This window comes from Amycolatopsis sp. PSD-21 (assembly GCF_055561455.1).
The window spans coordinates 5,203,144-5,260,814 of the sequence record NZ_CM145712.1 but is presented as its reverse complement, the minus strand read 5'-3'; the positions used below and the strand labels follow the sequence as shown (position 1 = coordinate 5,260,814).

At 69.6% G+C, this 57,671-nt stretch carries 44 protein-coding genes (2 of these 44 only partly in view); 30 read left to right on the top strand and 14 right to left on the bottom strand.

Translation table 11 applies throughout. The features are described from left to right. Positions 1-83, top strand: the 3' portion of a protein-coding gene (locus ACZ1DY_RS24765; RefSeq protein WP_465481004.1) for a glycosyltransferase family 2 protein. Its footprint begins 1,081 nt before the window's first position; 83 of the gene's 1,164 nt are visible here — the last part of the coding sequence; its start codon lies off the left edge, out of view; the stop codon is at positions 81-83. Positions 84-137: 54 nt separating this feature from the next. On the opposite strand, the gene ACZ1DY_RS24760 is transcribed toward ACZ1DY_RS24765, so the two are convergent. Further along, complete coding sequence (locus tag ACZ1DY_RS24760) at positions 138-878, bottom strand: class I SAM-dependent DNA methyltransferase (RefSeq protein ID WP_257486208.1); 741 nt, start codon at positions 876-878, stop codon at positions 138-140. 149 nt (positions 879-1,027) lie between these two features. Here ACZ1DY_RS24760 and ACZ1DY_RS24755 point away from each other — a divergent pair, with 149 nt between their 5' ends. Then, on the top strand, positions 1,028-2,050 hold the full coding sequence (locus ACZ1DY_RS24755; protein WP_465481003.1) for a polysaccharide deacetylase family protein: 1,023 nt from the start codon (positions 1,028-1,030) through the stop codon (positions 2,048-2,050). A 123-nt stretch (positions 2,051-2,173) separates the two neighbouring features. Next, on the top strand, positions 2,174-3,367 hold the full coding sequence (locus ACZ1DY_RS24750; RefSeq protein WP_465481002.1) for an FAD-binding protein: 1,194 nt from the start codon (positions 2,174-2,176) through the stop codon (positions 3,365-3,367). Positions 3,368-3,451: 84 nt separating this feature from the next. On the opposite strand, the gene ACZ1DY_RS24745 is transcribed toward ACZ1DY_RS24750, so the two are convergent. From ACZ1DY_RS24745 to galE, 3 genes are read right to left on the bottom strand one after another with little or no spacing between them, the layout of a single operon-like run. After that, positions 3,452-4,249 (bottom strand): LLM class F420-dependent oxidoreductase, encoded by a 798-nt coding sequence (locus ACZ1DY_RS24745; protein WP_257486211.1) that lies wholly within the window; start codon positions 4,247-4,249, stop codon positions 3,452-3,454. After that, entirely contained in the window at positions 4,246-5,058 is an 813-nt protein-coding gene (locus ACZ1DY_RS24740; RefSeq protein ID WP_465481001.1) for a phytanoyl-CoA dioxygenase family protein, read from the bottom strand. Before ACZ1DY_RS24740 ends, ACZ1DY_RS24745 begins: the two co-directional genes overlap by 4 nt. A gap of 50 nt (positions 5,059-5,108) precedes the next feature. Beyond that, positions 5,109-6,119, bottom strand: a complete 1,011-nt coding sequence (galE, locus tag ACZ1DY_RS24735) for a UDP-glucose 4-epimerase GalE (RefSeq protein ID WP_257486213.1) — start codon at positions 6,117-6,119, stop codon at positions 5,109-5,111. A gap of 125 nt (positions 6,120-6,244) precedes the next feature. Here galE and ACZ1DY_RS24730 point away from each other — a divergent pair, with 125 nt between their 5' ends. After that, positions 6,245-7,150, top strand: coding sequence for an aminoglycoside phosphotransferase family protein (locus ACZ1DY_RS24730; RefSeq protein ID WP_465481000.1), 906 nt, complete (start codon positions 6,245-6,247; stop codon positions 7,148-7,150). 149 nt (positions 7,151-7,299) lie between these two features. Then, a complete protein-coding gene (locus tag ACZ1DY_RS24725) occupies positions 7,300-8,514 on the top strand; it encodes a helix-turn-helix domain-containing protein (RefSeq protein ID WP_465480999.1) in 1,215 nt (404 codons plus the stop codon). Between the two features lie 73 nt (positions 8,515-8,587). On the opposite strand, the gene ACZ1DY_RS24720 is transcribed toward ACZ1DY_RS24725, so the two are convergent. Then, the gene (locus tag ACZ1DY_RS24720; protein WP_465480998.1) at positions 8,588-11,611 is read right to left on the bottom strand and encodes an amino acid adenylation domain-containing protein; all 3,024 of its coding nucleotides are present in this window, start codon (positions 11,609-11,611) and stop codon (positions 8,588-8,590) included. A 300-nt stretch (positions 11,612-11,911) separates the two neighbouring features. On the opposite strand from ACZ1DY_RS24720, the gene ACZ1DY_RS24715 reads away from it, so the two are divergent. Continuing rightward, positions 11,912-12,310 carry a RidA family protein gene (locus tag ACZ1DY_RS24715; RefSeq protein ID WP_465480997.1) on the top strand — a complete coding sequence of 133 codons (399 nt, stop codon included), beginning with the start codon at positions 11,912-11,914 and terminating at the stop codon, positions 12,308-12,310. Between the two features lie 120 nt (positions 12,311-12,430). Here the strand turns inward: ACZ1DY_RS24715 and ACZ1DY_RS24710 are convergent, their stop codons facing one another. Continuing rightward, entirely contained in the window at positions 12,431-13,339 is a 909-nt protein-coding gene (locus ACZ1DY_RS24710; protein WP_465480996.1) for a TauD/TfdA dioxygenase family protein, read from the bottom strand. A 542-nt stretch (positions 13,340-13,881) separates the two neighbouring features. On the opposite strand from ACZ1DY_RS24710, the gene ACZ1DY_RS24705 reads away from it, so the two are divergent. Further along, positions 13,882-14,760: a GNAT family N-acetyltransferase gene (locus tag ACZ1DY_RS24705; protein WP_465480995.1), complete on the top strand. Its 879-nt coding sequence runs from the start codon at positions 13,882-13,884 to the stop codon at positions 14,758-14,760. Positions 14,761-15,126: 366 nt separating this feature from the next. Further along, positions 15,127-16,359, top strand: a complete 1,233-nt coding sequence (locus tag ACZ1DY_RS24700) for an MFS transporter (RefSeq protein ID WP_465480994.1) — start codon at positions 15,127-15,129, stop codon at positions 16,357-16,359. 15 nt (positions 16,360-16,374) lie between these two features. Here the strand turns inward: ACZ1DY_RS24700 and ACZ1DY_RS24695 are convergent, their stop codons facing one another. Further along, on the bottom strand, positions 16,375-17,580 hold the full coding sequence (locus ACZ1DY_RS24695; protein WP_465480993.1) for an ATP-grasp domain-containing protein: 1,206 nt from the start codon (positions 17,578-17,580) through the stop codon (positions 16,375-16,377). Positions 17,581-17,602: 22 nt separating this feature from the next. Beyond that, positions 17,603-18,772, bottom strand: coding sequence for a cytochrome P450 (locus tag ACZ1DY_RS24690; protein ID WP_465480992.1), 1,170 nt, complete (start codon positions 18,770-18,772; stop codon positions 17,603-17,605). A 150-nt stretch (positions 18,773-18,922) separates the two neighbouring features. Between ACZ1DY_RS24690 and ACZ1DY_RS24685 the strand changes: the two genes are divergently transcribed. The 5 genes from ACZ1DY_RS24685 to ACZ1DY_RS24665 are packed head-to-tail and all read left to right on the top strand — an operon-like array spanning position 18,923 to position 26,844. After that, the gene (locus ACZ1DY_RS24685; protein WP_465480991.1) at positions 18,923-21,919 is read left to right on the top strand and encodes a type I polyketide synthase; all 2,997 of its coding nucleotides are present in this window, start codon (positions 18,923-18,925) and stop codon (positions 21,917-21,919) included. After that, entirely contained in the window at positions 21,897-23,849 is a 1,953-nt protein-coding gene (locus ACZ1DY_RS24680) for a non-ribosomal peptide synthetase (protein ID WP_465480990.1), read from the top strand. Before ACZ1DY_RS24685 ends, ACZ1DY_RS24680 begins: the two co-directional genes overlap by 23 nt. Next, positions 23,846-24,595, top strand: a complete 750-nt coding sequence (locus ACZ1DY_RS24675) for a thioesterase II family protein (protein WP_465480989.1) — start codon at positions 23,846-23,848, stop codon at positions 24,593-24,595. The genes ACZ1DY_RS24680 and ACZ1DY_RS24675 overlap by 4 nt, the downstream gene beginning before the upstream one ends. Continuing rightward, positions 24,592-25,602: an alpha/beta hydrolase gene (locus ACZ1DY_RS24670; RefSeq protein ID WP_465480988.1), complete on the top strand. Its 1,011-nt coding sequence runs from the start codon at positions 24,592-24,594 to the stop codon at positions 25,600-25,602. Before ACZ1DY_RS24675 ends, ACZ1DY_RS24670 begins: the two co-directional genes overlap by 4 nt. A 3-nt stretch (positions 25,603-25,605) precedes the next feature. Next, positions 25,606-26,844 (top strand): ATP-grasp domain-containing protein, encoded by a 1,239-nt coding sequence (locus ACZ1DY_RS24665; RefSeq protein WP_465480987.1) that lies wholly within the window; start codon positions 25,606-25,608, stop codon positions 26,842-26,844. Between the two features lie 13 nt (positions 26,845-26,857). Here ACZ1DY_RS24665 and ACZ1DY_RS24660 read toward each other — a convergent pair whose 3' ends face one another. Beyond that, entirely contained in the window at positions 26,858-27,922 is a 1,065-nt protein-coding gene (locus ACZ1DY_RS24660; RefSeq protein WP_465480986.1) for a DmpA family aminopeptidase, read from the bottom strand. Beyond that, positions 27,919-28,530, bottom strand: a complete 612-nt coding sequence (locus ACZ1DY_RS24655) for a TetR/AcrR family transcriptional regulator (protein WP_126734619.1) — start codon at positions 28,528-28,530, stop codon at positions 27,919-27,921. Before ACZ1DY_RS24655 ends, ACZ1DY_RS24660 begins: the two co-directional genes overlap by 4 nt. Positions 28,531-28,672: 142 nt before the next feature. Between ACZ1DY_RS24655 and ACZ1DY_RS24650 the strand changes: the two genes are divergently transcribed. Beyond that, complete coding sequence (locus ACZ1DY_RS24650) at positions 28,673-30,043, top strand: APC family permease (protein WP_465480985.1); 1,371 nt, start codon at positions 28,673-28,675, stop codon at positions 30,041-30,043. Here the strand turns inward: ACZ1DY_RS24650 and ACZ1DY_RS24645 are convergent, their stop codons facing one another. Further along, the gene (locus tag ACZ1DY_RS24645; RefSeq protein WP_034308044.1) at positions 30,044-30,610 is read right to left on the bottom strand and encodes a helix-turn-helix domain-containing protein; all 567 of its coding nucleotides are present in this window, start codon (positions 30,608-30,610) and stop codon (positions 30,044-30,046) included. A gap of 68 nt (positions 30,611-30,678) precedes the next feature. On the opposite strand from ACZ1DY_RS24645, the gene ACZ1DY_RS24640 reads away from it, so the two are divergent. The 5 genes from ACZ1DY_RS24640 (at position 30,679) to ACZ1DY_RS24620 (ending at position 33,794) form a co-directional block, all read left to right on the top strand. Then, positions 30,679-31,392, top strand: coding sequence for an AzlC family ABC transporter permease (locus tag ACZ1DY_RS24640; protein ID WP_465480984.1), 714 nt, complete (start codon positions 30,679-30,681; stop codon positions 31,390-31,392). Next, entirely contained in the window at positions 31,392-31,712 is a 321-nt protein-coding gene (locus ACZ1DY_RS24635) for an AzlD domain-containing protein (protein WP_007034928.1), read from the top strand. Before ACZ1DY_RS24640 ends, ACZ1DY_RS24635 begins: the two co-directional genes overlap by 1 nt. A gap of 54 nt (positions 31,713-31,766) precedes the next feature. After that, positions 31,767-32,396, top strand: coding sequence for a pyridoxal 5'-phosphate synthase glutaminase subunit PdxT (pdxT, locus tag ACZ1DY_RS24630; RefSeq protein WP_306856020.1), 630 nt, complete (start codon positions 31,767-31,769; stop codon positions 32,394-32,396). Between the two features lie 50 nt (positions 32,397-32,446). Continuing rightward, entirely contained in the window at positions 32,447-33,196 is a 750-nt protein-coding gene (locus tag ACZ1DY_RS24625; protein WP_016334762.1) for a YebC/PmpR family DNA-binding transcriptional regulator, read from the top strand. Between the two features lie 67 nt (positions 33,197-33,263). Further along, positions 33,264-33,794, top strand: coding sequence for a DUF4262 domain-containing protein (locus ACZ1DY_RS24620; protein ID WP_465480983.1), 531 nt, complete (start codon positions 33,264-33,266; stop codon positions 33,792-33,794). Positions 33,795-34,156: 362 nt separating this feature from the next. Here ACZ1DY_RS24620 and ACZ1DY_RS24615 read toward each other — a convergent pair whose 3' ends face one another. After that, positions 34,157-34,603, bottom strand: a complete 447-nt coding sequence (locus tag ACZ1DY_RS24615) for a cupin domain-containing protein (protein ID WP_465480982.1) — start codon at positions 34,601-34,603, stop codon at positions 34,157-34,159. Between the two features lie 76 nt (positions 34,604-34,679). Between ACZ1DY_RS24615 and ruvC the strand changes: the two genes are divergently transcribed. The 11 genes from ruvC to ACZ1DY_RS24560 all read left to right on the top strand — a co-directional run bounded on the left by ruvC (position 34,680) and on the right by ACZ1DY_RS24560 (position 56,567). Then, positions 34,680-35,264: a crossover junction endodeoxyribonuclease RuvC gene (gene ruvC / locus ACZ1DY_RS24610; protein ID WP_126734613.1), complete on the top strand. Its 585-nt coding sequence runs from the start codon at positions 34,680-34,682 to the stop codon at positions 35,262-35,264. After that, complete coding sequence (gene ruvA, locus ACZ1DY_RS24605; RefSeq protein ID WP_125683140.1) at positions 35,261-35,860, top strand: Holliday junction branch migration protein RuvA; 600 nt, start codon at positions 35,261-35,263, stop codon at positions 35,858-35,860. Before ruvC ends, ruvA begins: the two co-directional genes overlap by 4 nt. An 8-nt stretch (positions 35,861-35,868) precedes the next feature. Then, positions 35,869-36,945, top strand: a complete 1,077-nt coding sequence (gene ruvB / locus ACZ1DY_RS24600) for a Holliday junction branch migration DNA helicase RuvB (RefSeq protein ID WP_126734611.1) — start codon at positions 35,869-35,871, stop codon at positions 36,943-36,945. A gap of 145 nt (positions 36,946-37,090) precedes the next feature. Continuing rightward, positions 37,091-37,498, top strand: coding sequence for a preprotein translocase subunit YajC (gene yajC / locus ACZ1DY_RS24595; protein ID WP_465480981.1), 408 nt, complete (start codon positions 37,091-37,093; stop codon positions 37,496-37,498). A gap of 206 nt (positions 37,499-37,704) precedes the next feature. Then, positions 37,705-39,393, top strand: a complete 1,689-nt coding sequence (secD, locus tag ACZ1DY_RS24590; protein WP_465480980.1) for a protein translocase subunit SecD — start codon at positions 37,705-37,707, stop codon at positions 39,391-39,393. Beyond that, positions 39,390-40,592 carry a protein translocase subunit SecF gene (secF, locus tag ACZ1DY_RS24585; protein WP_257486232.1) on the top strand — a complete coding sequence of 401 codons (1,203 nt, stop codon included), beginning with the start codon at positions 39,390-39,392 and terminating at the stop codon, positions 40,590-40,592. Before secD ends, secF begins: the two co-directional genes overlap by 4 nt. A gap of 85 nt (positions 40,593-40,677) precedes the next feature. Then, the gene (locus ACZ1DY_RS24580) at positions 40,678-41,196 is read left to right on the top strand and encodes an adenine phosphoribosyltransferase (RefSeq protein ID WP_465480979.1); all 519 of its coding nucleotides are present in this window, start codon (positions 40,678-40,680) and stop codon (positions 41,194-41,196) included. Positions 41,197-41,274: 78 nt separating this feature from the next. Next, positions 41,275-43,605, top strand: a complete 2,331-nt coding sequence (locus tag ACZ1DY_RS24575) for a RelA/SpoT family protein (RefSeq protein WP_465480978.1) — start codon at positions 41,275-41,277, stop codon at positions 43,603-43,605. A 30-nt stretch (positions 43,606-43,635) separates the two neighbouring features. After that, positions 43,636-44,415 carry an enoyl-CoA hydratase/isomerase family protein gene (locus ACZ1DY_RS24570; RefSeq protein ID WP_465480977.1) on the top strand — a complete coding sequence of 260 codons (780 nt, stop codon included), beginning with the start codon at positions 43,636-43,638 and terminating at the stop codon, positions 44,413-44,415. A 531-nt stretch (positions 44,416-44,946) separates the two neighbouring features. Next, entirely contained in the window at positions 44,947-46,212 is a 1,266-nt protein-coding gene (locus tag ACZ1DY_RS24565; RefSeq protein ID WP_465480976.1) for an MFS transporter, read from the top strand. Further along, a complete protein-coding gene (locus ACZ1DY_RS24560) occupies positions 46,212-56,567 on the top strand; it encodes an amino acid adenylation domain-containing protein (RefSeq protein ID WP_465480975.1) in 10,356 nt (3,451 codons plus the stop codon). Before ACZ1DY_RS24565 ends, ACZ1DY_RS24560 begins: the two co-directional genes overlap by 1 nt. 19 nt (positions 56,568-56,586) lie before the next feature. Here ACZ1DY_RS24560 and ACZ1DY_RS24555 read toward each other — a convergent pair whose 3' ends face one another. Together ACZ1DY_RS24555 and ACZ1DY_RS24550 are read right to left on the bottom strand one after the other, a co-directional pair. Beyond that, entirely contained in the window at positions 56,587-57,372 is a 786-nt protein-coding gene (locus tag ACZ1DY_RS24555) for an aminotransferase class IV family protein (protein ID WP_465480974.1), read from the bottom strand. A 1-nt stretch (position 57,373) separates the two neighbouring features. Continuing rightward, positions 57,374-57,671 carry the 3' end of a peptidylprolyl isomerase gene (locus tag ACZ1DY_RS24550; RefSeq protein ID WP_465480973.1) on the bottom strand. The gene runs 560 nt beyond the window's last position, so 298 of the gene's 858 nt are visible here — the last part of the coding sequence; its start codon lies off the right edge, out of view; it ends in the stop codon at positions 57,374-57,376.

Here is a 57,671-nt window from a genome sequence, read left to right as displayed (position 1 = left end):
CGATCCCGAAGTTGAGCGAAAAGTACCGTGAAGCCGTATATCGGGAAGCGAACCGGGTCTCGCGTAAACTCGTGACGGCTTAGCGACGGCGGTGCCGGCGATGGTTCGTGACCATCGCCGGCACTCCGCTTTCCAGGTCAGGCCGCCGGTTTCTCCCAAACGGAAACGTGCTGATCGCTTTCACTGGTGAACGGGTCGCGTGACCATCCCGCCCATCGGTCCCGCAGGCGTAGCCCGGCCAGCCTGGCCATCAGATCGAGTTCGGACGGCCACACGTAGCGGAACGGGATCGTGTGATAGCTGCCGCGGCCATCGACGACCTCGACGTAGTTCGAGCTCATCGCCTGGGTCGCCACGTCGTAGATGTCGAACGCCCATTTCGTGGGGCTGACATGGAAGGGGACGACGTTCTGGCCTGCCGGGAGTTTCCGCAATTCCGGGACGCCGACCTCGATGACGAAGCAGCCGCCTGGTTCGAGATGGTCGGCGACGGTACGGAAGCAGGCCACCTGCTCGTCCTGTGTCGTCAGGTTGTTGATCGTGTTGTAGACCAGGTAGGCGACCGAGAACGTTCCGTCGACCTTGGTCGTCGCGAAGTCGCCGATCGTCACCGGAATCGCTTCACCGCCCGGTTTCTCGCGTAACTTGGCCACCATCGCCCGCGACAGCTCGATGCCGTGTACCGGGACTCCGCGGCGCGCCAGCGGAAGCGCGACGCGTCCGGTCCCGATCCCCAGTTCCAGTGCGGAACCCTTGCCCGCCAGTTCCGCCAGCAGATCGACGACCGGGTCCACGGCGCTCGGCTCGAACATGCTCGCGGACGACTGGTCATAGGTCGCCGCGACGTCTTCTCCGAAATATCCGTCAGATTCGTCCACGGCCGTACTGTAACGCGGGGGTACCTCAGGCAGCCAGCCGAACGGGCAAATTTGTGTCACGAATGTTGACAAGGTTGGCAATATGGCTGATTCTGGACTTCGGGCTCGCTCGCCGGGCCACCAGTCTTCGCCGGACGAGGGGGAGTCGGATGTTGTACTCGGGAATCGGCTGGAGCGAGACCGGCTTCGAAGTACAGGTCATCGACGACCAGGGAGAACCCGCGTTTCCCGCCGAGAGGTTCGCCCCGGGACGGATCCGGGACCTGATCGCGTACCTGCGCGGGTTGCCGCGGACTCCGGTCGTGGTCGTGGAGAGCACGAACGGGGTACTCGACGGCCGCCTGATGGCGGCGGGCATCGAGGTCCACCGAGCCGATCCCGCCGTGTTGCCCGCGCGTCCGGTCTTCGGTTCCGTGCCGGCGATCGACCTCGCGCGGGTGGGCAGGCTGAACCTGCGGGCGCTGACCAAGCTGGAACGCGCGCGGGGCACCCAGACCGGGCGGGAGGACGAACTCGAGGCGGGCTTCGCGGGGAACGAAGCGGCGGCCGGCGAGCTCGCCGCGCAGGGCCGCTGGTTCGGTCACGGCAGCCGGGAGCGTCGCCAGGTCGCGCTGACCTTCGACGATGGTCCGCAGCCTCCCTACACCGACCTGGTTCTCGACATCCTCGAGCGCTACGGGGTGCCCGCGACCTTCTTCTGCGTCGGGACTTACGCGAAGGCACATCCGGAGTCGCTGGCCAGAATGGCCGAGCAGGGACACGCCATCGGCAACCACACCTGGTCGCATCCGTTCCTGCCGGAGCTGACCCGGCCACAGCTGATCGAGCAGATCGAACGGACCGGGGACGCCATCGCCGAAGCGTCCGGTTCGAAGACGACGTTGTTCCGGCCACCCTACGGCCTCTGTTCTCCCGAGGTGGTCGGCTGGCTGGGTGAGCTGGATCTGACGACCGTGCTGTGGGACGTCGCGCCGGACGACTGGATGATGCCGGGCACCGATTTCATCTCCCGGCTGGTCCTGGACGGGGCCCGGTCCGGTTCGGTCGTGCTCCTGCACGATTCCGGCGGCGACCGCACGCAGACCGTGGGCGCGTTGCCGCAGATGATCGAAGGCTTGCTGGCACGCGAGTTCCGCTTCGTCGCCGTCGACGACCTGTCAACGGCTGAATGAGCTACCCGGCTCCACCTCAGTTGAGCCGGGCATCGGCAGCTAGTCACAGTTGGGGGGAAGATGACAACGACACACGCCCCGATCACGAACTGGGCAGGGAATGTCACCTTTGACGTGAACCGCATGCACCGGCCGAAATCGGTCGACGAGTTGCGGCGCGTCGTGGCTCGCTCTCCGCGCGTTCGCGCGCTCGGTACCGGGCACTCGTTCAGCCGCGTGGCCGGTACCGAGCACGACCTCGTGCGGCTGGACGGGTTGCCGCGCCGGGTGGTGATCGATCACGACGCGCGGACGGTGACCGTGAGCGGCGGCCTGCGGTACGCGGACCTGATCTACGTGCTGCACCGGCAGGGTTTCGCGCTCGCGAATCTGGCTTCGCTCCCGCATATCTCGATCGCCGGAGCGTGCGCGACCGGCACGCACGGTTCCGGCGACACGCAGCGGTGCCTCGCTTCTTCCGTCGCCGGTATGGAGCTCGTCGGCCCGGACGGTGATCTGATCGAGGTGAGCCGCGTGGCCGACGGGGACGAATTCGCGGGTTCGGTGGTGGCACTGGGAGCGCTCGGGGTCGTCACCAGGATGACCCTCGACATCGAGCCCGCTTTCGCCATGGCACAACGAGTTCACTTGCTCGTTCCACTGGACGAGGTGGCATCGTCGCTGGACGAGGTGTTCGGGGCCGCCTACAGCGTCAGCTTGTTCACCGACTGGCGCGACACCGGCGACGTCTGGTTGAAGCGCCGCCTCGGCAGGCCCGAGTCGGGCTGGGACGGCGGTCAGCGGGCCCAGGAACCCATGCATCCCGTGCCCGGCATGCCGGTCGAGCTCAGCACCGAGCAGCTGGACGTGGGCGGTCCGTGGCACGAGCGGTTGCCACACTTCCGGCCCGAACTGACCCCGGGGGCCGGCGAGGAACTCCAGTCCGAGTTCTATCTGCCCCGCGCGGCCGCGCCGGCGGCGTTCGCCGCGATCCGCGAGATCGGCGAACTCGTGGCGCCGGTCATGCACATCGCGGAAGTGCGCACCGTACGCGGGGACGACCTGTGGCTGAGTCCCGCCTACCACCGTGACACCGTGACCTTCCACTTCACCTGGATCGACTACTTCGACGCCGTCGAGCCCGTGCTCGCGGAAGTGGAGAAGCGGCTGCTGCCGCTCGGCGCCCGCCCGCATTGGGGCAAGTTGACCACGATGGCGCCTTCCGAGATCGCCGGCGTGCACGAGCGGGCCGCCGACTTCGCGCGGTTGATGCGCAAGTACGACCCCGAAGGCAAGTTCCGCAATGCCTTCGTGGACGACATCTTCGGGCAGGGGTAAGCGTTCCTGCCGACTGCTGCCATGACCGAGCCCCTTTCGCGAAGCTCTCCGCGAAAGGGGCTCGGTCATGACATTCGCGCGAGGTCACCCGTTCTGGCTGTCGCGCCAGGAGATCCATTCTCGCAGTGGTTTCAGGTCGTAGTCCGGGCCGTCGATGCCGACGGTGAACAAGGAAGCACCGAGCCCGCGCAACCGGGGGCCCAGCTCGTCCGGTCGACCGACATGCGACGGGGTGCCGAACACCCCGGTGGAGATCTCGATCTCACCGGGGTCGCGCCCCACCGCGGCGCAGTGGCCCTTCAGTACGTTCACCTTGTGCGCCAGCGTTTCCGGGTCGTGAAAGCCGTGCCAGATGTCCGCGTGCTCGGCGACCAGCCTGAGGGTCTTCTTCTCCCCGACGCCACCGATCAGCATCGGGATCTTCCTGGTGGGTGGTGGATTCAGTTTGGCGAGCCTGGTTTCGACGCGGGGGAGCGACCGCGCCAGGTCGGCGAGCCTCGTGCCGTCGGTGCCGAACTCGTAGCCGTACTCGGCGTAATCCCGCTCGCACCAGCCCGAGCCGATGCCCAGGATCAGCCTGCCTTCACTGATGTGATCGACCGTACGCGCCATGTCGGCGAGCAGTTCCGGGTTCCGGTAACCGTTGCAGGACACCATCGGGCCGATCTCCACCCGGCTGGTCGACTCCGCCAGCGCGGCGAGCATGGTCCAGCATTCGAAATGCGGGCCGTCGGGATCGCCCCACAGCGGGAAGAAATGATCCCAGTTGAAGATGATGTCGACACCGAGCGCTTCGGCTTCCGCCGCGGTTTCCCGGATCTTCCGGTAGCCGGCGTGCTGGGGCTGCAACTGCAGTCCGATCCGGACGGGACGGCCGGTCACGACATCGCACCGTGTGCGGAGAACTCGGTGAAGTGCCGTTCCGCGAACAGTTCCGGCCTGTCGTCACCGAGTCCCAGCTCGCGGGCCCTGCTCAGGATGTGCCGCCAGTACGGCTTCACCGGCGGCCACCGCGTTCCGGTCTGGCAGTAGGAGCTGTCCACGAAGTACCGCGGTTTGGCCGACTGCCCGTCCTTCGTGCGCCGGGCGTGGAAGAGCGCCGAGTGCAGGACCACGGTCGAGCCGGGAGGAAGCCGGTCGATGACGACCTCGCCCGGTAGCACGGCGGTGCCCAGATGCGCCCGTGCCGTCTTGCCCGCCTCTTCGAGATGGGAACCGGGCAGCACGACGAGCGAGGCCGTGTCCTCGGCGAGCCCGTCGAGATAGTGCAACGTGTGGACCATGAGGGGGGAACGGTCGCTTCCCTCACCCTGCTCGTAGTCGTGGTGCCACGGCTTCCCCGGCAGATCCGGGGCCTGCCGGTCACTGTGCAGGTGGTGGAACACGAACTCGGTGCCCAGCAGCGCTTCGAGCAGTTCCATGAGCGGCCGGTGGGTGATGAGCTCGCCATGGGCGGGCAGTTCCAGCTCCACGACCGGAGGCGACCCGTGGGTTTCCGGATCCTTCGCCGCGGCGATCGACTTCGCCCGCAAGCCGTCGTCGACCCACCGGTCGACCTCGGAGCGCATCCGGTTCACCAGCTCCGCCGGCAGGAATCCGGGCAGGATCAGGTAGCCGAGCCGGTGGAACCGGTCGAGTTCGGTGGCATCGAGCACAGGTGATGCCGAGGCCGGACGTCGATGAGTTGTCATGGTGTTCGGAACTCCCCTCTGTGGTGATTGGCAAGGGCTACGCGGCCGGGTCAGCGCGCGCTCGCCGTGTCCAGTCGTGACCACGCCTGCCAGGCGCTCCGCACCATGGCGTTGAGGTCGTGCCGTGCCTTCCAGGCGAGATCGTGCGCGATCTTGTCGACGTTCGCGACTATCTCGGGCGCGTCGCCCGGTCTCCGTGGCAGTGCGGTCACTTCGACGGGAAGGCCGGAGACGGCCCGGATCGCGTCGAGCACCTCCAGTACGGAGTAGCCGACGCCGGTGCCCACGTTGTAGATGTCCGCGGACTGCTGCCTTTCCAGCCGCTCGACGGCCGCGGCGTGGGCGTCGGCGACATCGGCGATGTGCACGTAGTCGCGCACTCCCGTGCCGTCCTTCGTCTGGTAGTCGATGCCGGTGACCATCGCGGGCCTGCCCGCGGTCACTTCCTGGAACACCAGCGGGAACAGGTTGTCGTTGCTGGTGTCGGCGAGCAAGGGGTGTACGGCGCCGACCACGTTGAAGTAGCGCAGGGCCACCCAGGACAGCCCGTTGGCCGTCCCCGCGGACCGGAGCAGCCATTCGCAGATCAGCTTTGTCTCGCCGTACGGGCTGATCGGGGCCGTCGGGGTCGTCTCGGTGACCAACGGGTTGTTCGGCACCCCGTAGACGGCGGCGCTCGACGAGAGCAGGAATCTCTTGACGCCCGTGTCGATCATCTCGTCGAGGAGTATCCGCATGCCTTCGACGTTGTCGCGGTAGTAGCGCCGCGGGTAGGCGACCGATTCGGTCGCCGATTTCCGCGCGGCCAGATGGATCACGCCGTCGACCCGGTGCTCACGCAACACCGCGCTCACGACTGTGCGATCGGCGACGGAACCGATGACCAGTGGCACGTCGCCGGGCACCCGTGCCGCGTCGCCGGTGGACAGGTCGTCCAGCGCCACGACACCGCGCCTGTCCGCGCGCAATCGTCGGATCACGTGAGAGCCGATGTATCCGGCGCCGCCGACCACCAGCCAGCTTCCGGGTTTCGCTGGCTTCACTGTCTCGCAGATCTTCATGCCCATCCCGCAGGTAAAGCCGGCGCGGACGAAGCCGACAGCACCAGCTTGCCTTAAGGCGGGCAATCTTGACAAGGAGAATTGACAATTTGGCAACATGGCCTGATTGTGGTCTCATTCGTCCTATGGTCAAGATGCATGCCGACGAGGCGGACATCGATGCCGGGCTCGTCCGGTCGCTGGTGCGCGCGCAATTCCCGCAGTGGGCGGGGCTACCGGTGCGACGGTCGGCTTCCGGCGGCACGGTGAACGCGATCTACCGGCTCGGCGAACGGCTCAGCGTCCGGCTGCCCCTCACCCAAGGGGGCGTCGAGGATCTGCGCCGCGAACTGCGGTGGCTCCCACTGCTCGCGCCCCTCCTGCCGGTCGCCGTTCCCGAAGCCGTCGCGGTGGGTGAAGCCACGCGGGAATACCCCTGGCCGTGGGCGGTGTATCGCTGGATCGATGGCGAGCCGGCGATCGAAGGCCGGCTGGCCGGACCCGAGCGCGTCGCGCGCGACCTCGCGGCTTTCGTCCTCGCGATGCGCGAGGTCGATCTCCCCGGTGGCCCCGTCGCGCATCGCGGCGGGCCGCTCGCCGAGATCGATCGGGAAGTGCGCGCGGCGATGGAGAAGCTCCGCGGCACCGGCGAATCCTTCGACGCGGAAGCCGCGATGGCGGCCTGGGACCACGCGCTCGCCGTCCCTGGCTGGTCCGGGCCGCCGTGCTGGGTCCATTCCGACCTGATGCCGAGCAATCTGCTGGTCGCGGACGGCGGGCTCGCCGCCGTCCTCGACTTCGGCACCGTCGGAGTCGGTGATCCCGCCAGTGACCTCATTCCGGCCTGGAACCTGCTGACGCCACCGGCGCGGGAGATCTTCCGTGGCGAGGCCGGTGTCGACGCCGATACCTGGTCGCGCGGCCGCGGCTGGGCACTGGGCATGGCGATCGTCCAGCTCCCGTACTACCGCGCGACGAACCCGGTCATTTCCGCCAACGCCCGTTTCGTGGTTCGCCAGGTTCTCGCCGATTTCTCGTTGAGAGGATCGTGAAAGGGGGGAGTTCGGGCCGGAACGCGACTTGCCACTTGCGGCCAGGGGCTCGCCACGCCGAGTTTCCATGATTTGCCAGCGTTGTTGCCCCAGGGTAGGATGTCGGCAGTCGCGAACCGGGTTCGCGTGACGTCGATCGCTGATGGAGCGTGGGCAAGGTGTTGGAGCAGCCGCATTTCGGTAGGCGCTTACGGGACTTGCGCCTGGAGAAGGGGCTCACGCAGGCTGCGCTGGCCAGTGACGGCCTGTCGACCGGTTACCTGTCCCGGCTCGAGTCGGGTGATCGTCCGCCGACCCCGCGCGTGCTCAACTATCTGGTGGACCGGCTCGGCGTTTCGTCGTCGGCGTTCGAGAAGGCTTCCGAGTCCCGGCTCGCCGAGCAGCTCGCCACCGTCGTCTCGGCGAACGGTGTGGTGGACGACGTCGAAGCGCTCGCGGGGGCTTTGCGGGCCGATACCGGGAATCTGACGCTGCGCTGGCAGGCGCTGTGGCTGCTGGCGGCGGCGATGAACCAGCGCGGCGAGCACGAGGAACAACGCGAACTGCTGGCCGAACTGGTGGAGCTGAGCGACGAACTCGCGGTACTCGAACTGCGGGTCCGGTCCCGGGTGGAGCTCGCCGGCCTGTTCCGCGTGCTCGGCCGCAACGACGACGCCAGGACGACGGCGCTGGCGGCGGTCGAGTTGTGCCAGGACGGCGGGCTCCCGGTCGCGGACAAGGCGGCCGCGCTCATGACGCTCGTGGCCGCCGAAACGGAGGCCGGGCTGATCTCGGAAGCCCGGGCCCGCGCCGACGAGCTTTCCGCCCTCACCCGTGACGCGCCACCGGAAGTCCGGGCGAAGGCGTTGTGGACCGCGGCGTCGGTGTACAAGCGCCAGGGCGACGACGGCGGCGCGATGAAGTTGATGACCGAAGCGCTCGAACGGATCGACAGCAACCAGGACGTCATCCTGTGGCTGCGGCTCCGGCTCGCGGCGGCGTCGATGGAACTGCAGGGCCCCGATCCGGAAACCGAGCTCGCGGCACGGTGGCTCGACGAAGCGGCCGCAGCCGTGGTGCTGGTCGGTTCGGTGCAGCACGACCAGGAACTGCGCGCCCTGCGCGCACACCTCGCTTTCGCCGCGGGCAGCTTCGACGAGGCGGCCGAGCTGGCGGGCTCGGTCGGTGACGGTTCGCATCTGGCGTTCCGCGACCGGGTACGGCTGGACATGCTGCGCGGCCGGATCGCGATCCGGCGGGGAGACGTCGAGGCGGGCAGCCGCGAGCTGCAGGAGCTGGCCAGGCAGGCACAGGAGAGCCTCAACATCGATCTCGCGGCCGAGATCTGGCGAGCGCTCGCCGAATCGCTGACGTCGGATCGGTGAACCCGGCATCGCCGCGCCGAGGCAAGGTCAGCGCGGCTTAGGTCTCCTGTCCCCGTGTCGAGCGCGGGCGCGGTCAAGAGCGTGGTCCCGCGGACAGGCGGTCCAGGAAACAGCGGGCCAGTGAGGTGGCGACCCGGGAGGGAACCACCTCCGGGCGGTAGGCGATCTCGGCGCGGAGGCCGCCGTCTTCGTGCGGCCAGAGTTCGGTGTGCAGCTCCAGCGGCAGGTCGATATACGGCTGATGGAGGAAGGCGGTGCGCAGGCCCGCCAGTTCCAGCCGGGGGACCGGGTTGTCCTGTACGGCGAACATCGCCTGGAACAGCGGTGGCCGGGCCGATCGCGGCCGGTTCAGCCGGTTCAGGATGTCTCGTAAGGGGATCTCCTGCGTGGTGAACGCGCGCGCGACGATCCGCCCGATCAGCTCCGGATCGCCGTCCAGCGCGGCACCTCGCAAGCGAAGCGGGACGGTGGTGATGTGACAGCCGATCGCGTGCTCCAAGGCCGGATCCGCGCGCTGGGACACGGGCACGCCGACGGCGAAGTCGCGTTGCCCGGTGACCTCGGCCAGCGCGCTCGCCCAGTGCGCGAGCAGGACGACGAACCTGGTCCGGCCCGCCGCGGCCGCGAGGGCGTCCACCGCCGCGAGGATCCTGGGAGAGAGGATGACCTCCACCCTGCCCAGCTCCGTGCCTGCCTGCCGGGGCGCGTCCGGCCACCGAAGATCGGGAACGCCGTCGAATTCCTTCGCCAGCTGGGTTTCCTGCGCGAGGACGTCCTCGCGTGACAAGGCGGATCGGTGCCGGGCCTCGGCGAGGTCGGGCGGTTCGGGGAGGTCGCTCGTCGTGCCGTTGTAGGCGGCGGCCAGGTCACGGGCGAGGATCGACTGAGAGAACCCGTCGAAGGCGATGTGGTGGACCACGCAGCCGAACAGGGTCACGGTGCCCGCCTCGACCAGCGCCGTGCGCCACACCTCGCCCTTGGCCGGTTCCAGCCGTGCGGACAGAGTTTCCCTGAGCACCCGGATTCCGGCGTCCAGTGCCGGTTGCGGTGGCAGCTCCTCGAGTGCCGGCGGGGGCACGTCGTCCAGCCAGGCGGCGGGCCGGGGGTCGGCGGCGTAGGTCGCGCTGAGCGGCTCGTGCCGCCAATGCACTTCCTCGACGGCGGCTTGGAGCGCGGCGCGGTCGAGGTCGCCTTCGACCGACCAGAGCAGCAGGCAGTTCGCGGTCCGGTCGTCCGGCGTGAGCAGGTGCCGGGTCAGAAAGACCTCCTGCATCGGGGTGAGCGGTACTTCGACGGCGTCCGGTCGGACGTCCGCCGGTTCCGGGCAGGCGGAATCCAGCCAGGCGGCCAGACCGGCGGCGGTCGGGTGCCGGTAGAGCCGCGAAACCGGGACAGGAGAGGCGGACCGAGCGGCCAAGCGCGCGCAGACCCGGCCCGCGCCCAGTGAGTCGCCGCCGAGCGCGAAGAACGACCGGCCGGCGGGCACGGACGTCCGGCCGAGTACCGCCGCGAACGTCTCCGCCACCAGGCGGACCGTGGGATCTTCATGGCGGAAACCGCCGGGCGCGGGTGCGTCCGTGAGCATCGCCAGCAACGCCCGCTCGTCGAGTTTTCCTTGTGCGGTGACCGGAAACGCGTCGACGCTGCGCACTTCCGCCGGACGTTGATAGGCGGCCATCGTGGACTCGAGCAGCTCCGGCACGCCTTCGAGCGGGTCCCCCGGTTCGGTGGGAACGCAGAACGCCACCAGATCCACCGCCGTTCCCGCGTCGTCCCGGCGGGCGAGCACACGGGCCTGACGCACCGGGCCGAGCCGCTCGATCCGGCGTTCGACCTCGGCGGGCTCGATCCGGTGGCCGCGGATCTTGAGCTGGCGGTCGGCGCGGCCACGGAACCGCAGCAGCCCGTCCTCGTCCCAGGCGCCGAGATCGCCGGTGCGGTAGATGCGGACTTCTTCTCCGTCGATCACGGTGTCGGCGAACTTTTCGGCCGTGAGCGCCGGATCGCCGAGATAGCCCACCGCGAGCCCGGCACCGGACAGGCAGATCTCGCCGGTCTCGCCGACCGCGCAAGGCCTGCCGCCGTCGAGTACGTGCACCCCGGTGCCGGGAACGGGACGGCCGAGGGGGATGCCGTCCGGTCGCGCCGCGTCCTGCGCGGTGATCCGGTGCGTGGTGGCGAACACGACGCTTTCCACCGGCCCGTAGCCGTTGAACAGGGCTGTTTCCGGGTGCTCGCCGAGGAACCGGCCGACGTGCCGGGGCGAGAGGCGTTCCCCGCCAGTCATCACCTGGCGCAGACCGGAGAACGCGCCCGGGTCCTCGTCGACGATCATGTTGAACAGGCTGCTCGTGAGCCAGACCGAGTCGACCCCGTGTCCGGCGACGCTCGCCCTCAGCGCGGCCGAGGACAGATACGGCTCGTCGATGATCAGTGACGTACCGCCGTTCACCAGCACCGACCACAGCTCCAGGGAAAAGGCGTCCCAGGCCACCGGCGCCGCCAGCGGCATGACGGTGGTGGCGGTGAAGCGGGCGAATCCGTTGCGCTGGAACAGTCGCAGGGTCGCCCGGTGCGGGACCAGCACGCCTTTCGGACGGCCACTCGTACCGGAGGTGAAGAAGACATTGCTCGGATCCGTTCCGGCGACCGTCGCGGGCCGGAACGTGGGTGGCGGCTCGACCGGGTGCCGTGGTGGTGACCAGATTTGGAGCGCGGGACGGTTCGCGGTGTCCGAGATCAGCAGGCGCGCGTCGAGCAGGTCGATCACTTCGCCGACCCGTGCCTCCGGCCACGAGGGGTCGAGGAGGGCGTACGCCGCGCCGGTCTTGAGTACGGCGAGCAGCGCGAGGATCAGTTCCGGGCCCCTCGGCAGGACGATCGGGACCACGTCTCCCCGGCCCACTCCGGTTTCCGCCAGCAGCGCTCCCCAGGCGTCGGCTGTGCGATCGAGGTCGGCGTAGGTGATCCGCCTGCCGCCGGAAACGAGTGCGATCGCGTCCGGGCGGAGCAGCGCGACGCGCGCGACGGCTTGGTGCAGGCCTTCGCCAGGGGCGATGTTCGGGCGCCCCTTCGTCCATTTCGTGTCTGGCAGCACGGTGTCCCCTCGGTGGAGTCGCCAAGCGGCTGGGTTGCCAACCGAATGTCACAAGCTTGCCTTAAAGTTGTCTAGTGCGGCAACATGTGACCGGTGTTCCCCGAAGGACGTGAATCGGACGTGGGTCGATGGCCCGCGATCGCACACTCGACATCGCGGGGCCAAGGTTCCCTGTGCCTTGCCCGCCGGGTGTCCGCGCCTCCCGGAGAACGCATTCGCCCACCCGCTACCGCGCGCGACGTGCGTGATTCGTCGCGGCGCCGTTGCTGACCACCCGATCCTCCGGCCTGGGAAAGGACCATGGCACTCACTCACATTTCCACCCCTGACGGCGTTCACCCCAGCGACGGCTACAGCCACGTCGTCACCGGCCCCGGCCGGGTGATCGCACTGGCGGGCCAGATGCCGTTTTCCCCCGAAGGTGAGGTCGTCGGCGAAGGCGACCCCGCGGTACAGGCACGGCAGGTGTTCGAGAACATGGGCCGCTGCTTGGCGGCGGCGGGGGCGACGTTCGACGACGTCGTCCGGCTCAACTACTACCTCACCGATATCAGTCAGGTCCCGGCGATCCTCGCCGTGCGCGATGAATTCATCGACACCGCCCGTCCGCCCGCGAGCACGGTCGTCCAGGTGGTGGCGCTGTTCCGGCCGGAGCTCCTGATGGAGGTCGACGGCCTCGCGATCCTGCCGGAGCGGTAACCGGACCGGCGGTGGATTCACTTCCACCGCCGGCCCGGCCGGTATCGCGCCCTGCGGCGGCGAAGCGGTTCTCCGGCTTCGCCGCCGTCAATAGGCTGTCCTGAGTGGCGGCGTCGCCACTCAGTCGGCGCCGGTGCTGAACGACTCGGCCTGTCCACGCAACAGAACGCTCGGGCGGCCATCCGTGCCGACCGGAACGGTGCCCACGGAGGTGACCCGTTCGCCCCTGCGGTGTGCCTTGCCGTAGTCGTAGATCGCGTAGTGCATTGTGGACTGGTTGTCCCAGATGGCGAGGTCTCCGAGGCGCCAGCGCCATCGCACGGTGTTCTCCGGCTTCGTCGCGTACTCGTGCAGCATGCGGATCAGGTCACGGCCGGCCTGGGGGCTGTAGCCCACCACGCGGCGGGCGAAGCCACCGATCAACAGCGACCGTTCCCCTGTTTCGGGATGCACGCGGACCGCGGGGTGCTCCGCTTCGAAGATCGAGGCGAGGTAGTTCGCGCGAAAGCGCTGGTCGCCGTCGTACGTGTCGTCGGTGTAGTCGGCGTCGTTCGAGTGCACGATCCGTAGTCCGTCGGCGAGGGCACGCAGGCCGTCGGGAAGGCTGTCGTAGCCGATCGCGGTGTTCGCCCACAAGGTGTCCCCACCCAGCGGCGGATTGATCTTGTTGTGCAGAAACGCGAACGAGGGTGGCTGCGCCAAGTAGGTCAAGTCGGTGTGCCAGTGGTTTGCCCTGGTGCCCTCTCCGCGCGAGTCCATCTCCCGCACCAGCGGCCGTTCCTCCGGCCCGCCGTAGATCGGATGCCCCAGCGTCAGCGGGCCGAAGCGCTGGGCGAACGCCACCTGGCTGTCGTAGTCCAGGCTCTGATCCCGCAGGAACACCACTTTGTGGTCGAGCAACGCCTTGCGAACACCGGCGATGGTCTGGTCACTGAGCGCGGCAGTGGTGTCCACGCCGTGGATCTCGGCGCCGATGTTCCCGGCCAGCCGAGTGACTTCGATATCGGCCGGCGCGATGGTCTCGGTCATGGTGCAAGCCTTTCTCTGATTACTCGGACAGACATCGAGGGCTGGCAGACCTGAGGTTTGGCGTCAATGCTGCCAGATATTGCCAAGATTGGCAATATTGCCTGGCTGGCCTTGATCACTCTGGTCGATAGGTTGCCAAGACGGTTCGTTCGGGGAGGCCTTTGCGCGGCTTCGACGAGGCTTCACCAGAGCTCGGCGACCAGTTCGACGTCGACTCGTCCCGGGAATCGCCGGCTCGCTCTGCTCGCGCCGCCTTGGACGCCCCGGCAGCCGGTGTGACACGCGGACGGGCACGGTAAATGAGGCGCCAGAGGGCTTATCAATTGTAGTGTCGTCCGGTATCCGCTGGAAAGAAGTGCGTCGTGCGTTCATGTCCGTTGCGGAAGGTCTTGTCGCCGATCTGAAGGGCAAGAAAGTGGCTTCGCGAACGCGGCGGGGAGACGGCGGTGCCACGCTGCAAACCAGTGCCAAGCGAGGAATAATGGCATTGCCACCGTGGCAAGCCTGTCGCAGCGATCGGCAACTCTTTGTACCATGGACGAATGGATCATGTTCTGGTCAGGCCGATGATCGACGCGGATCTCGCCCGCGCGGAACGCACGTCGTCGGAGACGTTCTACGTGAGCGATCAGCTCTCCAGAAGGGTCAACGAGCCGGAACCGCGACCGCGTGACGCCGCCGGGGCCGAAAAGTGGATCGAGCGGATGCGGTACTACCTCGACGTCGACCCGGCCGGCTGCTGGGTCGCCGAGGACGACGGCGCGATCATCGGGTTCGCGATTTCCCAGAACCGCGACCGGTTCTGGTACCTGGCCACCTACGGCGTGCTGCCCGACCGGCAGGGCGAGGGCATCGGCAGGCTGCTCATGGACGCGGTGCTCTCCTACGCCGACGGTCGCCAGGGCATGTTCTCCTCCACCGTCCATCCCGGCGCGACCCGTCGCTACCGGCTGGCGGGCTTCACCCTGCACCCGCAGGTGCGGATGGTCGGCAAGGTCGACCGGTCGACGTTGCCTGCGATCAGTGGCCTTCGTGACGGAACGGCCGACGACTTCGGCTGGATGGACAGGCTGGACACGGAACTGCGCGGCGCCGGCCACGGACCTGACCACGCCTACCTGATGAAGACGATGCGGCTGGTCGTCTCCAAGGCCGAAACCCGGCGCGGTTACGTCTACATCGACGACGCCGGTCGCGCGGCACTACTGGCCGCGGCGGATACCGGCACCGCGGAAGAGCTGCTCTGGGAGGCACTGGCCTCGGCAACGGGAGAGACCCTGGTCAACTGCATCACCACGGCCAACCACTGGGCCGTCGACGTCGGGCTCGCCGCCCGCCTCGACATCGGGCAGGAGGGATACCTGGCGGTCCGGGGCATGATGGACCCGCGCCCCTATCTGGCCAGTGGCCACTTCCTCTGATCCGGTGACGGCTTTCGTGAGCTGAAGTCGCCGTCTCTCTGGCCAGTGACCGCCTGTGCCGAGCCGGCGGTTTCGCGTGTCGAGGGGATGGCACCTGTGATCAGACGGACGACACGCGTGCCCCACCCGCCCCGGCTTCCCAACGGTGTCGTGCGATGTGGTGACGACGCCGGATCGCGGTAAGAGCTGTGTGGACACCCTTCCAGCTCGACGACGTCACGTACTTCGAGCGAGTCGGCTACCGCGAACCAGGATGAAAGGGCCTCACCGAGGCCTGAACGCGCCGGTGGCGTGGCCGAATTCGGCACGGGGCGACACGAACAAGCTGTTTGCTAATCTTGGCACAAACATGGCAATATTTTTGCCATGCTGGGTGCCGAGGTTGGAGAAAGCACGGTTTCGCCGGGCGGCCGCCGGGTGCGCGTGGTACTGGCGGTGGATCAGCTGCTGGTCGCTCTCGGTCTGTTCAGCCTTTTCCCGGTGCTGGGCGTGATGCTGGCATCGCAGGGGTCGGCGTCGAACGCGGCACTGGTCGGTGTGGGACTCTTCTGCTACACGGCTTCGGCGGGTCTTTCCGCTTTGTTGCTCAATCGATGGCTTCCCCGGCTGAGCTATCGGCACGGCATGGCGGGCAGCGCGCTGTTGTCGGCCGTGGCGTTCGGGCTGCTTCCTTACGTCCGTGCGGGCTGGGTGTTGTGCGGGCTGCTCGTACTCGCCGGGCTCGGCGTGAGTGTCCATTTTGTCCTGTCGAGGGTGTTCGTCGCCGAGCTGGTGCGAGACGACATCGGCCGTAACCGGATCTACTCCCTGCTGCAGATCGCGGTGAACGCCGCGGCCGCGGTGGGACCGCTGGTCGCGAGCGTGACGTTCGCCGTCGACCCGCGGTTGCTGCTCGCCTTCGTTTCCCTGTGCTACGTCGGCGGCGCCGCGTCACTGTGCTTCGCCATGCCGTCCCGGGAATATCCGCCGCCCACCAGCGGCAGGTGGCCGGTGAGCCGGGCCGTCCTCGGGAGAGCCCTTCGCAGCGCGGAAATCGTGCGGGTGCTGGTGGTGTGCGTGGTCGGCGCGTTCGTCTACGCTCAGTTCTTCTCCGCCTTCGCGCTCTTCGTCGCCGACTCGTTCAGCTCGGTGGCTTTGCGCGCGGGTCTGCTCGCCGCTCCCGCGATACTGATCGTGCTGCTGCAGGCCGCCGTGACCAAGGTGGTCACCCGGTTGCTCGAGGCGGGGGTCAAACCGTTCACCGTGCTCGGTGCGGGGACCATGGTGTTCGGTATGGCGATGCTGTTCCTGGGGGCGGGACTGCCGCTGGTGGCCGGGGCGGTTCTCGCGGCGGCGATGTTCTCCTTGGCGGAGATGCTGTTCACCCCGATGGTGAGCACGGCGTTCGCCGGGCTGCCGATCGAGTCCAGCCTGGAGTCGTTCAACCTGCGGCAGGTCTGCTGGACCGTCGGCGAGGCGCTCGGTTCGCTGGCGGGTGGCGGCCTTTACCTGTGGTTGCGGCTTCGCGGGGAAGCCTGGCTCTACTGGCATTTGCTCGCTTGGCCGACCTTGGCGGGCATCGGCGTCCTGTTGGTCGTTTCCGCCCGCCGCCGGGCTTGAGCCCGGACCGCGCGATCAGCCAGGAGTGAGCACGGTCTCGCTGGAAAACCACGAGGCGAGCCGCCGGATCCGGTCCGCGGTGTCGTGTTCGTCGGTCCCCTCGACCACGGCCGTTCCGGCGTGGATGTTGGAGGCGGTGGAGGAGTCGGCCAGCGTGTCACCGGGGCGCGACCGCAGCGCGACATGGCGGACACCGGGCCGCGCGAGGATTTCCCGCTCGCCGGGACAAGAGCGCAGCGTACCCGGCCCGGTGGCGAGGAAGACGTCTCCGAACCAGCCGTCCGCGACGTCGGGCGCCACGGCGGAGCCCAGTTCCAGCACCGCTCTCGCCCACTCGTCGTGCAGGTCCACCCCGTGCTGGAGGCGGATCATCTCGTCGAACGACCCGCCGGGGATCCGGCCACCGCATTCGCCGAACACCAGCCGGTCGTCGTTTTCGAAGACCTCCAGATGGAACACCCCGTCGCGGTGCCGCAGCGCGGCCATGCAGCGATCGGCCAGTGCCCGGCAACGATCGTAGAGTTTGTCGCACGCCAGCGGATGCTGCACCACGGTCGCGACGATGCCGCCCTCGCGGATCGCCAGCACGTTGTCCAGGTAGCGGCCGACGGAGACGAACAGCACGCGGCCGTCGCGCACGATCCCGTCCACGTGCAGTTCGGGTCCGTCGATCCATTCCTCGGCGAGCCACGGCCCGGCCGCGACGTCCAGTTCGCGCGCCAGTTCGAGGCGGCCCGCCGGGGTGCGCCAAGCTCGCACGCCCCGCGTGCCGGAGTCGGCCAGTGGCTTGAGGGCCCCGCGCGACTGGTCGAACGCCGCCAGATCCCCAGGCTGGACCACGAGGGCCGACTCCGCGACGGGAATGCCGGCCGCCCGGATGCTTCGCTTCTGGAGATCCTTGTCGCGCAACAACAACGCGTCCGACGCGGAGTGTGGCGCCCGCGGCCCGCCGACCACGGAGGCGTTGACAAGGGTGAACTCGTATTGGCTGCACACCACATCGAAGGCGTCGGCCGAGATCCCGCGGCGTTGCAGCCCGGCCAGAGTGGACTCGGTGTCGGCCGGGTCCTGCACCGGCACGACGTGCGCGTCGTCGAGTACGCCCTCCCGGTCGCGATCTTCACCCGCGGCGAGTACGCAGGTGACCTCGGCGCCGAGCGCGTGCAGGGCCCGCACCGCTTCCGGACGCCAGCCGATGAGCAGGACATTCCCCTTCGCCATCAAGTGTCCTTCCTCCGCCCGGTCAGACGGATGCCAGCCGTACGGGCAGGGTTTCGGGTCCGCTGACGGCGATCGAGCGCACTCTGGCCGCGGGCCCGTCTTGTTCGATGCGGTGTGGTGTGTCGAGGAGTTCGGTGAGCAGGAGCCGGGCCTGTGCCCTGGCCAGGACGCTGCCGAGGCAGAAATGCTCGCCCCCGCCGAGCGCGAGATGGCGGTTCGGGGACCGCCCGATGTCGAAGCGGCCGGCCTCCGGGAACACCTCTTCGTCGCGGTTGGCCGAGGGGACCCACAGCACGACCCAGTCGCCCGCTTCGATCCGCTGCCCGCCGATCACCACCGGCTCCGTCACCGAACGCATGCTGTGGACCGCGCTGGAAGTCCAGCGCAGGATCTCCTCGATCGCCGGGGCCAGCAGATCGCGATCGGCTCGCAGCCGCTCCCATTCGCCGGGGTGTTCGAGGAAGGCCTCTATCCCGCCTGCCAGCGCCAGCCGTCCGTTTTCCGTGGCACCGACCAGATTCTCGCAGTTGAGGAGGATCTCCTCCTCGGGGAGCAGTTCTCCTTGAACGGTGTCCCCGGCCAGCAGGCTCACCACGTCGTCGGCGGGGCCGGACATCCTGGCGTACATCAGATCGATGAAGTACCGCATGAGTTCCTGGTGCGCGGCAAGGGAAACTCCCGCTTCGAACGCCTCGTTGGTCCACTGGTAGAGCTGTTCGTGATCCTCGTCGGGCACGCCCATGATGTGCCCGATCGTGTACATGGAAAGCCGTCCGACGACGTCGTGGACGAAGTCGAACCGCTCCCGCTCGATCGCATCGGCGAGGATCGTGCGCACGGCCTTGCGCATGTAGTCCTCCAGCTCCCGGACCGCGCGGGTGGTGAACCGGCCGGCGACCACGGCACGGAGATCCTTGTGCCGTGGCGGATCGGTCAGCGCCAGCGTCATTCCGGCGCCGGGATCCTCGCCGAACTTCGACGGGCGCAACAGCACCCCGCGCGCGGAGCTGAACACCTTCGGATCGCGATAGGCGGCACGCACGTCCTCGTATCTCGTCAGCGACCAGAACGCGGGAAGGTCGCTCGCTTCGTGCCGGTGCACCGGCGAGTGCCCGCGCATCCAGTGCCACACCGCGTGTGGATCGCCGTCCGCGTGCAGTGCGGGATCGGTGAGCCGGGCGGGATCGGTCATGGCTGGCTCCTCGGACGGGGAGGGTGGCTTGCCCGCACAGCGGGTTGCCAACTTCTGCCAACAAGGTTGCCATCGCTTAGTGCGAATGGCAATCTGTTGCCATGTATCCGTGCGTGAAGGGCCCGGAGGCGGGAACCGAAGGGGTGGGGAATGGAGCGCGACCGGTCCTTGGACCTTGCCGTCACCGGAATGGCGATCCGCGTGCCCGGCGCCGCCGACCTGGCCGCGTGGTGGGCGGCGCTGCTCGACGGCCGGACACTGACCACCCGGCTGACCCGCGACGAGCTGTCCGAGGCCGGGGTGCCCGCGGATCTCGCGGATGACCCCGACTACGTCCCCGTCCGCGGCAGGCTGGCCGACGCGGACCGCTTCGACAACACCTTGTTACGGGTGGGTGCCCGCGACGCCGAACTGATGGATCCTCAGCACCGCCTGATGCTCGAGGTCGCGTGGGAGGCGATGGAGGACGCCGGTGCCTGCCGTCCCGGCGGCGACCGGGTGACCGCCGTGTTCGCGAGCGGCAGTGGCAGCGGCTACCTGCGCACCATGCTGGCCAACGGACCGCTGGACCCGCAGACCCTCGATCAGGCCATCCACGGCACCGACCCGGATTTCATCGCCAGCCTGGTCTCCTACAAGCTCGGGCTCACCGGGCTCGCGGTCGGGGTGCAGACCGCCTGTTCGTCGTCGTTGGTCGGGCTGCACCTCGCCGGGCAGGCGCTGCTGAACGGTGACTGCGACCAGGCCGTCGTCGTGGCCGCGGGCATCGACTTCCCGCAGGGCGGGCATTTGCACGTCCCCGGCGGCATCCAGTCGGCATCCGGCGACTGCCGCCCCTTCGACGAGAACGCCGATGGCGTCGTCGCGGGATCCGGTGTGGCGGCGGTGGTCCTGCGCCGTCTGTCCGACGTACTCGACGACGGTCCGCAGCCGCACGGCGTCATCCTCGGCTCGGCGGTCAACAACGACGGGATGGCGAAGGTCGGCTACTACGCCCCCTCGGCCGCCGGTCAGGAAGCGGTGATCCGCGCCGCGCTCGCGGCCGCCGACGTCGAGGCGGAGTCCCTCGGTTACCTCGAGGCTCACGCCACCGGAACCCGTGTCGGCGACCCCATCGAGTGGTCGGCGGCGTCGGCCGCGCTTTCCGGGATGGGCGCGGCGCCGGGACAGGTGGCCGTCGGTGCGCTCAAGGCCAACATCGGGCACCTGGACTCCGCCTCCGGTCTCGCCTCGCTCATCAAGACGATGCTGGTGCTGCGGGACGGGCTCGTGCCGCCGGTGGCGGGCTTCACCCGGTTGAACCCGCTGCTCGAACCGGCGGATTCGCCGCTGTACGTCCCGACCACGTGTGAGAAATGGTCCGGCCCCGAGCCTCGCCGGGCCGGGGTCAGTTCGTTCGGTATCGGTGGCACCAACGCCCATGTCGTCCTCGAGCAGGCACCCGTGCTCGCCGCGGACCGTGTCGACGTCGACGTCGACCGGCTGGTGGTGCTGTCCGCCGCGGACGCGGGGGCGCTCACCCGGTCTGCCGAGCGGCTTGCCATGTTCCTGTCCGCCGAGCGGCCGCCCGCCGGAGACGTCTCGTTCACCCTCGCCGCGGGCCGGGCCGAACTCGCCCACCGGCTGGCCGTGGCCGGCCGCGATCCGCTGGAACTCGCGGAACGCCTCACCAGTGGATCCGGGGTCGTGCGGGCCGAGCGCCCGGCCGAAGGCGGCGCGCCGGTGGTGTTCCTGTTCCCCGGCCAGGGCACTCAGCGGCCGGGGATGGCGGCCGCCTTCGCCGACGCGCTGCCCGGGTTCGGCGAGGTGCTGGAACGGTGCCTCGACGCGTTCGCGCCGCCGCTCGCGGAGCGAGTGCGTGCCGCGTTGTCCGATCCGGGGTTCCCCGCGACCGAGCTGGCCGCGACCGATCTCGCCCAGCCCGCGCTGTTCGCGGTGGAGTACGCGGCCGCGGTGGCGTTGAGCGAGCTGGGTGTCGAGCCGGTCGCGCTCGCCGGGCACAGCCTCGGCGAGATCACCGCCGCCTGCTTCGCCGGGATTCTCGACCTTCGCAGCGCCGCCCGGTTCGTGGCCGCCCGCGGGCTCGCCATGCACCAGTGTCCACAGGGGACGATGCTCGCGCTCGGCTGTGACGGGGAAACGGCGATGGCGCTGGCAGTCGAGGCGGGCGCGGACGTGGAGCTCGCGTCGGCCAACGGACCGGACAGCTGTGTGCTGGCCGGCGCTTCGGACGAGGTGGCCGCCTTCCGGCGTTTCCTCGGCGATCGTGTGCACGCGAAGGTCCTGCACACCTCCCATGCCTTCCACACCAAGCTGATCGAGCCCGCTTTGCCCGCGCTGGCAAAGGAATTGGCGGGACTGAAGCTCGGCAGCCCACGGCTGCCGCTCGTCTCGAACCGCACCGGCGAGCTGCTGGACCCGGGCGCGGTGATCGGCCCGCGCGATTATGTCGAGCAGGCCCGCCACCCGGTGCGGTTCGGCGACGGGCTCGCGGCGATCGCGCGGCGGTTCCCGGGCGCCCTGCTGGTCGAAGTCGGGCCGGGGCGGGCGTTGTCCGGGCTGGCCGAGGCGGTGGGGCTGGCAACTGTCCCATTGTCGGCACAGCGGACGCCTGCCCCCGGACGTGAAGTGCTCGGCGCGCTCGGGGAGTTGTGGGTGCGCGGTCAGCCGCTCGCGATCACGTCCGTGTGCGCGGACGGACGTCGGATCCACCTGCCCGGGTACCCGTTCGGAGGACCGCGGTGGATGGCACCCGAGCTGGGGAGAAAGCCCGTCACCGCTGAAGAACCGGCGCCGGAGACCCCGGACGCCGCGCCGCCGGGCCCGGCGGAACTGCTGACCGCGCTGTGGCAGGAGCTGCTCGGTACGCCGGAGGTCGGCGCGGAGTCGGACTTCTTCGAGCTGGGCGGTGATTCGCTGCTGATCACGCATCTCGCCCGGCGCGTCCACCAGAGACTGGGGGTGCGGGTGCCGTTGCGGGCGATGCTCGCGGGCCGCACCCTCGGCCGTCAGATCGCCGTCCTGACCGAAAGCCTGCGGCGGGCGGAACCGGCCGAACCACCGGGTGGCCCTGCCGTGGCCCCCGGCCCGAACACCGCATCCGACCATCGCCGGAGGAGTTGTGATGTTCTCGTTGCGACAGAGTGACCGCCTGCGCGAAACCGGGCACCGGACCGACAGCCCGGAAGCCGACGTGCTGGCCCTTGGCCACGCCCCGCCACCGGACTACGAGCCCCGGCCCGTGCACGAACTGGTCGCGGACTTCGCGCGGCGCACGCCGGATGCCGTCGCCGTCCGGTCCGGCAGGGAAGCGCTCGGTTACGCCGAACTCGACGAGTGGGCCGGGCGCGTCGCGGCTCGGGTGCTCGCGGCGGGAGCGGGTCCGGGCAGCCGGGTCGCCGTGCTGGTGCCGCCGTCCGCGGCGATGATCGCCGCGGTGCTCGGCGTGCTTCGGGCGGGCGCCGCCTACGTCCCGGTGGATCTCGCCCAGCCGCGCCGCCGCGTTGCCGCGGTGCTGGAAGACTCAGGGGCCGAGGTCGCCGTGGTCTCCGCGGAGTCGGCTTACCGCCTCGACGGGCTCGATGTGCGGCTGGTGCCCGCCGAACACGACGGCCCGGCGCCGGACGCGACCCTTCCCGTGGCCGGGATCGGCGACCCCGCCTACGTCATCTACACCTCGGGCAGCACCGGTGAGCCGAAAGGCGTCCTGGTCGACCACGGCGCTCTCGCCGCTTCGACGGCGGCCCGCCGGTCCGTCTATCCCGGGCATTCCGTGTTCTTGCTGGTCTCCCCGCTGGCCTTCGATTCGTCGGTGGCGGGGTTGTGGGGCACCTTGACGGCAGGCGGCACCTTGGTCGTGGCCGGCCCCGACGAAGTCAGTGACCCGGCGCGGCTGGTCGAGCTCATCGACACGCACCGGGTGACCAGGTTCCTGTGCGTGCCTTCCCTCTACGGCGTGCTGCTGGACGCGGCCGAACGTGCCGGAGCGAACCGCCTGTCGACCGTCGACACCGTGATCGTCGCGGGGGAGGCGTTGCCGGAACCGTTGGTACAGCGGCATTTCGCCTGGCACGGCCGAGCTGTCGCGCTGGTCAACGAGTACGGTCCGACCGAGGCCACCGTCTGGGCGAGCTACCGCAGGTTCGACCGTCCCGGCCCGGTCTCCATCGGCGTTCCGGTGCCGGGCGCCCGCCTTTACGTGCTCGACGAAGAAGGACTTCCACAGCCGAGAGGCGTGGCCGGTGAGCTGTACATCGGCGGGACGGGCGTGGCTCTCGGCTATCTCGGGCGTCCCGAAGCGACCACCCGCGTGTTCACCGGCGACCCCTTCGCCGGCGTGGAAGGCGCGCGGATGTACCGCACCGGTGACCGGGCTCGCTGGAACGACGACGGCACCCTGGACTTTCTCGGCCGGAGCGACCACCAGGTCAAGATCCGCGGGCACCGGGTGGAGCTCGGCGCGGTCGAGACGGCCCTGCTCGGCGCGCCGGGTGTGCGGGCGGGCGCGGTTTCGCCGGACTCCGGACTGACCCGGCTGGTGGCGTTCGTGGTCGCGTCTCCCGGGGTCGGCGCGGACTCGCTGCGCGCACACCTGGCCGAACGGCTGGGCCCCGCCGCGCTGCCCGGCCGGTTCGAGCTGGTCGACACCTTGCCGGTCACCGTGACCGGCAAACTCGACCGCGTCGGGCTACGCGAGGCGGCGGACGAGGTCCTGCGGCGGCCCGGCCCGGCAGGTGACGGTCACCGGACGACCGAGGGGATGCCCGCCAGGGTGGCGGCGGCTTGGGCCGAGGTCCTCCAGCTTCCCGACGTGCCCGTCGACGTCAACTTCTTCGACCTCGGCGGTCATTCGCTGACCCTGTTCCAGTTGCAGAACGCTCTGGAACAGCACACCGGGACCCGCCCGTCGGTCGTGACGTTGTTCCGGCACACCACCGTGTCCGCGCAGGCCGAGCTGATCAGCGGGGGCGGCAGGGGAGCGCAGGGCGCGTCGGCCGAGCAGCGTCAGGCCGCGGCCCGGCGCGCCCGTGCCCTGCGGGCCAGAAGGCAGCGCGCGACCGAGGGACCGGCCCGATGACCGGGGCCGCCACGCTTTGGCTGCACCGCACGGTCGAACGGCCGCTGGCGAAAGCCAGGCTCGTCTGCTTCCCCCATGCCGGTGGTTCGGCGTCGTTCTTCCGTGACTGGGGCGAGAACCTGCACGACGTCGAGGTGTTCGCGGTGTGCTACCCGGGCCGCGCGGAGCGGATCGCCGAGGAGCCGCCGACGGATCTGATCCGGCTCGGCAGGGACATCGCCGACGCGGTGGCGGCGCTCGGCGACGACCTGCCCGTTTCCTTGTTCGGGCACAGCCTCGGCGCGGTGGTCGCGCTGGAAACCGCCCGGCGGCTGGAAGAACTCGGCCGCGGCCCGGCGCGACTGTTCGCCTCCGGGTCGCGGGACGCCCCGCTGCCCGGCGCCGGCGAGTACGAGGACCCGGCGCCGGAATCGGTCGCCCAGCGGCTGATCGAGCTCGGCGGCACCGACGCCGAACTGGCCGCTGACCCGTACTTCCAGGAGCTGGTGCTGCCCTACATCATCGGCGATGGCGCGATGTTCCACGCCTACGCCAATCCACTGAAACCGATCCTGCGGTGCCCGGTCACGACGATCTTCGGCGATGAGGACGTCGACGCCGATCGCAGGCCGTGGCGCGAGCTGACCGCGTCGACCCTGGACGAGCACGTCGTACCGGGCGACCACTTCTATCTGACCCCGAGACCGCCATACGCCCTGCTCCAGCGCTACCTGGACCCGGCGTCGAACCCGGCAGGAGCGGAATGACCGGCACGAAACCCCACCCCGGTTCCGAAGACACGCGTGTCGGCCCGCCACCCCCGCTCGACCACGAGCTGGCCGCACCGCTGCGGGACATTCTCGCGGATCTGGGCGGGCCGCTGACACCGGAACTCTTCGCCGACCGCCGGGCGCGGACCGTGGCGGGGAGCCTGTCGGACGAGGACATCCGGCGCGGCGGCGCGTTCGAACTCCGGGAGCTGCGGGTGCCGGGGCCACCGGACGCACCGGAGGTCCCCGTGCTCGTATGCCTGCCGACCGGGAGCCCAGGACCGCATCCGGTGCTCTACAACACGCACGGCGGCGGCATGGTCGCGGGCAACAACCGGACCGTCGAACTCGCCGGCGAGCTCGACCGCGCCCAGGAACTCCAGCTCGCCGTGGTCGCGGTGGATTACCGGCTGGCACCGGAAAACCCGGACCCCGCACCGCTGGAGGACTGCTACGCCGTGCTGGAGTGGGTGGCCGCGGCCGCCGGCGAACACGGATTCGACCCGGCCAGGATCGTCATCAGCGGCAACAGCGCGGGTGGCTGCCTCGCGGCAGGGGTCAGCCTGCTCGCCCGCGACCGGGGCGGGCCCGCGTTGCTGGGACAGATGCTGCAATGCCCGATGCTCGACGACCGGTGTGACACGCCGTCCTCGTTCCAGATGGAGGGCGTCGGCCTGTGGGACCGGCTCTCGGACCTCGCGGGCTGGACGGCGCTGCTGGGCGAGCGCCGGGGCACCGACGACGTTTCCCCGTACACCGCTCCGGCGAGGGCGGACGACCTGGCGGGCCTGCCCCCCGCGTTCATCGACGTCGGTTCGGTGGAGGCCCTGCGTGACGAAGCGGTGCGGTACGCGAGCCGGATCTGGCAGGCGGGTGGCGAGGCCGAACTGCACGTCTGGTCCGGTGCGTTCCACAGTTTCGACGAATGGGTGCCGGACGCCGTCGTCTCGAAAACCGCCCAGCGTGCGCGGCTCGACTGGCTGCGCCGTCTGCTGGCACGGTAGATCATGAGCGTGTCAGACGAGCCTCGCCTGTTGTTCGTCGGCGGTGCGGGCCCCATCTCCTCGAGCCGGGACATCGTCTCCGACGCCCTGAACCAGGCACGTGCCCGCGGAATCCGCACCCACATCCTCAGCCGGGCCGAACTGCTGGCCGAGACCAAGGAGGTCACCGCGCTCGCCGACGAGGTGTCCGTGGTGGATCCCGATGACCCGGTGGCCTGCGCGCGATGGGCGCGTGAGCGGTTCGCGGCGGGCGACCGGTTCGAGCTGGTGCTGGGACTGCGGGACACCGTGCTCGCCGCGGTCGCCGAATGCGCACGGGTCTTCGGTGCGGTGGGGAACTCGCCGGACGCCGTTTCCCGCGTCCGCAACAAGGACACCTGCCGGGAGGCGCTCGCCGCGGCCGGGTTCCGCCAGCCGTCGGTGCGGCTGTGCGCCGGCGCCGGCCAGGCGGCCGAATTCCTCGCCGCCTCCACCGGCCCGTGGGTGGTCAAGCCCCGAGACGGCATGGCCAGCATCGGCGTGCGGAAGGTGTCCGCGCCCGCCGATCTCCCCGCCGCGATCGAGGCACTACCCGATCGCGAACTGTTCCTCGTCGAGGAATTCGTGTCCGGTCCCGAATTCAGCGTGGAAGGGGTCTTCCTCGGCGGGCGGCCGCGTGTTCTCGCGGTGACCGAGAAGGAAAAGCTGCCACCACCGCATTTCGTCGAGAGCGGGCATCTGCTTCCCGCGGACCTGCCGGACGAGTGCACCCGGGAGATCGAGCGGCAGGTCACCGCCGCGCTCACCGCGCTCGGCCTGTGTTTCGGCGTCTTCCACGTCGAATTGTGGCTGTGTGCCGGGGAAGTCGTGCTCGGCGAAGTGCACGTCCGGCCCGGCGGGGACTGGTTGCACCGGCTGCTCGCGCACGCCATTCCCGGTCTGGAGCTGTTCGGCCTGATCTTCGACGATCTGCTCGGACGGCCGTCCACCGGGTACCCGGCGCCCAGCCGCGCGGGAGCGGCCCGCTTTTTCACCGCGCGGCCCGGACGCCTGGTCCGGATCGAGGGCTGGGAGCGGGTGCGGGACCATCCGGCCGTGCTGCACGCCGAACTGACCGTCCGTCCCGGAGACCGGATCCGCCCGGTGCACCAGTCCGGCGACCGGGCAGGCGTCGTGGTGGTCGGTGCGGACACCCCGGAAGCCGCCCGCGACCTCGCGCGGAGGCTGGCCGGTGCGGTGCGGTTCACCGTCGATGGAGACTGATACAGGCCCGCTTCTAGGCGCGCCAACGTGACGTCGGGAGTGCGGGGACCCGGTGGCCACGGTGACCGGTCATCTCCTCGTTCGCGAACAGGGAGTTGAGCACCGCCTCTTCGGTCGCCTGCACCACGGCCTCGAAGAACGGGTCGAGCCTGCCCCACGGGATGAAGCGCATGCTTTCGTACTCCGCAGCCTCCGTCCGCGGGAACCGGCTGGTGAGCGCTCCCGGGTTCGCCGTGCTGAAGGCGAGGAAGAGGTCGCCGGAGAAGTGCGAACCCGCGGTGCCCGTGCGGGCCAGGCCGAGCGGGACACGGCGGGCGAGAGCCGTGCACTGGCCGGGCAGCAGGGGAGCATCGGTACCCACGAGCACGATCACCGAACCCGCGCCGGACGGCGCCGCCCAGTCCTCCTCCATCGGGTTGTCGGCGCCGAGTTCGGCTCCGACGTGTTCGCCCGCGACGGTGAGCTCGCGACGCGAGCCGAAGTTGGCCTGTACCAACGTTCCCACGGTGTACTCGTCGTCCCCGTACGACACGACGCGGGAGGCCGTGCCGGTGCCGCCCTTGAAGCCGTAACAGGTCATCCCGGTACCGCCGCCGACGGAACCCTCGTCGACCGGACCTGTTCGCGCGGCGTCGATCGCGGCGATGGCGTGTCCACTGTGGATCGTCGGCGCGGTGCTGTCGTTCAGGTAGCCGTCCCAGGTCTCGGCGACCACCGGCAGCAGCCATTCGGCGGCAACGTCGGGCCGTTCCCGCACCACCCAGTCGATCGTGCCGCGGTGGCACGCGCCGACGGCGTGCGTGGAGGTGATCAGCACCGGCAGGGTCAGCGAACCGGTTTCGGCCAGCCACGCGGTGCCGGTCATCTCGCCGTTGCCGTTGAGGGCGTACGTCCCGGCCGCGCACGGCACGGCGAAATCCGCTCGCCCACGCGGAAGGACGGCGGTGACGCCGGTGCGCACCGATTCGCCTTCGACGAGGGTCGTGAAACCGATCTCGACGCCGGGGACGTCGGTGAGCGCGTTGTGCTCGCCGGTCCGGCCGGGCAGCGGGACACCCAGGTCGCGGGCGCGGGTCATGGACGGTCCTCCAAGGGGTTCGAGGTTGCTGTGCGGGCATAGGAGAGCAACATCGCCTCGGCGGTGGCGGTTTCCAGCGTCGGCACGGCTTGCGTGAGGTGCAGGCCGTAGCCGTCTTCCAGCGCGACGAGGTTCCGCGCGATCGACACCGCGTCCGCGGTCAGCGTGAACTCGCCGGTGGCGGCGCCCGCTTCGAGGATTCCGGTGTAGATCCGGACCTGCTGCTCGTAGAGCGTGATGTGCCGGGCGGCGTACACGGGATCGCGGCGGGCGATCGTGCCGAGTTCGTAGAGCAGCACGCAGAGTTCGTCGTCGGGACCGGTCGGCAGGCCGCTGCGGATCATCGCCAGCAGCCGGCCGGACGGGGTCGTCTTCGCGCCCGCGGCCAGCTCCCTCGCCGAACAGAATCGCGCCACCGCCTCGCGCTGCACCTCCTGGAGCAGGTCGGCGAGGGTGGGGAAGTAGTACAGGACCGAGCCCGGCGACAGGCCCGCGCCCTCGGCGACGTCCCTCAGCCGCAGGTTCAGCACGCCGCGTTCGAGGACGGCCTGTCTGGCCACCTCGATCAGTTCGGTCCGTCGCTCCGCCGCCTTGCTGGGTCTCGCCATGCCCCCATTCTTCGAATCTCGTTCGAAAAACGCAAGCGTTGTACGCGATCAACCCTTGACGTCACACGGCCGAAGGCCTTTGATGCGTGCTCAACGGTTTTTCGAAGGAGATTCAAGGAACCCACCTTGTAGGAGGTCGGCCGTGTCCACTCCAGCCCTGCGCCGCGGTCTGCGCACCCTCGGCACGCTGCTCATCACGCTCTCCGCGATCAGCCCCGCCTCGTCGGTCTTCATCATCGCGCCGGGGGTGATCTCCGGGGCCGGGACGGGCGCCTTCTACAGCTTCGTGGCGGCCGCGGTGGTCGGAGTGTTCATGGCCTTCGTCTACGCCGAACTGGCGTCGGCGTTCCCGTTGGCGGGCGGCGAGTACGCGATCGTCACCCGCACTCTCGGCCGCCTGCCCGGGTTCGCCGTACTCGGCCTGATGATCATCACGCAGGTGCTCATCGTCGCGGTGATCGCGCTCGGCGTCGGCACCTACCTCGGCGTGCTCCTGCCCGGCGTACCCGGCTCGGTGATCGCCGCCGTGACCTGTGTGGTCGCGGCCGTCGTCGGCGTGTTGGACATCAAGCTCAACGCCTGGGTCACCGGTATCTTCCTGGCGATCGAGATCCTCGCGCTGATCGTGGTCAGCGCGCTCGGACTGCTGAACCCGGCACGCTCTTTCACCGACCTGCTGGCCCATCCGGTCGCCTCGGACGGCGGACCGGCCACGGTCGGCGCCATCGCGATCGCCACGTCGGTCGCGATCTTCGCCTACAACGGCTACGGCTCGGCGGTGTACTTCGGCGAGGAGACGCAGGACGCCTCCCGCGGTATCGCCCGCGCGATCCTGATGGCCCTCGGCATCACGGTGCTCGCCGAGCTGATCCCGGTGACCGCGGTCCTGCTCGGCGCGCCCGATCTGAACGCGTTGTTCGCCTCGGAGAACATGCTGTCCTACTTCATCGACTCGCGCGGCGGCGGAACCCTCGACACGGTGCTCGGGCTGGCGGTCGCGCTCGCGATCATCAACGCCGTGCTGGCGATCGTGCTGATCAGTTCGCGGATGTTGTTCAGCAGCGGCCGCGACCGCGCGTGGCCCCGGCCGGTCAACCGGGCGCTGGCCGCGGTGCACCCGAAGTTCGGGACGCCGTGGGTGGCCACCGTCGGCACGGGCCTGGTGGCCGCGCTGCTCTGCTTCGTCGACCCGAAACTGCTGCTGGTGGTGACGAGCACGTCGATCGTGGCGGTCTACGCGGCGCTCTGCCTCGGCGCGATCGTCGGAAGGCGCACCGGTGCCACCGCGCACGCCAGGTACCGGATGCCGTGGTTCCCGGTCGCGCCGGTGCTGGCGCTCGCCGTCCTGGTGTTCGTCGTCTACCAGAACCTGCTCGATCCTGCGGTGGGGCGGCCGAGCCTGATCGTCACCGCCTGCGTCGCCCTGCTGTCCATCGCCTACTACCTCCTGGTTCTGCGGCGGAAGGGCGGCTGGAAGCTCGCCGAGGTCACCGAAGAGAAGGAGCCGGCCTGATCAGGTGTACTCGGCGATCTCCACGCCGTACGTGCCCGGTTCGAGCGCCTCGAAGATGTGCGGGACGTCGCCGGGGTAGCAGATGTAGTCGCCTGGCAGCAGTTCGACCGGCTCGTCCAGCGGCCCGACCTTGGCGCGGCCCGCGCTGAGGACGATGTGCTCGACGATGCCGCTCATATGCGGATCGGAGAGCCGTGGTTTCCCGGGCTCGGCGCGGATCAGGTACACGTCGCGCCGGGCGCCGGGCGGGCAGGAACTGAGCAGCGTGCAGGCGTAATCGGCGTGCTCGGCGAACACCGTCGGCCCGCTGCCCGAGCGGATGACCTGCACGCGGGGGCGTTCGGGTTCGACCACGCGGGAGAACGGGACGTCGAGCGCGACGCACAACGCCCAGATCGTCTCGACGCTCGGGTTCCCGGTCCCGGATTCCAGCTGCGAGAGCGTGGACTTCGCGATGCCGGCGCGTTTGGCGACCTCGGTGAGGGACAGTCCGGTGCGGGCACGTTCCCGGCGCAGGGACATGGCGATGACGTCCAGTGGTGCGCCGTCGGACGCGGTCGGGGACATGCGTTCGCTCCATCGGTCGTTGCGTTCGCCTTGACGAACACGGCTGCGTTCGTTCATTGTATGACGCTATGCGTTCGATATGGCGAACAACCACTCGTGTCCTGGGGCGCGATCTTCTCCGTGACATCGGGCTGGTCTGCCTCGCCGACACCATTGTCGGCATCTCCTACGGCGCGATCGCGGTGGGCTCCGGCTTCCCGATCTGGGCGCCCATGCTCCTTTCGGTCCTGGTCTTCGCCGGGGCCTCGCAGTTCATGTTCGTCGGCATCATCGCCGCCGGCGGCAGCCCGGTGGCGGCCGTCGCGGCGGGTCTGCTCGCCAACGCGCGGCATCTGCCCTTCGGCTTCGCGATCGGCGACGTCCTGGGGAAGCGGTGGTCATCGAGGATCGTCGGCAGCCACCTGATGATCGACGAATCGGTCGCGTTCGCCCTCGCCCAGCGCGACGAAGAGCGGCGCAAGGCGGCGTACTGGGTGTGCGGGATCGGGCTGTTCGTCTGCTGGAACCTCGGCGTCCTCGCCGGGGCCTACGCCGGGACCGCGATCAGCGACACCGACGCCTTCGGGCTCGACGCCGCCTTCCCGGCGGTCCTGCTCGCGCTGGTCCTGCCGTCGCTGCGCGACCGTGCCGCCCGGCTGCCGGTGCTCGTCGGCGTGGCCGTCGCGCTGGCCACGACGCCGTTCCTGCCCGCGGGGCTGCCGGTCCTGCTCGCGCTGGTCGGCGTGCTGGCCGGAGTGGCCGCCAAGGAACCCGCCGAACGCGAACCCGAGGCAGTGCACTGATGGACCCGCTGGAACTGATCATCGCCGGCGGGGTCCTCGCGGCCGGTACCTTCGCCTTCCGGTTCGCCGGGCCGGTGCTGAAGGCGCGGTTCACCGTGTCGCCCAAGGCCGAGAAACTGATGGCGCGTTCGGCCGTCGTCCTGCTGGCCGCGCTGGTCGCCGTCGCCGCGCTCACCGAAGGACACGAGTTCGCCGGATACGCCCGGCCCGCGGGAGTCCTGGTCGGCGGCGTGCTCGCCTGGCGCAAGGCGCCGTTCGCGCTGGTCGTCGTGGCGGCCGCCGCGACCGCCGCCCTGCTGCGGCTGGCCGGGGTCCCCTGACCTGGCCGTTCCCCGAAGCGCCTAAGCTAGGGGGAAGGTCTTTCGGGAGGTCGGGTGGCGATCGCGACGGGGGCACGGCCGGTGGTCGGCGTGCTCGCACTGCAGGGCGACGTGCGGGAGCACGCCGCGATGGTGGAACGCGCCGGCGCGCGTGCGCTGCCGGTCCGCCGCCCGGGTGAACTGTCCGAAGTGGACGGCCTGGTGCTGCCCGGCGGCGAGTCGACCACCATGTCGAGGCTGCTGGAGACCTTCGAACTGCTGGAGCCGCTGCGCGAGCGCATCGCGGACGGGATGCCCGCGTTCGGCTCCTGCGCCGGGATGATCCTGCTCGCCCGCCAGGCCCTCGACGGGCGGCCTGACCAGCGGCAACTCGGCGGTCTCGACGTCGTCGTCCGGCGCAACGCATTCGGGCGGCAGGTGGACTCGTTCGAAGCCGACCTCGACTTCACCGGGGTCGAAGGCGGCCCGGTGCACGCTGTGTTCATCCGCGCCCCGTGGGTCGAAAAGGCGGGCGACGGGGTCGAGGTACTCGCCAGTGTCCCCGAAATGCCGGGCTCCGAGGACGCGGCCGCTAGGATCGTCGCGGTCCGGCAGGGGGCGGTACTCGCCACGTCGTTCCACCCCGAACTCACCGGGGACGAACGCGTGCACAGGCTGTTCGTCGACCTCGTGCGGCAGGCTTAGCAAAACCGACACTGTGCTCAGCGGCGGGCACAGGAGTAGATGGAGGAGAGATGAGCGGCCACTCCAAGTGGGCCACCACGAAGCACAAGAAGGCCAACCTGGACGCGAAGCGCGGCAAGCTCTTCGCCCGGTTGATCAAGAACATCGAGGTGGCGGCCCGGACCGGCGGTGGCGACCCGGACGGCAACCCGACGCTCTACGACGCCATCCAGAAGGCCAAGAAGAACTCGGTCCCGCAGGACAACATCGAGCGCGCCCGCAAACGCGGCGCCGGTGAAGAGGCCGGTGGCGCCGACTGGCAGACCATCACCTACGAAGGCTACGGCCCGAACGGTGTGGCCGTGCTGATCGAATGCCTCACCGACAACAAGAACCGCGCCGCCATGGAGGTGCGGACCGCGCTCACCCGGAACAACGGCTCGCTCGCCGACCCGGGTTCGGTCGCCTACATGTTCAACCGCAAGGGCGTCGTGATCATGCCCAAGGGTGACGCCGGCGAGGACGACGTCCTCATGGCCGTACTCGACGCGGGTGCCGAAGAGGTGAACGACCTCGACGAGAACTTCGAGATCGTCTCCGAGGCCACCGACCTCGTCCCGGTCCGGAAAGCCTTGCAGGAAGCCGGTTTCGAGTACGAGTCCGCGGATCTCACGTTCCTGCCGTCGGTCAGCGTCCCGCTGGACGTCGAAGGCGCGAAGAAGGTCTTCAAGCTCATCGACGCGCTCGAGGATTGCGACGACGTGCAGAACGTGTACGCGAACTTCGACGTTTCGGACGAGGTCATGGCCGAGGTCGGCTGATCGATTTTCCCGCCATGCCGCGGAAAATCGGTCCCGGGGCTAGGTGCGGGCGCTCGCGTGGGGCACAATGTCGCGCGTGACGACCTCCGAAGCCGACGCCCTCACCGCCGAAGAAACCGAACTCATCCAGTGGATCGAGGGACAGGCGAAGGCGAGAGGGAACGCGGTCATCGCGGTCGAAGGCGACGAGCAGGAAGCGCCCTTCTGCTTCACCGCGTGCGCCTGGGCGTTGCACAACGTCGCGGAAGCGGTCGTGATCGGACTGCCCGAGCACATGGGGCCGGTCTTGCTCGACGCCTACGTCGACCGCGCGGCCGCCGGCGAGATCTTTGAGGTCGGCAAGCAGTACGACGATTTCTTCGAGGGCGCGCCGGTGGTCTTCGAACGGGTCGCGAAGGGGCACTATCCCGAGTACTTCGGGAGCGCGTTCCTGATCTACCCGGACGGGGACTTCCCGGCGCTGCAACTGATCGTCGCCACGCCGGACGGTCACTTCCCGTGGCACGCGGACGCGCCCGAGGGCTTCGCGCGGTACCAGCCGGTGCTGACCGAATCCGGTGACCCGGAGAGCTGGACGCCGGGCGTCGACGGCCCCTGAGGTACCGCTGTTCGGATGTCGTAAGTACATGAAGGACCCCTTCACGGCGCTGGGCGCAGGGAAGGGGTCCTTCATGTACCAGGACACTTCTGCTGACGTCCGCAGTCCGTGAAGGGCTCCGTACCTACCCTGAAGGTAGTGAAGGAGGCCTTCACGGACTCGGGGATCGTCACCTCGGCCTCAACGGCACCACGCGCCACAACGGCCGCGCGTGAAGGCCCCCTTTCCGCGGCTCAGCCGGACGAACTCGGCCTTCACGCTTGTCAAGTACATGAAGGCCCCCTTCACGGCGCTAGACGCAAGGAAGGGGTCCTTCATGTACTTGGGCGAACGCAGCCGCCGACCCCCGGGAGCCCCAGCGCTCACTCAAGCCAGGGCGCCAGGTCCTCCGCCGCGTCCGGCCACTCGGCGGCCAAAGCCGCCGCGGACCGGAACTCCACGCAGTCGTCCGTATAAGGCGGCACCACCACGGTCCCGACCAAGCTCCACTCGCCGGTGCTCACCGACGCCTGCCACACCCCGGCGGGCACCACCACCTGCGGTCGCTGACCTGCGGCGACGTCCGGTCCGAGCACCGGCCGCGAAACACTTCCGTCCGGGAACAACAGCAGCATCCGCACCGGCGCCCCGGCGTGGTGCGCGTAGATCTCCGGCCGGTCCAGCCGGTGCGGCGCCGAGGTTTCCGGCGGCGCCAGCAGGTAGTAGATCGCGGACGCGGTTTCGTCGCGCCAGCTCTGGGCCCAGCGGCCACCCTCGACGGGCAACGGCTGGAGACCCAGATGGGCGGTGAAGTCGTCGGGACTCGGCATGTCCTCATCTTGCCCGGAGCCCGCTCCGGGTAGCCTCGGATCTCGAACTGATGTTCGCCGGAGCGGAGGAAAACGCGTGCGGGTACTCGGGGTCGACCCCGGTCTGACCAGGTGCGGGCTGGGAGTGGTCGACGGCGGCACGGGCCGCACCGTCCGCGCCGTGGCCGTCGACGTCGTGCGGACCCCGCCGGACGCCGATCTCTCCGTGCGGCTGCTGGGGATCTCCGACGCCGTCGAGCGCTGGCTCGACCGGTACAAGCCCGAGGCCGTCGCCGTGGAGCGGGTTTTCGCGCAGCACAACGTGCGCACCGCGATGGGCACCGCGCAGGCGGGCGGCGTCGTCGCGCTCGCCGCCGCCCGGCGCGGGCTGCCGGTCGTGTTCCACACCCCGAGCGAGGTCAAGGCCGCCGTCACGGGCTCCGGGCGCGCGGACAAGGCGCAGGTCACCGGTATGGTCATGCGGCTGCTCGGTCTCGAGGTCAAACCGCATCCGGCGGACGCCGCGGACGCGCTCGCGCTCGCCATCTGCCACCTGTGGCGCGAGCCGATGCGGGTCCGGCTCGCCGAAGCCGAGGCCAGGGCGGCCGAGATCGCCAAGAACCACAAGGCCAGGCTCGCCGCCGCGGCCAAACAAGCCAAAACGCAGGGAGCGGCTCGATGATCTCCTCGGTACGCGGTGAAATCCTCTCCATCGGTCTCGACCACGTCGTGATCGAGGTCGGGGGAGTGGGCTTCGCCGTGCAGGCCACCCCCGCCACCCTCGCGACGCTTCGCCGCGGTGAGGAGGCGATGCTGCACACCGCGCTCGTGGTCCGCGAGGATTCCTTGACGCTGTTCGGTTTCGCCGACGCCGACGCCCGCGAACTGTTCGGCCTGCTGCAGACGGTCTCCGGAATCGGCCCGCGGCTCGCGCTCGCGACACTCGCCGTCCTCGATCCCGACAAGCTGCGTTCCGCGCTGGTCGAAGGCAACATCACCGTGCTCACCCAGGTGCCCGGTATCGGCCGCAAGGGCGCCGAGCGGCTCACGCTCGAACTCCGCGACAAGGTCACCGCGCTCGCGGGCCCGACGGACGGTTCGCCCGCGGTCGTGGCGCCCGGTGCGTTGCGAGGCGAGGTCGTCGAGGCACTCGCGGGTCTCGGCTTCCCGGCCAAGCAGGCCGAACAGGCCGTCGACAAGGTGCTCGGCGAGGGCGAAGGCCACACGACGTCGTCCGTGCTGCGCGCCGCGTTGGCCACCCTCGGGCGTAAGCGGTAACCGGCCACATGGACTATGAGGCCGTGACGGAATTCGACGCCGACGACGAGACGCTTTCGGCGCTGCCGCAGACGGGCGAACGCGAGGTCGAGACCACGCTGCGCCCGCGCAAACTCGACGAGTTCGTCGGTCAGCCGCGGGTGCGTGAACAGCTCGAACTCGTCCTGGAGAGCGCGCGACGCCGGGGTGTCCCGCCGGATCACGTCCTGCTCTCCGGTCCGCCGGGGCTCGGCAAGACGAGTATGGCGATGATCGTCGCCGCCGAGCTCAACGCCGCCATCCGCATCACCTCGGGACCGGCGCTGGAACGCGCGGGCGACCTGGCCGCGATGCTGTCGAACCTGGCGCCCGGCGACGTCCTGTTCATCGACGAGATCCACCGCATCGCCCGTCCCGCCGAGGAGATGCTGTACCTCGCGATGGAGGACTTCCGTGTCGACGTCGTCGTCGGCAAGGGGCCCGGCGCCACCAGCATCCCGCTGGAGATCGCCCCGTTCACGCTGGTCGGCGCCACGACGAGGTCCGGTTCGCTGACCGGCCCGCTGCGTGACCGGTTCGGTTTCACCGGCCAGATGGAGTTCTACAGCGACAGCGAACTCGAACTCGTCGCCCGCCGCGCCGCCACGATCCTCGACATCGACATCGACCGGGACGGCTGCGCGGAGATCGCCCGCCGGTCCCGCGGCACACCCCGGATCGCGAACCGGCTCCTGCGCCGGGTGCGCGACTACGCCGAAGTCCGGGCCGACGGCAAGGTCACGCGCAAGATCGCGCGGGCCGCGCTGGAGGTCTACGACGTCGACGAACTCGGCCTCGACCGGCTCGACCGCGCGGTGCTGACCGCGCTGGTCCGCTCCTTCGGCGGCGGCCCGGTCGGCGTGTCGACGCTGGCCGTCGCGGTGGGGGAGGAACCGACCACCGTCGAAGAGGTGTGTGAGCCTTACCTGGTCCGCGCCGGTATGCTCGCCCGCACTCCTCGCGGCCGGGTCGCCACAGCGGCCGCGTGGGAACACCTCGGCCTGCCGGTCCCGGCCGGCGCCACGCGCGGCGATCAGGGCGGACCGACCCTGTTCGACCAGGACTGACCGGACCGTTCACGCGGTCCGAGGCCCGTGGTGACGACGGGTGGTGGTGGAGTTTCCGCTGGCACCTGGCACACTCGGAGAGAGCACACCCCGCCAAACCGGACAAAACAGCGCACCGCGCGGCGTCCGCTCGAAATGGAGAATCATGAACCAGTTATTGCTGCCGCTGCTCCTGATGCTCGTTGTGGCGATTCCGCTCGTCATGGGCACCCGTAAGCAGAAGAAGGCGGCGGCAGCGCAGCAGGAGCTGCTCGCGAGCCTGGCTCCCGGTGACCGGGTGATGACCACCTCCGGTCTTTACGCGTCCGTCGCCGACGCTTCCGCCGACACCACGATCGACCTCGAGATCGCTCCGGGCGTCGTGACCACCTGGCTGCGCCAGGCCGTCCGCGAGAAGGTCGAGCCGGTCGTCGAGACCGACGAAGACGTCAACGACGCCACCGACACCGATGAGGTCGTCGAAGCGCCGGTCGTCGAGTCGAAGGACGACGAGCGCGTCGAGGAGAAGTCGGGCGCGCAGATCGCTCCTCCGCTGGAGCACGGCAAGAAGTAGCGGTTGTAAGGCCATCCCCGACACCAGACTTTCGTAGGTGCGGGGCCAACGCCGGGCTCACGCAGCACCGAGTAGTGTCTCGGTGCTGCGTGCGTGTCCGTCGTCATAGTCGTGCTCGTTCGCGGTACCGCCGGACTCCCGTCCAGTGAGTGAACAGCCAAGTCCATTGGGGAAAAACCCAGTCCGTCCGAGGAGACCGAAGCACAGTGGCCGCACCGGCCGGGCATCTCCGCCCGGGACGCTATCTCGCCTTCTTCGCCCTGATCGTGGTGGCGCTGTACGCCCTGGTGTTCTTCACCGGTAGCGGCAAGCCGACGCCGAAGCTCGGCATCGATCTGCAAGGCGGCACGAGGGTCACCCTGTCCGCCCGAAACCCCGACGGCGGCGACCCTCCGCGAGAGTCCCTCGAACAGGCCCGCTCGATCATCGAGCGCCGGGTCAACGGTATCGGCGTCAGCGGCACCGAGGTCGTCCTCGACGGCAGCAACGTCGTCATCACCGTCCCCGGTGAGCAGGGCGACCAGGCCAAGACGCTGGGCAAGACCGCGAAGCTGGGCTTCCGGAAGGTCGTGACGTCGCAGCCGGTGACCCCGGTTCAGCAGCCGTCGGCCCCGCCCGCCTCGGGCACGCCTTCGGCGCCGCCGACCTCGCCGGGTGTGAGCGCCCCGCCGAGCAGCCCGGCCAACGGTGGCGGTGGCGCTGTCGGCGCGCCGCAGCAGCAGGGCGACTCCGACGAGCAGACCAAGAAGGAGATCGAGGAGGCCCGGAGTCTCCGGCAGAACCCCGATCTGCTTTCGACGGACCAGGCGAAGCAGGCCGCGGCCGCCGAGAAGGCCTTCGCGGCCCTCAACTGCGACCCCAAGGTGTCGGACCCGCTGGTCGGCAATGACCTCACGGACAAGCCGCTGGTCGCCTGCGGTGACAAGAACACCATGAAGTACCTGCTGGAGCCGGAGTTCCTGCCCGGAACCGAGATCTCCGACGCCTCCTCGGGCTACGACACCCAGAACTCCCAGTGGGTCGTCAACCTGAACTTCAAGGGCGAGGGCTCCCGGATCTGGGGCGACTTCACCTCGAAGAACGTCCAGAAGCAGGCCGCGTTCGTCCTCGACACGCAGGTCGTCTCCGCGCCGACCATCCAGTCGGCGATCCTCGGCGGGCAGACCCAGATCACCGGCCGCTTCAGCCAGACCGAGGCGAAGGACCTGGCCGACGTGCTGAAGTACGGCTCGCTGCCGCTGTCGTTCGAGTCCTCGGACGCGACGACGGTGTCCGCGACGCTGGGTCTCGCGTCGCTGCAGGCGGGCCTGATCGCCGGTGGCCTCGGCCTCCTGATCGTCTTCATCTACTGCTTGTTCTACTACCGGCTGCTGGGTGTGCTGACGATCTTGTCGCTCGCCCTGTCGTTCTCGCTGGTCTACGCGGTGCTGGTGCTGCTGGGGCGGTGGATCGGGTACACCCTCGACCTCGCCGGCGTGGCGGGCTTGATCATCGCGATCGGTATCACCGCGGACTCGTTCGTCATCTACTTCGAACGGTTGAAGGACGAGATCCGGGAAGGCAGAACGTTCCGCTCCGCGGTACCGCGAGGCTGGTCCCGTGCCCAGCGCACGATCCTCGCGTCGGACGCGGTCAGCTTCCTCGCCGCCGCCATCCTCTACTGGCTGGCCGTCGGTGAGGTCAAGGGCTTCGCGTTCACCCTCGGCATGTCGACGGTCCTCGACCTCGTCGTGGTCTACCTCGTGACCCACCCGCTGGTCTCGATGGTGTCCCGCTCGAAGTCGAAGTTCCTGTCCAACCCCAAGAACCTCGGCCTCGGTGCCGTGCAGCAGGTGGGCTCGGAGCGCAAGGCGGCCCGTCCGGCCGCCGGCCGCCCGAACGTCAAGGAGGCGTGACCGTGGTCGACGACAACACCACCACCGCGGGCAAGCGCGAGAGCATCTTCCGCCGCCTCTATGTGGGCACGGGCGCGTTCGACGTGGTCGGCAAGCGCAAGCGCTGGTACATCTTCTTCGGCGCGCTGGTCCTGGTCTGCATCGCGTCGATGGGGATCAAGGGCTTCAACTTCGGGATCGACTTCGAAGGCGGCACCCAGATCCAGCTGCCCGCGAACGGCAAGAACGGGCAGATCACCGAACAGCAGGCCAAGGACGTCTTCGCCGACGCGCTCGGCCGTCCGGCCGACGAGGCGCAGAAGGTCGGCAGCGGTGCCTCGTCGACCATCCAGCTCCGTTCGGACACCCTGGACGCCGGCGAGGTCGCCAAGATCAAGGAAGCGCTGTTCCGGGACCTCGGCCCGATCGGAAGCAGCGGCCAGCCGAGTGTCCAGGCCATCAGCGACAGCGCGGTCAGCGCGTCCTGGGGCGGGGAGATCTCGCGGCAGGCGCTGATCGCGCTCGGGGTGTTCCTCCTGGCGGTCACGCTGTTCCTGGCGTTGTACTTCGACGTCAGGATGGCCGCCGCGGCGCTGATCTCGCTCCTGCACGACATCGTGGTGACAGCGGGTGTGTACTCGCTGATCGGCTTCGAGGTCACGCCGGCGACGGTGATCGGTCTGCTGACGATCCTCGGGTTCTCGCTGTACGACACGGTGGTGGTGTTCGACAAGGTCCGCGAGAACACGCGCGGTCTGCTCGGGCTCACCCGCCGCACCTTCGGCGAGGCGGCCAACCTGGCGCTGAACCAGACGCTGATGCGGTCGTTCAACACGGCGCTGATCGCGATGCTGCCGATTCTCGGCCTGCTCGTCGTCGGGTACATCCTGCTCGGCTCCGGCACGCTGCAGGACCTGGCGCTGGTGCAGCTCACCGGCACCCTGGTCGGTGTGCTGTCGTCGGTCGCGCTGGCCACCCCGCTGCTGGTGGACCTGAAGATGCGTGACCCGAAGTTCCGCCAGCAGGCGGACCGGGTCGCCGCGCGGCGCGCGAACCAGGCCCGCAAGGCCGCCGAGCGCGACGACGACTTCGACCCGAACGACGAGGACGCCCTGGCCGCCGAACTCCGCAAGGAGAAGGCGTACGCCGCCGCGGCGAGCGTCCCCGCCCGGAACCAGAAGGCCCACAAGGGCCGTCCGTCGGGCAAGCGCAAGAGGTAATCGAGTTCAACCCCCGGAAAGGTCCTTTCCTTGCGAACTCCGTGAGGGAAGGACCTTTCCTGGTGTTCAGGAGAGCAGGAAGCACATGGAGCTGGACAAGGCACTCGACCTCATCGCCGACGTGCCGGACTTCCCGGAACCCGGCGTGCTGTTCCGGGACCTGAGCCCGCTGTTCGCCGACGCGGCGGGCTTCAAGGCCGTCACCGACGCGCTGGCCGCCACCGTCGATCCCGACGCCGATCTGCTGGCCGGGGTGGAAGCACGCGGATTCCTGCTGGCCGCCGCCGTCGGCTACGCCCGTGGGCTCGGTGTCGCGTTGATCCGCAAGCCCGGCAAGCTGCCCCGGGTCGCGGGCAGGGTCGGGTACACGCTGGAGTACGGCACCGCGACCGTCGAACTCCCCGAAGGCGTCGTCGAGCCCGGCCAGCGTGTCGCGGTCCTCGACGACGTGCTCGCCACCGGTGGCACTGTCGCGGCCACCTGCAAATTGCTGGAAGACGCGAAGGCGCAGGTCACCGGGGTTTCTGTGGTCATGGAACTCGGCGCGCTCGGTGGTCGTTCCGTGCTTGAAGGGCGCCGTGTGGAGGCCCTCCGGGTGTGTTGACCGGGCGTACCAAGTGAGCCGCGAGGGGGAGCGGTTACCCTTGATGTCCGAAGGCCGCACGAAGCGCAGGAGGTGCGGGTGAGCCAAGAGCTCGATGCCGCGGTGTCCTCGAAGGACGGCACCGAGCAGAACGGTGCGGCGCGACAGGGGGCAGCGCCGACGCCGTCCGCGACGCGCCGCGTGCGCGCCCGCCTCGCCCGCCGGATCACCGCGCAGCGCGCCGCGCCGGTCAAGCAGGTTCTCGAGCCGCTCGCCGTCATCCACCGCGAGCTGCATCCCAACGCCGATCTCGCGCAGCTCCAGCGCGCCTACGACGTCGCCGAAGAGCTGCACCGCGAGCAGCGGCGCAAGTCCGGCGACCCGTACATCACGCATCCGCTCGCGGTCGCGACCATCCTCGCCGAACTCGGCATGGACACCACGACGCTGGTCGCGGCGCTGCTGCACGACACCGTCGAAGACACCGGTTACTCGCTGGAGAGCCTGAAGGCCGATTTCGGCGAGAAGGTCGGCGAGCTCGTCGACGGCGTCACCAAACTGGACAAGGTCAAGCTCGGCACGGCCGCCGAGGCCGAGACCATCCGCAAGATGGTCATCGCGATGGCACGCGACCCGCGCGTGCTGGTCATCAAGCTGGCCGACCGGCTGCACAACATGCGCACGATGCGCTTCCTGCCGCCGGAGAAGCAGGCCCGCAAGGCGCGCGAGACCCTGGAGGTCCTCGCCCCGCTGGCGCACCGGCTCGGCATGGCGACGGTCAAATGGGAGCTGGAGGACCTGGCCTTCGCCATCCTGCAGCCGAAGAAGTACGACGAGATCGTCCGCCTCGTCGCCGATCGCGCGCCTTCGCGCGACACCTACCTGCGCTCGGTGATCACCGAGCTGACCAGCAACCTCGAATGCTCGCGGATCACCGCCAAGGTCGAGGGCAGGCCGAAGCACTACTACTCGATCCACCAGAAGATGATCGTCCGCGGCCGCGACCTCGACGACATCCACGACCTGGTGGGCGTGCGGATCCTGGTCGAGGACGTCCGTGACTGCTACGCCGCGATGGGCGTCGTCCACGCGCTGTGGCAGCCGGTTCCCGGCCGGTTCAAGGACTACATCGCGCAGCCGCGGTTCGGTGTGTACCAGTCGTTGCACACCACGGTGATCGGGCCGGACGGCAAACCGCTGGAAGTCCAGATCCGCACCTACGAGATGCACCGCACCGCCGAGTACGGCATCGCCGCGCACTGGCGGTACAAGGAGACCAAGGGCACCCACAACGGGAACGCCATGGACGTCGACGAGATGGCGTGGATGCGCCAGCTCCTCGACTGGCAGCGTGAAGCGGCGGACCCGGGGGACTTCCTCGAGTCGCTGCGCTACGAGCTCGCCTCGCGCGAGATCTTCGTGTTCACGCCCAAGGGTGACGTGATCACGCTGCCGGTCGATTCGACGCCGGTCGACTTCGCCTACGCCGTGCACACCGAGGTCGGTCATCGCTGCATCGGGGCCCGCGTCAACGGCAGGCTCGTCGCGCTCGAGCGCAAGCTGGAGAACGGCGAGGTCATCGAGATCTTCACCTCGAAGGCCGAGACGGCGGGGCCGAGCCGCGACTGGCTGCAGTTCGCCGGTTCGCCCAAGGCGCGCGCGAAGATCCGGCAGTGGTTCGCCAAGGAACGCCGCGACGAGGCGATCGAAGGCGGCAAGGAGGCCATCACCAAGGAGGTCCGCAAGGTCGGCCTCCCGATCCAGCGGCTGGTCTCCGCCGAGTCGATGGGCGCGGTCGCCACCGAGCTCCGGCATCCGGACATCAGTTCGCTGTACGCGGCCGTCGGCGAGGGCCACACCAGCGCGAAGCACGTCGTGCAGCGGCTGGTCGCGCTCATCGGCGGGGTCGACGAGGCGGAGGAGGAGCTCGCCGAGCGCGCGACCCCGTCCACGGTCACCCGCCGCCGCGGCTCGAACGACGTCGGCGTCGTGGTGAAGGGCGCCAGCGACATCTGGGCCAAGCTCGCCCGCTGCTGCACGCCGGTGCCCGGCGACGAGATCCTCGGTTTCGTCACCCGCGGCGGCGGCGTCAGCGTGCACCGGACCGACTGCACCAACGCCGACGACCTGCGGGCCCAGCCCGAGCGGCTCGTCGAGGTGGAATGGGCGCCGTCGGCGTCTTCGGTGTTCCTCGTCGCGATCCAGGTCGAGGCGCTGGACCGGCACCGCCTGCTCTCGGACGTCACGAAGGTGCTCGCGGACGAGAAGGTCAACATCCTGTCCGCGTCGGTCACGACGTCACGCGACCGGGTCGCGGTCAGCCGGTTCTCGTTCGAGATGGGCGACCCGAAGCACCTCGGGCACGTGCTGAAGGTGGTCCGGGGCGTCGAAGGCGTTTACGACGTGTATCGGGTCACTTCGGCTTCGTGATCGCCCGCGACATCCGGTTAGGTTCGGAACATGACTGACGGGTTCGAGTTCACTCGCGACGGCGAGGTCGCGCGGCTGACGTTCACCAGGCCGGAGAAGATGAACGCGATCACCTACGGGATGTGGTCGGCGATCCCGGACGTGGTGGCGCGGGTGGAGGCGGATCCGGCGATCAAGGTCCTCGTGCTGACCGGTGCGGGCGCGCATTTCTCGGCGGGCGCCGATATCAGCGAGTTCCGGGACCTGCGCTCGACCGCCGACGCGGCCGAGACCTACGACAAGGCCGTCGACGGGGCCGTGGCGGCGCTGACGGCGTCGCGGAAGCCGACGGTCGCGATGATCCAGGGGAACTGCATCGGCGGCGGATGCCAGATCTCGGTCGCCTGCGACTTCCGCTTCGCCGCGGAGGGCTCGCGTTTCGGCATCACGCCGGCGAAGCTCGGGATCGTCTACCACTTCGACTCGACACGGCGACTGGTCTCGCTGGTCGGCCCGGCGCACGCGAAGTACTTCCTGCTCTCGGGTGAACTCGTCGACGCCCGCCGGGCGCGGGAGATCGGGTTGCTGAACGACGTCTTCCCGGCCGATGAGCTGGAGGCTTCGACCACGAAGTTCGTCGAGACGCTGGCTTCGCGTTCGCAGGCGTCGGTGCGCGGGATGAACCGGATCATCGAGAAGATCGTGGCGGGACAACAGGAATCCGATGCCGAGGTCGACGAGATCCGGCTCGGTGCCCTGCACGGTGAGGACTACGCGGAGGGGGTGGCCGCGTTCCTGGCGCGGCGGCCGCCGAAGTTCACCTACCGCTGAGCTCCGCCGGGCGTACTTGCGTGGCCGATCGGTCGCCACTCGACGAATGAGCGCCCGTTCGGCGGGCACCGGACGCGGCAAACGGCATAACCACGGATTCCGATGGAGTAATTCTCTTTGCCGTGTCGCTTTTGGTTCCACTCGGTGTGTTCGATCGAATTCGGACGGTTTGGGCGCGGAGTCCGCTGTTGACGAGGTGAATCCGGGCCGTTATTCTCGCCGAGATGTAGAAACTGGGGAAGTAAACGGTCGGCGTGCCTTGGTGCGTCTCTGTGGGGAAACGTTCTTTCTTTATTGTACATGGAGTAAAATAACTGGCTTTCAGTGGCCGTCCAGAGGGCGGTCCTGTCTTCTTTTGGCAATTAATTCGTGCGGCGGCGATGCGGGCTGAACGGCGTCCTTCGTCGCGTGAATTGAGAAAAAAGTTCCCTTCGGTCCCCGAGCGTTCATCGGCGTCAGCCGCACCGATTCGCATACCGACCTGGCCGTCACTCGCGGCAGGACGGCACCGGAAAACGATCAGGGGATTCGATGCTCGTTCGTCACGGCCGGAAAACCGGTACCGGCGATGCGGCGCTGTGGGTGTTTCTCGTGGCGTATTCGGTGTCGTCGTTCGGCACCTTTCTCAACCTGATCGCGCTGGCCTTGTTCACCCTGGAAGTGACCGGCGGACCGCTCGGTCTCGGCGCGGTGATGGCGGTGCGCGTCGGTTCGGGATTCCTGTTCGGGGTGCCGGCGGGGCGGCTCGCCGCGCGGTTCGAGCGACGGCGGCTGATGGTCGTCGCGGATCTCGCGCAGGCGATGGCGATGATCGTGCTCGGCGTCGCCGGACAGGCGGTGGGGCTGGGCGGGCTGCTCGTGGCCGCCGCCGTACTGGGGGCGGGCAACACGGCGTTCTCGGTGTCGCTCCGAACGAGTGTGCCCGCGATGGTGGGGCAGGACCGCCGGGTACGGATGAACGGGCGACTGGTCGCGGGGCGCTCACTGGGGACGGTGCTGGGCTACGCGTCGGCGCCCGTCGTGGTCATGGCGGGCGGATTCGAGGCCGCGTTCCTGATCAACGCCGCGTCGTTCCTGGTGTCCGCGTCGGTGTTGTGGTTGCTTCCCTTGAACACCAACGGTTCCGGCGGCGAGAGAACGGCCGTGCCGAACGGTGGGCCCCGGACGCGGGTGACGGCAGGACTGTCGTCGGCCGTCCTCGGGCTGGTACTCATCCGAGGCTCCGACGCCTTCGGTTCGGCCTCGCACAACGTGGCCTTGCCGGTACACGCGGGCGCGGAGTGGCCGGGTGCGCCGTACGCCTTCATGAGCTGGTTCTGGACGGCTTGGGCCGTCGGCGCCATCGCGGTGCAGTGGATCTGCCGCCGGACGGACCACGGCAGGATGGCGTGGCTCGGCGATCGCGCGTTCGCGGCCGGGACCGTGCTGATGTCGGTGGCGTTCGTGGTCGCGTTCACCGGCTTGCCGATCCCGGTGCTGGTGGTGGTCCTGTTCGTCGCGGGCCTTGCCGACGGACTCACCGAGGTCGCGTATCTGAGCAGGTTGCAGGCGGCGCCGGAAGCGGAACGCGCGCGGCTGTTCGGCCTGTCGGCCACCGCGGAGACGGCCGGGTTCGCCGCCGGGATGGCCACCTGCGGCCTGCTGCTCGAGGTCGCGTCACCGCCGGTCGTCGTCGCGGCGTACCACGCCCTCCCGGTCCTCGTGGTCGGGATCGTCCTGCTGCGCCTTCGGAGCCGCCGGCCGGGGGCCGCCGGCGTGTCGCCAGGCGTCGCGAAAGCAGCGAAGAAAGGATCGTAATGGGGGAAGCGCTGGTTCACGGGGAACCGCTCGAACTGGGGACGAGCGAGCGAGTGGATCTCGCCAAGGCGCTGCGGAACGCCGCGGCCGACGCCCCCGGTCGAGCGGTGGTGACGCTGGACGCGGCAGGCAAGCCGGATCGCTGTCCCTACCCGGAACTCCTGGCCAGGGCGAGCGCGGTGCGGGCCCGGCTGCGGGATCTCGGAGTCGGCCGCGGAGATCCGGTGGTCCTGTCCGGTCTGCCGCTCGCCGAGTTCTTCCCGTCCTTCTGGGGCTGTGTCCTCGGTGGTGCGCTGCCGGTGCCGATGGCGGGCGCGGCCGAGGACGATGCGTCGCGGCGGAGGCTGAAGCACGTGGCCGAGCTGCTGCGTGATCCCGTCGTACTCGTCGGCGACGCGGAGCCGGGCTTGTCCGGTTTGCGGATCGCGCGGGCGTCGACGGAGCCGATGAGCGCACTGCCCGAACTCGGCCTTCACACACCGGCGCCGGATGATCCGGCGCTGGTGATGCTGTCCTCCGGCAGTACCGGCGCCGCCAAGGCGATCCCGCTGACGCATCGCGGCCTGATGGAGTTCGCGGCGGGGTCCCGGAAGGCGCTCGGCCTGCGGCCGGACGACACCACGTTGAACTGGCTGCCGGTGGACCACAGCGGCGCCTTGCTCCTCTACCACGTGCTCGAGGTCTACGCCGGCGTGACGAACGTGCACGTGCCGACCGAACTGGTACTGGGCAGGCCGAGCCGCTGGCTGGATCTGCTCGCCGAGTACCGCGTCACGCACAGCTGGTCGCCGACGTTCGGGTTCGCGCAGGTGGCCGCCGAGTTGGCCGGGGACACCCGCGACCGGGATCTGTCCTCGGTCCGCACCCTGCTCTGCGGCGGCGAGCAGATCCAGCTGCCGGTGATGTCGCGCTTCCTCGAGCGGACAGCCCGGTTCGGCATCGAGGAGAGCCGGATCCGGCCGGTGTGGGGGATGACGGAGACGGTCACCGCGATCACCTTCGGCACTCTCGGTACGCCGGACAGCGTGCACCGGGTGCTGAAGTCGAGCCTCGACGGCGAACTGTGCCAAGCCCCCGATTCCGCGGAAGAACACGAGTGCAGCACGTTCGTGGCGGTCGGTTCCCCCGCGCCCGGGGCGAGCGTGCGGGTGGTGGACGACCGGGGCGAACTGCTGCGCGAACGTGAGATCGGCAGGCTGCAGGTGCGCTCCGCCCGGGTCACCCCCGGATACCTGCACGCCGAAGAGGCGAACCGCGCCGCGTTCCCCGCACCGGGCTGGCTGGACACCGGTGATCTCGCGTTCCTGGCGAACGGGCAGGTGGTCCTCACCGGCCGGGCCAAGGATCTGATCATCCTCAATGGACAGAACCATTTCTGCCACGAGATCGAGGAAGTCGTGTGCGCGGCGAGCGGCGCCCAGGCAGGCGAGGTGGCCGCGGTCGGCCTGCCCAACGCCGAGTCCGGTACCGAGGACCTGGTCATCCTGATCGCGGCGCGCGCGGCCGGATTCGACGCGGTGGCGAAGGCGGTGCGGGAGGCGGTGTTCGGCCGATTGCGGCTGACCGTGGCGAAAGTGGTGCCGGTCGCACCCGATGAGTTCCCGCGGACCGGTGGGGGCAAGGTCCAGCGCGCCGAACTGCGGCGACGGCTGCTCGACGGCGAACTCGGGCGGACCGTCGACGTCCGCGCCACGGTCCTCGCGGCGGTCCGGGAGGTGCTCGGCCAGGACGTCGATCCGCGCACGCCGTTCTACGAGGCGGGGATGACCTCGGTGACCGTGGTCAAGCTGACCACGACCCTGACCACGCTGCTCGGCCGGGAGGTGCGGCCGACCGCGGTGTTCGAGTACCCGACCCCCGCCCTGCTCGCCGATCACCTGTCGGGACCTGGCCGGGTGACGGAGGCCCGAGCGGTGGCCGCCCCAGCGCACGAGGAGCGGATCGCGATCATCGGTGTCGCGGTGCGGGTGCCCGGTGCGACGGACCTCGACGGATTCTGGGCAGACCTCCGCGACGGCGTGAGCCGGGTGCGGACCTTCGGCGGCGGGGAACCGGGGGTGGTCCCGGTCGCCGGCGCGCTCGACGACGTCGACTCGTTCGACGCGGACTTTTTCGGGATGAGCTCCCACGAGGCGGCCCTGACCGAGCCCGCGCACCGCCTGTTCCTGGAGTGCTGTCACGAGGCGCTCGAACTCGGCGGCTACGCGGCGGCGGAGGCGGGCACCAGGATCGGTGTGTTCGCCGGAACGGGTATGCAGCTTTACGGCCACCAACGGCGCGTCAGTCAGGACACGCGTCCCCCCGTCACGGACGAACTGGCCGCGATGCAGGCGGCGATGGGATCGGAGCCTGATTTCCTGGCCGGGCGAGTGGCGCACCGGCTAGGGCTTTCAGGACCCGCGGTCGGGGTGCAGACGGCGTGTTCGACAGGATTGGTCGCGGTGCACCTGGCCGGGCAGGCGCTGCTCACCGGGGACACCGACCTGGCCTTGGCCGGGGCCGCGGCCGTCCATCTCCCGCAGGATTCGGGCTACCGGCCGTACCCCGGCGGTATCCTTTCGCCGACCGGCGCGTGCCGGGCGTTCGACGCCGGGGCGGACGGCACGGTCGGCGGCAACGGGGTGATCGCGGTCCTGCTGAAACGGCTCGACCGGGCGATCGCCGACCGCGACACCGTGCACGCGGTGATCCTGGGTTCGGCGGTGAACAACGACGCGGGCCGCACGGCGGGGTTCGCGACGCCGAGCGTGTCCGGGCAGGCCGAGGTCATCCGGCTGGCACTGGCGCGCGCCCGGGTGGCGGCGTCGTCCATCACCTACGTCGAGGCACACGGCACCGGTACCGCGCTGGGCGACCCGGTCGAGTTCGAGGCGCTCAGCCAGGCCTACGCGGAGGACGGTCACACCGGGTTCTGCGCGCTGGGCTCCGTCAAGCCCGGCATCGGCCATCTGGACACCTGCGCCGGTCTCGCCGGCCTGGTCAAGACGGTGCTGATGCTGAAGCACGGAGAACTCGTGCCGACACTCAACCTGAACCGGCCCAACCCGGAACTCCGGCTGACGGGCAGCCCGTTCGTGCTGGCGACGGAACACACGCCGTGGATCACCGACGGACCGCGGCGGGCCGGGGTCAGCGCGCTGGGCGTCGGTGGCACGAACGTCCACGTGATCCTGCAAGAGGCCCCGGTGCCCACGCCGGCACCGGCGGCGCGGGGACCGGTGCTGCTGCCCGTGTCGGCCGCCGACGCCGAGGGACTGTCCGCGCTCACCGGCGCACTCCGGGATCACCTGCGCGCGCACCCCGATCTGCGGGCGCAGGACGTGGCGGCGAGTATGGCGCTCGGCAGGCCGCATCTGTCGCACCGGCTCGCCGTGGTCGGGAGTGACACCGCCGGACTGGCCGCCGCGCTCGGCACGATCGGCGAGGAATCCGTTGTCCCGCACCACTTCGGCACGCTCGCGTTCGCCTTCTCCGGACAGGGCTCCGCGTATCGGGGGATGGCCGCGCGGCTTCGTGACGCGTTCCCCGTCTTCCGCGAAGCGCTGGACGAGTTGCTGGGCCTTGCCGAGGAGGCCGGGATCACCGGTGTGTCCGAGTCCCTGCTCGGCACGCCGGATCCGACCGCCGCACTGTCCACTGTGGAGGGACAGCCCGCGTTGTTCTGCCATCAGGTCGCGCTGGCGCGACTTTGGCGGTCGTGGGGAGTCCAGCCGGATTTCGTGGTCGGGCACAGTTTGGGGGAGTACGCGGCGCTCGCCGTGGCCGGCGGGATCGACGTGGCCGACGGGCTGCGGCTGACCTGCTTGCGCGGCAGGCTGATGCAGGGAACCGAGCCGGGCGGCATGATCGCGGTCCGCGTCTCGCCGGAGCGGGGCAGACGGCTCGCCGTCGCGACGGGGACCGAGGTCGCGGTGGTCAACGGCGACCAGTCCTGCGTGCTGTCCGGGCCGTCGGCGGCGATCGCGGCCGCGGAGACCCTGTTCGACCGGGAAAACCTCTCCTGGCGAAGGCTTCCGGTGGACCGGGCCTTCCATTCGGCGCTGCTCGAACCCGTTCTCGACGAATTCGAACGCGCGGCCGAAGCGGTGCGGTTCGGCCCGGTGCGGATGCCGTTCGCGAGCAACCTGGGCGGGATGATCCCGGCCGGTGCCTCGGTCGACGCGCGCTACCTGCGAAGACAGATCCGTGAGACGGCCCGTTTCGACGAGTCGCTGCGAGCGCTCGAACGCCTGGAGTGCGGGGGCTACCTGGAGATCGGTCCGAAGGAGGTGCTCGGTTCGATGGGGCGCGCCGCCCTCCCGCACCGGTACTGGCAGCCGTCCGTGGGCTCCCCGCCCGACGATGAGTGCGCCGCGGTGCTGCGCGCGGCCGCCGCGCTGTACCGGCGCGGCGCGGACCTGGATTGGGCGGAGCTGGCGCCCACCGGCCGCCGCGTCCCGTTGCCCGGGTACCCCTACCGGCGGGTCCGCTTCGCGCGGCCGTCGGCTCCCGCCCCGTCCGGCGCCGGACAGGTGAGCTCGGGGGCGGTCCTCGCCGAGGTCCGGCGGCTCGCCGCCGACCGGCTCGGCGCCGACGACCTGGCCGAAGACATGTCGTTCGTGGCGGGTGGCGCCGATTCGCTCGCCCTGATGGGGCTGGCCCGCGAACTGGAGCGGGCCTTCGGTGTGCGGATCGGCATCCGGGAGCTGCTCTCCGAAGCCGGTACTCCGGCGAAAGTGGCCGAGTTGATCGAGCGAAGCGGCGGAACGCCTCCCGCCTCCGGTGAAAGCGAGCCAGAGCCCGGCCCGCCGGCCGAAGACGTGTCTCTTCACGGTTTGATGGACCGGCAGCTGAAGCTCGCCGAGACCATGATGCGCCAGATGACCGAGCTGATGCACCGGCAGCTCGACGTGGCCCGCGGGACCCCGGATACCGTGGCGACCGCGCCGAAGCCGGTCGAGCATCCGGTCCGTCCGGCGGCGATGCCCGTCGTGTCGCCCCCAGAACCGGCGGCTCCCGGGGCAAGCTGTGCGTTCAGCCTCTATTTCTTCGGCGACTACCCCGATCGGGATCAGCAGGACAAGTACCGGCTGATCATGGCCGCCGCGCGCTTCGCCGACGAGCACGATTTCCACGCGCTTTGGTTACCGGAGCGGCATTTCGACTCCTTCGGCGCGCTGTTCCCGAATCCGTCGGTGCTGGCCGCCGCGCTGGCCGCCCGTACCGAGCGGATCCGGCTGCACGCCGGGTCGGTCGTGCTTCCGCTGCACCATCCCGTCCGGGTCGCCGAAGAATGGTCCGTCGTGGACAACCTGTCTTCGGGCCGCGTCGGTCTTTGCGTGGCGAGTGGCTGGCACACCAGGGATTTCGCGCTGGCACCGGAGAACTTCGGCAACCATCGCGACCTGATGTACGAGGGACTGGACACCGTGCGCCGGCTCTGGGCGGGGGAGGAGATCACCCTCGTCGCGGGCGACGGCGAGCCCGCCGCGGTCCGCCTGCACCCGGCGCCCATCCAGCGGCGCCCGCCGATGTTCGTCGCCGTGGTCGGAAACCCGGACAGCTACCGCCGGGCCGCCGCGGCCGATCTCGGCGTGGTCACCAATCTGATGACCCAGGACGTTTCCGCGCTGGCCGGCAACATCGCGCTCTATCGGCGCACGCGCGCGGAACACGGCCTCGATCCGGCCGCGGGACGGGTCGTGGTGCTGGTGCACACCTTCCTCGGCGAGGACCACGAACGCGCGCGGCAGCAGGCGTTCCGGCCGTTCTGCGACTACCTGCGCTCGTCGCTTTCCCTGCTCGGCCAGGTCGGGAACAGCCTGGGGCTCAGCATCGACCTGGACGGCGCGACCGAGGAGGACATCGAGTTCGTGCTCGGCGACGCCTACGAACGCTACTGCGGATCCCGTGCCCTGATCGGCAGTCCCGAGCGATGCGCCCCGGTGGTGGACGCACTCGTGGCGGCGGGGGCCGACGAGATCGCCGCTTTCGTGGATTTCGGTGTCCCGCCGGACCAGGTGCTCGACGCGCTGCCGCTGCTCGACGGCCTGCGTCGTCGCCACCAGTCGGCCGACCTCGAGCCATCCCCCGCGCAGCGGCGCATCTGGTTCCTGGAAAGGATGTTCCCCGGCACCGGCGCGTACCACGAGCCCAAAGCGATCCGGCTGGACGGACGGCTGGACGACGTGGCGTTGCGGGAGTCGGTGTCGCGCGTGGTTTCGGCGCATCCCGCTTTACGCACGGTCTTCCACGAGCGGGACGGCGTTCCGCGGAAGTCCGTGCTGCCGTCCGTGACCGTCGAATGCCCGCTGATCGACCGGTCCGGGCGCACCGAAGCCGAAGCCCTTGCCGAGATCCGAGCGAGGTTCGCCCGGACCCGGCTCGCGCTCGACACCGGCCCGCTGGTCGCCTTCGCGCTGGTCCGGCTCGCCGAGGATCGCCATCTGTTCTGCCTGGTGGCCCACCACATCGTCTTCGACTCGGCGTCGACCGCGGTGTTCCTGCGTGATCTGGCCGCGCACTACCGCGCTTGGCCGGACCTGCCCGCGATCCGGACCGGGCCGGGGCCCGAGACCGGATTCGAGATCGAGGATCCCGGCGAGGATCTCGCGTTCTGGCACGACGAACTGACCGGTCTGCCCGAACTCGCGCTGCCCACCGACCGGCCGCGGCCCCCGGTGCTCTCCCGGCGGGGCGCCGCCCTGAGCGATGAGCTGGCGGCGGGTCTCGGCGAGCCGCTGCGTGCCGTCGCGGCCGCGTGCGGCAGCACCGTGTTCATGGTGGTGCTCGGCGCGATCGGCGCCGTGCTCGGCCGCTACGGCGGGCAGCACGACTTCGCGGTCGGCACGGTCGTCAGCAGCAGGCCGGACTCCGCCAGGGACGCGATCGGCCTCTTCCTCGATACGGTTCCGGTCCGCCTCGACCTGTCCGGCGACCCGACCTTCACGGAATTGACCCAGCGCGTCAGAGACCGCACCACCCGGGCGTACGAGCATCGGACCGTCCCGTTCGACGAACTCGTCGGCCTGCTGAATCCCGACCGCGCCGCGAACCGCAATCCCCTGTTCGACGTGCTGATCGAGTTCGAAAACGCGGTGGACGAGCCCTTCGCGCCGCCGCTGACGGCCACCGCGCTGGACATGACACGCGACGAGGTCCCGTTCGACCTCGCCTTCTACCTGACCGCGCACGGTGACGGGTTGCGCTGCCTGGTCGAGTACAGCACGGACCTGTTCGACGAAGCGACCATCGCCCGGGCGCTGAATCTGCTGAAACAGGTTCTGCGCCAAGCGATCGCGAAGCCGTCGGCACGGCTTTCCGAGCTCACGACGCCGACCAGGGAAGACGTGGTGCTGCTCGACCGGTGGCAGCACGGCGCGCCGGAACGGACGGCGGGGTGTCTGCACACCGCGGTCGAGCGGCAGGTCGCCGGTACGCCCGACGCCACGGCACTGATCAGCGACGACGGTGAGCTGAGCTACCGCGAACTGGACCTTCTCGCCGAGTCGATCGGGCGTCTGCTGGTCGGTCTCGGCGTCACCCGCGGGCAGATCGTGGCGGTCTCCCTGCCTCGTGGTCCCCAGCTGATCGCCGCGCTTTACGGCGTGCTCAAGAGCGGCGCGGCGTATCTGCCGCTGGATCCCGGGTTGCCACCGCAACGGTGCCGGTTCATGCTGCGCGACAGCGGTGCGGTACTCGTGCTGACCACGAAGGCGGTCCTCGTCGCACAGCCCGCGCTGGGGGGGTTCCCGGTGCGGCTCGCGGAGGAGATCGTGCCGGATCCGAAGGCGCCGGAGCTGCCCGAGGTGCGGCCGGATTGGCCCGCGTACTGCATGTACACCTCTGGCTCCACCGGAACCCCGAAGGGCGTCCTCGTCTCGCATCGCGGTCCGGCCAACGTCATCGCCTGGCAAGGTGATCAGCATCCGCCGATGCGCACCCTGCAATGGACGTCGCCGAGTTTCGACATCAGCGTGCAGGAGATCTTATCCACCTTGGCCTCAGGCGGGACGCTGGTTCTGCTCGACGACGAGCGGCACAAAGACCGCGACGCCGTCGCCGAAGTGATCCGACGGCACCGCGTGGAGCGGATCCTGATGCCGTTCACCCCGCTGAAACATCTGGTCGAGCCCGGCCTCACCGCGCCGTCGTTGCGCCTGATCCTCTGCTGCGGCGAGCCGCTCGTGCTCACCCCGGCACTGCGCCGCTTCCTCGCCGAGCATCCTGATTGCGCGCTGCACAACCAATACGGTCCGACCGAGGCGTCGATCATCGCCACGGATCACCCGGTGGATCCGGACGGCGAATCCCGGCCACCCATCGGGGCCCCGATCGACGGCGTCCGGCTGCTCCTGCTCGACCAGGCCGGACGCCCGGTCCCGCTCGGTGCCGTCGGCGAGATCCACCTCGGCGGGACAGGGCTCGCCGAGGGCTACCTCGGCAGGCCGGAGGAGACCGCCGCGGCCTTCGTCGAAACCGGGCGCGGTGAACGGTGGTATCGCACGGGCGACCTCGGCCGGTGGCGCGGCGACGGAACCGTGGAATTCCTCGGCAGACTCGATGACCAGGTGAAGATCCGCGGCAACCGGGTCGAACCCGGTGAGACACAACGGGTGCTGGCCGGGTTGAGTGAGGTGGCGGACGCGGCCGTCGTCGTCCGCCGGGATCACCGCGGTGAAGCGGAACTCGCCGGTTACGTCGTGTTCGCCGACTCGACCGCACCGGATCCGTGGGCGCGCATCACCGAAGCGCTCGCCGAAGAGCTGCCCTCGTACCTGATCCCGACTCGCTGGGTCGCGCTCGACCGGTTGCCGACGACCACCAGCGGCAAGCTGGATCGCTCCGCTCTGCCCGAGCCGCCGTCGGCCGCGGGGGACGGGGATGACGCTCTGCCGTCCACGGACGCCGAGCGTCGCCTGCACGAGCTCTGGTGCGCCGAACTCGGCCTGACCGAGGTGGCGGTCGACCGGTCCTTCTTCGCCGTGGGTGGGCATTCGCTCGCGGTGGTCAGATTGGCGGGCCGGATCACCGAGGAGTTCGGGGTACCGGTCTCGGTCACGGAGTTCTTCCGTGCGCCGACGATCCGCGCGATGGCCGCGCGGCTGGGCGGCCCGCCCGAACCCGCCGTCATCCGGACCGTGCCATTGACGTCATTGCAACGCAGACTCTGGAGACGTCAAGCGGAGAACCCTCGACCCCAGGTGTACAACGTCGGATATCGCGTGGACCTGCGGGGTGAGCTGGACCCGCAGGCGCTGCACCGCGCTCTCGACCGGCTGGTGGCCAGGCACGACGCCTTGCGCGGTCGTGTCGCGTCGTCCGGTGACAGGCCGCGGATCGAGGTGCTGGCCCCGTTCACGCTCGATCTGCCGGTGGAGCATCTGGGTACCGACGACGCGGTCGGCGATTGGTGCGGCACAGTCGTCGCGGAGCCGTTCGTGCTCACCGAGGCACCGCTGCTGCGTGCCCGGCTCGGCCGGATCGCCGCCGATCGCTGGGTACTGGTGCTCGTCCTGCACCACCTGGTCTGTGATGGCTGGTCCATGAACATCCTGTGGCACGAGCTTTCCGAGCTGTATGCCGCCGAGGTCGGCGCGACGTCCACGCGGCTGCCCGAACCCGAGGGACAACACTCGGACTACGCGCGGTGGCAGACGGGGCACGAGCACGCGGCCGACGTGCGCTATTGGCGGAGCGAACTCGCGGGTGCCGACCTGCGCTGGCGGCTTCCGTACGACCGGAAACCACCGGCCCGGCTCACCGGGAAGGGTGATCTGTATCAGGTCCACCTCGCCCCTGAACGGCTTTACCGCCTCGACCGGGTGGCCGCGGCGGCCGGCACGACCCGCTCCGTTGTCCTCGCGAGCGTGTTCTTGCTGTGGGCACGGGAGACCTGTGGTCAGCAGGACCTCGTGCTCGCCGTTTCCAGCGCTCGTCGGACCCGCCGGGAACACGAGCGGACGGTCGGCATGATCGGGGAGGCCGTACCCCTGCGGGTCCCGCTGGGAGAAGCCGCGGAACTGCCCGACGTCATGGCGGCGGTGGCGGAGAAGTTGTTCGCCTCGCTCGATCACCAGGAACTTCCGCTCGACGAGACGATCGCGCTCGCCGGGCAAGACGTAGACCGGTATCCCGCCGTGTTGTTCACCGTGGTCACGACACCACCGGCGGAGCTGAACCTGCCTGGTTTGGCGGCCGAGGTGCACGATTCGCCGGTGGCGGGTTGCGCCAGAACAGAGCTCTACGTCGTGTTCGCCGAAGACGGAGGTGGGCTGAGAATCAGCTTTGAATATTCCACGGATCTGTTCGAAGCGGCCACCATCGTCCGCTTCGCCCAAAACGTCCTGCTGATGCTGGAGCGCTGTTCGGAATGAGTGTCAGGAGGAGGACAGGCTAGATCTCGTCCCAGGGGTTGCTTTCGTACGCCTCGGTGAGGATCCGCCCCGTCTCCGGAGCGAACGGCAGCACGACGTCGTCGACCGACGCCACCGGCCAGCCGACCGACTCCGAATTGGTCAGGAACATGGCGTCGAATCCCGGCAGATCGGCGGGGCGGACGTCGCGGATCTCTTGCGGTATCCCGTTTCGCTCGAGGCCGCGACGCACCAGCTGCTGGCTGATCCCGTCGAGCACCGGTGCCTGCGGCCAGACCACGGTGCCGCCGTCGAGGAAACCGACGTTCCAGATCGACGCCTCGCTGACCCGGCCCTCGTGGTCGACGAACAGCGCGTCGTCGTATCCCGCCAGCTTCGCCTCGCGCGTGTGGTGGAGCAGCCCGAACGTGCCGACGTGCTTGACCTCGGGGAGAACCCGTTCGTAGCGCACGGATCGCAGGCGCAGCGGTGTCATCTCGTGCTCACGGGGCGGCCCGACGCGGACGAGGACGTCCGGTGCGGCCGGCGCGCCGGGATCGGACCAGTCCAACGCCCGGGAAAAGATCAGGACCCGTACGGACAACGCGTCTTCACCCCGGATGGCCTGCCGTACGTACCCGCGCATCGCCTCGGTGTCGAGGTCGTGGGCGAACATGCGCCGCGTGCTCGTCGCGAGACGGCGAAGGTGGATGTCCAGCCCGCGGACCTTGCCGTCGCGGACCTGCATCGCGGTGAAGTGGCCATAGCCGAACGCGCCCGCCAGGTCTTCCGACCGGGCGGGCGCGCCGTTGACTTCCAGCTTCACGTCAGGCGTTGACCGTGACGCCGGTGAACTTGACCTCGGTGTTGGGCGGGCCGGTGCCGTCGCCGGTGCCTGCCTGCGCGTTCGCGCCCGCCTTGGCGACCTTGTCGAGCACCTTCAGGCCTTCGTCGGAGATGCTGCCGAAGACCGAGTAGTCCGGGGACAGCTCGGCCTCGCCGTAGACCATGAAGAACTGGCTGCCACCGGAGTTCGGCTGCTGCGTCTTCGCCATCGCGAGGATGCCGCGGCCGTACTTGATCTCCTGGAACGCCTCGTCCGGCATGGTGTAGCCCGGGCCGCCC

Bases quoted from the DNA above. Each gene is read 5' to 3' on its own strand.
- ACZ1DY_RS24755 (WP_465481003.1), top strand. From the start codon at position 1,028: ATGTTGTACTCGGGAATCGGCTGGAGCGAGACCGGCTTCGAAGTACAG.
- ACZ1DY_RS24750 (WP_465481002.1), top strand. From the start codon at position 2,174: ATGCACCGGCCGAAATCGGTCGACGAGTTGCGGCGCGTCGTGGCTCGC.
- ACZ1DY_RS24740 (WP_465481001.1), bottom strand. From the start codon at position 5,058: ATGACAACTCATCGACGTCCGGCCTCGGCATCACCTGTGCTCGATGCC.
- galE (WP_257486213.1), bottom strand. From the start codon at position 6,119: ATGAAGATCTGCGAGACAGTGAAGCCAGCGAAACCCGGAAGCTGGCTG.
- ACZ1DY_RS24730 (WP_465481000.1), top strand. From the start codon at position 6,245: ATGGTCAAGATGCATGCCGACGAGGCGGACATCGATGCCGGGCTCGTC.
- ACZ1DY_RS24715 (WP_465480997.1), top strand. From the start codon at position 11,912: ATGGCACTCACTCACATTTCCACCCCTGACGGCGTTCACCCCAGCGAC.
- ACZ1DY_RS24710 (WP_465480996.1), bottom strand. From the start codon at position 13,339: ATGACCGAGACCATCGCGCCGGCCGATATCGAAGTCACTCGGCTGGCC.
- ACZ1DY_RS24705 (WP_465480995.1), top strand. From the start codon at position 13,882: ATGGATCATGTTCTGGTCAGGCCGATGATCGACGCGGATCTCGCCCGC.
- ACZ1DY_RS24700 (WP_465480994.1), top strand. From the start codon at position 15,127: ATGCTGGGTGCCGAGGTTGGAGAAAGCACGGTTTCGCCGGGCGGCCGC.
- ACZ1DY_RS24695 (WP_465480993.1), bottom strand. From the start codon at position 17,580: ATGGCGAAGGGGAATGTCCTGCTCATCGGCTGGCGTCCGGAAGCGGTG.
- ACZ1DY_RS24690 (WP_465480992.1), bottom strand. From the start codon at position 18,772: ATGACCGATCCCGCCCGGCTCACCGATCCCGCACTGCACGCGGACGGC.
- ACZ1DY_RS24685 (WP_465480991.1), top strand. From the start codon at position 18,923: ATGGAGCGCGACCGGTCCTTGGACCTTGCCGTCACCGGAATGGCGATC.
- ACZ1DY_RS24680 (WP_465480990.1), top strand. From the start codon at position 21,897: ATGTTCTCGTTGCGACAGAGTGACCGCCTGCGCGAAACCGGGCACCGG.
- ACZ1DY_RS24675 (WP_465480989.1), top strand. From the start codon at position 23,846: ATGACCGGGGCCGCCACGCTTTGGCTGCACCGCACGGTCGAACGGCCG.
- ACZ1DY_RS24670 (WP_465480988.1), top strand. From the start codon at position 24,592: ATGACCGGCACGAAACCCCACCCCGGTTCCGAAGACACGCGTGTCGGC.
- ACZ1DY_RS24665 (WP_465480987.1), top strand. From the start codon at position 25,606: ATGAGCGTGTCAGACGAGCCTCGCCTGTTGTTCGTCGGCGGTGCGGGC.
- ACZ1DY_RS24660 (WP_465480986.1), bottom strand. From the start codon at position 27,922: ATGACCCGCGCCCGCGACCTGGGTGTCCCGCTGCCCGGCCGGACCGGC.
- ACZ1DY_RS24655 (WP_126734619.1), bottom strand. From the start codon at position 28,530: ATGGCGAGACCCAGCAAGGCGGCGGAGCGACGGACCGAACTGATCGAG.
- ACZ1DY_RS24645 (WP_034308044.1), bottom strand. From the start codon at position 30,610: ATGTCCCCGACCGCGTCCGACGGCGCACCACTGGACGTCATCGCCATG.
- ACZ1DY_RS24640 (WP_465480984.1), top strand. From the start codon at position 30,679: ATGCGTTCGATATGGCGAACAACCACTCGTGTCCTGGGGCGCGATCTT.
- ACZ1DY_RS24635 (WP_007034928.1), top strand. From the start codon at position 31,392: ATGGACCCGCTGGAACTGATCATCGCCGGCGGGGTCCTCGCGGCCGGT.
- ACZ1DY_RS24625 (WP_016334762.1), top strand. From the start codon at position 32,447: ATGAGCGGCCACTCCAAGTGGGCCACCACGAAGCACAAGAAGGCCAAC.
- ACZ1DY_RS24620 (WP_465480983.1), top strand. From the start codon at position 33,264: ATGTCGCGCGTGACGACCTCCGAAGCCGACGCCCTCACCGCCGAAGAA.
- ACZ1DY_RS24615 (WP_465480982.1), bottom strand. From the start codon at position 34,603: ATGCCGAGTCCCGACGACTTCACCGCCCATCTGGGTCTCCAGCCGTTG.
- ruvA (WP_125683140.1), top strand. From the start codon at position 35,261: ATGATCTCCTCGGTACGCGGTGAAATCCTCTCCATCGGTCTCGACCAC.
- ruvB (WP_126734611.1), top strand. From the start codon at position 35,869: ATGGACTATGAGGCCGTGACGGAATTCGACGCCGACGACGAGACGCTT.
- yajC (WP_465480981.1), top strand. From the start codon at position 37,091: ATGAACCAGTTATTGCTGCCGCTGCTCCTGATGCTCGTTGTGGCGATT.
- ACZ1DY_RS24580 (WP_465480979.1), top strand. From the start codon at position 40,678: ATGGAGCTGGACAAGGCACTCGACCTCATCGCCGACGTGCCGGACTTC.
- ACZ1DY_RS24570 (WP_465480977.1), top strand. From the start codon at position 43,636: ATGACTGACGGGTTCGAGTTCACTCGCGACGGCGAGGTCGCGCGGCTG.
- ACZ1DY_RS24565 (WP_465480976.1), top strand. From the start codon at position 44,947: ATGCTCGTTCGTCACGGCCGGAAAACCGGTACCGGCGATGCGGCGCTG.
- ACZ1DY_RS24560 (WP_465480975.1), top strand. From the start codon at position 46,212: ATGGGGGAAGCGCTGGTTCACGGGGAACCGCTCGAACTGGGGACGAGC.